Genomic DNA, 55,123 nt, shown 5'->3' with positions numbered 1-55,123 from the left:
GATTGCCAGCAATGAACATTGGGTCGGCTCCAACGTGGCCGCTGGCTACATACCGAGCGCAACTGTCTTTTCGCCGTCGCGCGTCGTTTTGACTGGCCGATGACGACACCACCGCTCCGAGGCGGGGTGGCTCCTGTCCGTGACGAGCCCTATGAGTGCCGAGGCCACCGACTTACCGGCACCGTCCGGAAAATATACAAACTTTTCGGCTCTGTTTGAATTCTCAGTAGGTGATATATCTCCGGGGCCATGCTGAGTGAACTGCTCCGGGGTCAAGCCCCGGAGCTTCTTCCCGTGGATTGGTCGGACACACCCGACACATCATCGGTCTGGTGGCCTTGAGCGGTGTGGTGGGTCACGGTCGGGCCGTCCACAGGCCCCGATGCCTGCCGTCGCAACTCCCACTTCCGCACCTGCGGGAGTGTGTTGAGAGCAGGCACATTTCGATTGTCTTGCTTTCGTAGCCACTTCTGCGCGACACTCACACCAGCACCACGGTCGGCGTGGTCTTGGTGTTCGCACTCACGACATTTGAATCGCTTTTTATCCCGGTTCGCCCGTTCTGTGTGTCCACACAGCGGGCATTGCTGGCTGGTGTACTCCGGGTCAACGTCATCTGACGGAATACCGCACCACGCGGCTTTGTAGGTAATAAAGTCGCGGAGTTTGGCGAAGGGGAGTGAGTGCAGACGGCGGTTCATGCGTGTCCCGTACTCGATGTCGTCTCTCATGTCCTTGAGGTCTTCAAAGACAATCACAGGACTGTCGAACCGCTGAATCCACTCGACCACGCGCCGTGACACAGTATGTAGCTGGTCGTGAACGAACCGTTGTTCTTTGTCGCGGAACACGTCGTTGAATGCAGTCTGTCCAGCCTCTTGCATCCGTTTCCGCATCGTGAAGTAGTGGTGTCGTTCCTCCTTAATTTCTGGATAGTCGATGACAACCGAATCTTCGATACCGCTCTCGGTCAGTGCCGCCAGTGCAATACAATCTTCGTTAATATCGACACCGACAACGGTTTCTGCCGTTGTCTTTGCACTGACTTCTGCGGTTTCGTTCGTGACGGTGACGTGCAATTCCTCGCGTCCGTGTCGGACGAGAGCTTCGGCAGTGCCAACGTGCCAGTCATCGTCTTTCATCGCCTGCGTGAGCAGGTCGAACTGGTCTGGAGTGCCACGAAGCTCACCTTTGACGTGGTTGTACGGTTTCGCTGAAATGCGGAACCGTACCGTTTCGTCTTCGAGAAAGAGGTTGTAGCCTTCGCCGTAGTTCATCCGCAAGGGGAACGTTTCGTGTTTGTACCACGGGCGTCCCCAGTCGTCGTTGTCGTAGTAGTTGTCGAGTGCGTCGAAGGCTTTGTCGATGATGCGTTGTGCGGTGTTCTGCACGAGTTCGGCATTCTGCTCAACAACGTCTTCAATCCTGTCCCAGTCCCATCCATCGTAGTTGAGACGTAGCACCTCGTTGAACACACGGCGACACTCCAAGCGAGCGTCGTGAAGCAGGCTCTCGTTACCACTCTGCACATCCAGCGGAAACACGAGCGTCTTGGTGAGAGCCTGTGCCTGTGTCATTCTTGGTCGTTTACCCAGTCTTGGACAAGTTCACGCACGACTTCTGATTTCGGACGTTCAGCGTCGATGCATTTCTTCGAGAACTCCTTGTACAAATCGTCCTCGAAGTCTACAGTGAGGCGTTTGGTCATCTCTACGGTATATACTTAGATACGCTTATACTTAAGTTTTTAGCATGACTCTAGCCGATATGGGCGAAACACGGTCAAATCACACGGTGTACAACATCAACTACCACTTCGTGTGGTGTCCGAAGTATCGTCACTCAGTGCTTGATGAGATAGAACAGTCGTTAGAAGCATCGTTCAGAGATGTTTGCGGCGAGTACAATTATGAAATACTCTCATTGCATATCTCACCAGACCACGTTCACCTATTTATTTCAGCACATCCGAAACATTCCCCAAGCGAGATTGCACGGAAAATCAAAAGTATCACAGCCAGAGAAATGTGGCAGCAACACGAACACCTCTTGGAAAACTACTTTTGGGGTGGTGGTTTCTGGGAAGAGTCGTACTACATTGGAACGGCTGGTGAGGTATCTAGCCAGACGATTGAGCAGTACATTGAGCGAACGGAACACGTCTAATGGAGCTTACGGCATTCACCCTCGGGGTCAAGCCCCGAGGCACTCTGCCTGCTATCTCTGTAGACCGACCGCTAAAACCCGACACCGTGTTAGTTCATAGACGGAGGCGGCGCATCGTTTTATGCGTCCAGACCATATAAAATAGAACAGATGCGGGTCTCAAGAGAGCTTCCGGCAGGACGCAGTTCAGCGGTTTCACTGCAGGTCGATCACGTCGCGGGTGGCCGAACAGAAGGAACATCGACAATACACTGTAGTGATATCGAAGGAACCGAACTGCGGGTAGCAGTTCAGGAGCCACCGGCCACCGACCTGTCGTTGGAAACGGGTGGGTGGTACCGGTTCGACGGGATCGTCCGGCCGGACTCCCTCGACGCGCAACTGCTGTTTCCGTCCGGAGATAGGAGCGTCGAGCGTATCGAGACACCGGAGCGGCAGACACCTCCACCACCGGCCGAACTCGACGACCCGTGGCTGATCCAGTTGGGTGCGAGCGACGAACTGATCGCCGTCACAGTTCAGCCCCGGCCGTCGAACCGGACAGAAAGCATTCGCGTCGACGACCCGGGGACGTTCGAGATCGGTGCCGTCTGTTTTGCATACTGTGACCGCCCCGGTGAGGCAACGGTGTACCATCGCGAGGAACCGGCGACGCGAGACGAACAGCTCCTGCTTGAGCACGTTGTCGAAGATCTGTCCGAAGCGAAGGGGGCAACGCTTGTCACCCGCGGGAACGACCACGCCCCTCTCGACATGCTCTTTCACCGTCTCTCGCGGGCATCAGGCGGTGATGTCGTGCCAACCGGTGCTGAGCGGGTGTTGGACGACTGTTTCCATGCAATCCCGGAGAGTGTCGCTACCAGGACAGGGGCCGACACACTCGCTGATGTGGGTGACCACTCTGACACAGCGGCCAACCAAGTGATGCTCAGCGACCACGACATCGGGGCTGACCCGGTTGTCTGGCGAGAGGACTGGGAGATCGACGCCACGGCTCTCTCAGATGTGTCCGACCCCCGGATGACTGACCGTGATTACGCGACGCTCGTTGAGTGGTATCTCGGTGCCGAGGACGGGCCGGTCGACCCGGCACGACTCGCATCTTGCCTGAAAGCCTACGCGAGTAGCGACCTCGATCTGCTGTGTGCAGCCGTGGCCGACGGCGCGATGGATCGCTACGGTTGTCCACGGCTCTCCGGTCGCCTTCCCGAACAGTAATCAGAAGCCCTGTTTTACGCCGCCATCCCAAGGGTTGCTCCGGGGCGGTCGAGCTTCGCGCGGCGGTCGCAAACGGTTCTCGCGGCGGCGAGTGCAGTATCGCCTCGTCAGTCGTCTGCGACGACGCTATCCTCCCACCCTTCGCTGTGCACGCGCTCGTCGGGCCCGCCGAGTTCGGCCAGTCGTTCCTTTGTCTGGACGACCATTGGGGGAACCCCACACACGTAGAAGTCTCGCTCGGTGAACTCGTCGAACAGGGCTTCGAGGTGATCCTGTGCGTATCCGATCCGTCCGGTCCATTCCCAGTTGGGATCCGAAAGGACGAATGTCAGTGCAAGGTTGGGATTGTTCGCCGCCAGTTCGTTGAGCGTCTCCCGGTGGATGATCGTCTCTTCTCGCTTCTCGCCGAGGATGATATGGGCGTGGCCTGTGCCCTCGCGTAGATACTGCCGGAGCATCGCCATCATCGGCGTGAGGCCTGTGCCGGACGCGATGAAAGCGACATCGCGGCTCGGCTCGCCCAGCGACAACGCGCCCTCTATCGGGCCGATTTCAACCGTATCGCCCGGTCGCTTCTGGTGCATATACGAGGACGCCAGCCCGTCGTCGTAACGCTTGATCGTCAGTGCTAGCTCCTCGCTGCCCGGAAGGTTTGTCGGGGTGTACGGTCGGACGATCCGTTCGTCACCCGACTCAAACCGGATTGTCGTGTGCTGTCCCGGACTGTATTCGAACTCGTGGTCGGGAACCCGCAGACGGAATCCTTTCACGCGAGGTGTGATCTGATACGTGTCAACGATTGTTGCTTCGTGTGGCATGATGAGATTGAACGCTGTGTGGTGCCGACAGGTGTGGTCTTCACCACTACGCTAAACGGATCGTGTCGGGACACGGTGTGTTTCGCAACTGGTAGCCCCGTCAAACGTTGTGCCTGCCCTGCGGAGGCGGCCCGATGTGGGCCAAGTGGAACGGTTCGATGGAACTGCTGCTGCTGAAATCGTACACTGCTGGAGTGCCTGTGATCTGATATATCTATGATAGAGATGCACACGCATAAACAGCGCGGCTGCTCGGTACCATTAAAACGCAGCATCGATTGTCCGAACTTCCCTGCGGTGGGGGCTGAGCAAAGCGAAAAAAGATGCTGAGCGGATTAGCAATATACCGTCTCTGTGGCTTCCACACGTTACCATGCTGCTTCAGTTCGAACTCGCACTCGTCGGATTTGTGCTCTCGTTGCTCACCTTTGTCGGACAGATCGTCCTTGTGATCTGGACGTACAATGACGCCACCGACAACAGCAGCCACCCGGCGGTTCTGTGGACGCTCGTGGTGTTGTTCGCGCCGTTACTTGGGGTGGTGCTGTATCTGTTGTTCGGCCGCGATCAACGCTGAGCGGTCGCGGCGGCAACCGTCACCGCTCAGGGCACATACCAGATCCCGCGCTCGCGATCCCACAGCGAGCCGACGACAACGTGTGGCAGCGCGATGATACTAATAAAGATACTCCAAAACGCGACCGCGCCGGCCAGCAACGTGCTGTCGGCAAACGGGTTCGGCACGGCCCAGTAGACAACCGCCAACACGGCGACCGTTGCCATCGCGCCAGCGACCAACAGCCCCCAGGCGCGGATCGCCGTCGTCGTCGGGTCGTCGCCGCCGAGAAGATCCCACCGGTCGTTGCCGACCCCGGCGGTGTCGACGCTTTGGGCGCGGGCAACCTGCCGAGCGGAGTACCACAGCGGGAAGTAGAGCCCGACGGCGACAACGACCGGGACGACCGCGAAATACGCCGTCAACAGCAGGCTTTCGCCGGCATCAACGAGCCACGAGCGACCGCCACCCCGCAGGTAGCCAAGCCCGATGTGAGCGACCAGTGCCAGCCCGTAGCCGCCGGCGATCACCGGCCGTGTCACGTGAAAATACGCCGCATACGGGGCGAGCCCGCCCGGCTCGACGAGGCCGACCATGAGCGCGCTAAACGAATGAAACGTCTCGGGCCAGAAGACGATAGGGACGAGCATCACGCTCCCGCCGCGGACGCCGGCCGCCAGCAACCGCTGGGCTCGCGTCCGCAGGTGGTCGGTGCCACTGGTCACATCGAGCACCCTCACGCCGCCGAGGCCGCCTTTCGCCATCGCTACGGTGACCGCAAGGGTCAAGCCGGCAACCGGCGCGACCAACAGCAGGCCGAGAAAGCCACCGACAGCCGCGAGATACACCCCGACATACCGCCACCGAAACTCCGGGCGTCGTCGCCGGAGGTTGGCGACGTGTTCGTAGCCGCCGTGGGGGAGGTTGAGTGCGATCATCCCCACGAGATAGCTAATCATCTGGGCTTCCATCGGCACCGACAGCCCGGCTGCGGCCAGCGTCGCGAACGTCACGGCAACTACCAGCAACGCGGCCCGTGAGAGCAGCAGCGACGGGTGATTGTCCGTTCGGTGAGACAGTCGGCTGATCGCCCGCGCACTGAGCGCGCTCATGCCACGTTTGTGAGGAGTGTTCACATATAAATGGGGTCGCGTAATCCTGCGAGCTGGGAACGCCCGGCGAGCCGATACGGGGGCCGCCCCATGAGCCGATATGGGCAGCAGCCAGCCACAGCAGGCGACCGTTGTCGGTGGCGGGTTCGGCGGCCTCGCGACGGCAGCCTTCCTCGCCGACGCTGGGGTCGACGTACAACTGTACGAGCAACACGATCATCTCGGCGGCCACGCGGGCGTGCTCGAACGCGACGGGTTCCGCTTCGACACCGGGCCGTCGTGGTATCTTATGCCCGACGTCTTCGAGCGATTCTTCGACCAGTTCGACCGGCAACCGAGCGACTACTACGGGCTCGAACGACTCGACCCACAGTATCGCGTCCACTGGAAGGACGGCGACAGCGTCGACGTTGCGCCGAACCGCGCAAATATTCACGATATCTTCGAGTCCTACGAGGATGGCGCGGGGGCGGCCTTGGATCGGTATCTCGATACCGCCGCGACAAACTACGAGCTGGCGATGGAACGGGTGCTGTATGCCGGCCGCGAACGACTCCGGGATTATCTCGATCCGGCGTTGATCCCGATGCTCCCCCGACTTCGGCTGTTCGGCACGATGGACGACTACGTCGCCCGCTATTTCGACCATCCAAAGCTCCAACAGCTTCTGCAGTACACGCTTGTGTTTCTCGGTGGCGCGCCGCACAACACGCCCGCGCTCTACAGCATCATGGCGCATGTCGATTTCAACTGCAACGTGTTCTATCCTGACGGCGGGATTGCCGGCGTCGTTGACGCGCTGGCGACGCTGGCCCGCCAGCAGGGTGTCGATATCGAGACCGGGGTGACTGTCGAACAGCTCAGTCCAACCAGCGATGGCCTCAACGTTGAGACCGACCGCGGCACTGACCACAGCGAGGTCGTCGTCAGCAACGCCAACCCAGCCTACACCGAACGCGAGTTGCTCCCGCCGGCCGCCCGCGACCACGGCCCTGGGTACTGGGACGACCGAACCTACGGCCCCGCAGCGTTTATGCTGTATCTCGGCGTCGAGGGCGACATCGAGCCGCTGGCCCACCATACGCTCGTGTTGCCGACCGACTGGGACGCCCACTTTGAGCACATCTTCGACGACCCAGCGTGGCCCGACGAGCCGGCGTACTACCTCTCTGTGCCCTCACTGACCGATGACACGGTTGCTCCCGACGGCAACCACGCGGTCGTCATCTTGGTGCCGCTGGCACCCGGATTAGATGACACCCCGGAGCGACGGGCGCAGTTCCGCGACCAGATCCTTGCCGACCTGGCCGCCAACACGGGCGTCGACCTCCGCGACCGCATCGTCGTCGAGGAGACCGCCTGTGTCAGCGATTACGCCGACCGGTTTGGTGATCCACAGGGAACAGCCCTCGGCTTGGCGCATACGCTGTGGCAAACCGGGCCGTTCCGGCCGGGCCACCGAACCGGCGTCGACGGACTGTACTACACCGGCGGGTTCACCGCACCAGGGATCGGGATGCCGATGTGTCTGCTCAGCGGCGAACATGCCGCTACCGTCGTGTTAGATGATCACCCGGCACTCACTACCGACGCGCCGGCTGCCGACTGATCTCACGCTGGCGGACGCGGCGGCGAACGCAACCGCTTGACCGTCGATGCAGAATTCGTCAGTTGTCGAACCATCGAGAATAAAAAATATGAGTTATCAGTGCGGAGCACAACAGCCGACGTAGCGGCGGTAGATCCACTCATGTCCGGTAAATACGACCTTGTGATCGTCGGCGGCGGTATCAGCGGCGCGTCGCTGCTGTACACGACCGCGATGTTCACCGATATCGACTCGATTGCACTGATCGAAAAGGAGCCGCAGCTCGGCGCGATCAACTCCGACCACACCAACAACTCACAAACCCTGCATTTCGGCGACATCGAGACCAACTACACGCTCGAAAAAGCCGAGGAGGTCAAGGAGGGCGCGGAGCTACTCGCGGGCTATCTTGAACACCACGACCCTGACCGCGAGATGCACTCGAAACGCAGCAAGATGGTGTTGGCGGTCGGCGACGAGGAAGTCCCCAAGCTGGAATCCCGCTACCACGAGGAGGGCTTCGGCGACCTCTTTCCGAAACTCCGGCCCATCGAACGCGAGGCGATCGCCGACATCGAGCCGAAGGTCGTCGAGGGCCGCGATCCCGACACAGACCTGCTCGCGCTTCAGACGCCCGACGGCTACGTCGTTGATTACGGCGAAACGACGAAATCGTTTGTCGAGGCGGCCCGCGAGGAGGCGGGTGTCGACGTGTATACCGACACAGAGGTCACCGACATCACGCCGACGCTGGATGGCCATACCATCGCCACCGATTCGGGGCGCTTCGACGCCGACGCGACGGTCGTTGCCGCCGGCTCCCACAGCCTCCAGATCGCCAAGGAGCTCGGTTACGGCGAGGATATGTCGCTGCTCCCGGTCGCGGGAAGCTTCTTTATCGCCGACGACCAGCTTTTGAACGGCAAGGTCTACACCCTGCAGATGAAGAAACTCCCGTTTGCCGCCGTTCACGGCGACGCGGAGGTACACGACGACTCTATCACCCGGTTTGGCCCAACGGCGAAGGTCGTCCCCGGGCTCGAACGCGGCCGGCTGTCGTCGGTACCGGACTTTTTCGACGTGTTCGGTTTCACGCCGGCAGCGTTCCTCAGCTACGCCAACATCATGGCCGACCGGATTCTCTTGCCGTTTGTTCTCGAAAACCTACTCTACGATCTCCCTGTCATCGGCCGCAAGCAGTTCCTCCCACACGTCCAGAAGGTCGTCCCGACCGTCGAGTTGGAGGATATCGAACGGGCGAAGGGGTATGGTGGGATTCGCCCACAGATCGTCGACACCGCCAACAAATCGCTGGATATGGGCGAGGCGAAGATCGTCGGCGACGACATCATCTTCAACATCACGCCCTCACCCGGCGCATCGACCTGTTTGAAAAACGCGATGCGAGACACCCATACCCTGATTGACTCCCTTGAGGGTGACTACGAGTTCGACGAGGCGGCCTTCCGCGAGGCGACCATCGGCCACTTCCCGCGAGCGGAACCCGACGAGAACACAATTGAGGTCGACGCCGTCGATTCCGCAGCAGCCGACGACTGATCGCCACTCCCGTTTTTTCCAGCGACGTTAGTCGTCGCTATCGTCGAGGTTGGCCTCAACCTTGTTGGCGTATTTCTCGAGGTCGGCGGCGATGGTTCGCGCCTGCTCAGGTGTCAGCCGGACGCGATCGGCATGCGCCGGGAGGTGTTCCAGTTCGGCGTTGTCGAGTTCCAGTTCTAGCTTGACGTGGTCGGGATTCTTCCGCGGCGCGGTGGCGTTGACAACGGCGTAGGCCGATTCGGTGAACTCGTGGGCCTCGGCTTCCCCGTCGAGCAGATCAAGTGTCGTGTAGGCGTTGACCGAAAGGAGTCGATCTGACATGGTCGCCGGTAGGCACGGCTGGTTCTTGAGGCTTTGTTTCGAAGCAGTTGAAAACGAGTAAAACAGCGTGGTGAGCGACGCCGTAGGCGGGTTAGTCGTCGGCCGGCGCGATGGAGTTGCCCTCGCCGTCGGTCGGTGCCGGGGAGGCATCCATGTCGTCGTCGTCGGCGTATGGGTACCACGTCATCTTCGTGTTGTGCATGTAGGGATCCTCGTAGTCCGTCTCCTCGGGCTCGATGAATTCTTCCAGTTCCGCCTCGTCGTGGCGGGCAATAAACTCACGGAACGTCTCGCCGCCCTCACGGTTGGCCTCGAAGGTAGCGAGGAGGTTCTCGATCGCACCAGGCACCTCGTCGGCCGGGACGCGCTGGCCGACCCACTGGGCGAACTGTGGGTTCTCGCCGAGGCCGCCGCCGAGGCCGATATCGAGGGCCTCGACGGGCTCGCCGTCCTTGCGGGTCTTCATCCCGCGCAGCGAGATGTCGGCGATCTGCGGCTGGGCACAGGAGGCCGTACAGCCCGACAGATGGATATGAAAGTCGTTGACGCCGTCAGGGAGCTCGACGTTCTCTTTGAGCCAGCGGGCGTAGCGCACCTGCCGGTTTTTTGTCTCGACGATCGAGAGCGAACAGAACTCGGTGCCGGTACAGGCGACCGAGCCACGCATGAACGGGTGGGGATCCGGTGAGTAGTTCTCAAGCAGCGGCTCGTCGAGCAGGGCGTCAAGATCCGCTTCGGGGACGTCAGTGATCATCACATTCTGTCGCTGGCTGATGCGAATCTCGCCGGAGCCGTACTCGCCGGCGAGATCGGCGAGTTCGAGCGTGTCGTCGGCACCCATCCGGCCGACAAGCACGTTGAGCCCGACGTAGTACTTTCCGTCGCGCTGTTCGTGGACGCCGATCAGATCGCCGTGTTCCTCGCCGCCGGCGTTGTAGGTGTACTGCTCGCGGATATCCTCGCCAGCGGTTTCAAGCTCAAACTCCACGAAGTCCTCCTGCAGGACGCGGCGCATCTTTTCGGTGCCCCACTCGTCGACGAGGAACTTGATCCGAGCGTTGTAGCGATCCTCGCGGTCGCCGTGTTCACGGAACAGCGCGGACATGCCGCCGGCCACCGCGGCTGCGTTTTCGGGGCGAACAAACACGTCGATACCTCGTGCGAGGCGGGGCTCGTTCCGCGAGAGACCGCCGCCGACCCGAACGTTGAACCCACGGACTTCCTCGCCGTCGATCTGTTTGAATGCGGGTTCAAGCGCGAGGTCGTTGATGTCGCCTTGACCGGAGCCGTCGGGCGAGCCGGTGACCGAAACCTTCCATTTGCGGGGCAGGTTGGCGTGGTCGTCGTCACCCTTGAACGTCTCATTGAGCTCCTTGATCACGGGCCAGGCGTCGACAAACTCGGGGGCCTTGCCGGCCATCGGGTTGCCGGTGATGTTCCGCCAGGAGTCACCACAGGCCTGCTGGGTCGACAGCCCGTTGGCTTCAAGTTTCTCGAAGATCTCGGGGATATCCTCTAGTTTGATCCAGTGCAGCTGGATCGATTGGCGGGTCGTCCAATCGACGTAGCCGTCGCCGAACTCGGGGTTCGTTTCTGGACCGCGGGCGTACTCGTCGGCGATCTCGGCGACAACCTCGGTTTGACCGGGTTTCAGCACGCCGTTTGGCGTCCCGATCCGCATCATAAAGTAGCTCTCTTGGCCGTTGCGCTGGTGGTACAGCCCCCACCATTTGAACCGCTCAAACCAGGCGTCGTGTTCGTCTTCCGGGATTGAGTCCCAGCCTTGCTCGGCGAACTCCATGAGATGCTCTCGGATCTCATTGCCGTAGACCTCCGACTTCCATCGCTCAACGTCAGTTGGCATATCTCTTGTAAGTAGTCCATCCCGTAAACAACCAGTCTCCGCGTCAACCATCCCCGGTGGTTCACTAAACCGGATACTATTGCTGGTTTCCTCCCGGCCGGTTCGTGATCGGTTCCAACACCACGTGTTCGCGGTCGTAGTTGCGGTATTCCCCTTCGTGAATGTAGCCAACCGGGAGTTTCCCGGGGACGCCGCTCTCGCCGCAGGCGATACACTCGCCGTAGGTCGTCACCGCCACGTCGCGGCCGTCAGCGGAGACCTCGGTGAACCCCTCGGCGATGAAATCGACGAGCGGACAGTCGCAAAATCCGGGGGCATGGAGCCGCCAGAGTTCACTGACGCTGACGCGTCGCTGGTCGTTTACCGAGAGCCACGCGCCATCATCAAGGATACGTAAGGCAACGCTCACATCCCGTATTGTGCTGCCGGCTACCTGTAGGAGTCGCCTGCTGCAATCGCTGACCGCACCGGTGACACCGTTTCGGTGCCACAATATACCGTTGTCGTGCGGTTTTGGAATAATGTCGGCGTCCGGTATAGCTGCAACACGATCCGGTATCACTGAGCGCGGGTCAGTGTTACGGGTTAGACGCTTGTTAAGCCAAAGGGACTGTTGCAGTAACATGATGATTGAAACGACGACCAAACACGACGTATCAGTAGTTTCCCCTCGGCGACGAGTCGAGATAGCGGAGGCCCACGATGCAAACTGAGGAATCCGACCACCTTGCGGAGCTTTCCGACGGGGCTGGCTGTACTGAGATCTGGGAACACCTTTCGGAGCGCCGGGAGGCCGAAGAGGCGGCTGCCGACGATGAAACACCAGACGAGGCCACACCCGAGGCAGAGAACACGTCCGCTCAACAGGACTAACACCTGTATGGATGGAACGCCGACTTTGCCCTCGGCTTGTCGTGGCGGCTCCGACCGTGCGCGGCACTTTTGTCCCGGGCAGCCCTTCGATCGATAAATGACCACGGAGTACGGCTCAGACCGCGAGAGACCGGTTGGCACCCCCGTCGTCCGCGCCGACCCGGAGATCACCGGCGAGCGCGCCACCGACGCGGTCGACTTTGATCCCGACGACCCCGACAGCGTCGCGGAGGCCGCCGAGGTCGTCCACGATTTTGCGACCGGCGCGGTCGGTGGCAACGACCACGTGCTGATGCTCCGCGGCGCGGCGGCCTGTGCGGCTCTCGTCCGAGGGCGGGGCTCCTACAAGGCGGCCGCCGAAACCGCCGGTGACGGGGTGACCGTCTCGTTTATCCGCAAATGGGCCCGCGTTCACGACCTCCCACAGTCGATCCGCCGCCACGTGGCTCGCGGTCATATCGCGCCGACAGCGGCGAAACATATCGCCCGTGTGCCGGCGGCGGATCGCTATCTGCTGGCGTGGGCGAGTCTCGATGCTGCGTTGACGGTACGAGATATCCGCTCGATCGCCAGCGCGATCAACGACGGTGCTGACACCGAGACCGCGCTCCGCGACCACGATATCACCCCCGGCGAGATGACGGTGACGCTGCCAGCCGAGGAGTACATCGAGCTGCGGCACCGCGCCTCGATGGACAACCAGCCGCCCGGAGCTATCGTCGCCGACGCGCTGGCCGCTTACTTCGGTGACGAGTAGCCGACAGCGTCGCCGTCGACGCTCGTTTCGCACCGATGTAAAAACCCTTATCACCGCCTGTCGACAAACAACAGTGAGGGCTGGTAGCTCAATTTGGCAGAGCGTCTGGCTTTTAACCAGACGGTTGAGGGTTCAAGTCCCTTCCAGCCCGCTTCGCTCCGAACATCTCCGTGAGGAGCAACGTGGTTGTCGAGAGTGTTAAAACAGTGAGTAGCCTGCTGTGACCGTGGTTCAACCCCCCAATCCGCGTTCCTGTAACGCCATCATTAACCGCCGGTATCGCCGTGTTACGTGTTGCCACACGCCGGTTGACCGCGACCGCCCGCTCCGCTGTGAGAAACAGTTTTGAGAGTCCACCACCAAGAGAGAATAGATACCGGCAGCGGTTCGATTCACCGATGAAACGACACGAAAACTCACCGAACGTTATCCGCTCCGAAGCCACCGAGACAGCCACCGATTCGGCGGCGAGCGACGATACCCTCCGGGGTCTCGTCAAAGATCTCGTCACCTCTTTCCAGAGCCGATCGGTGCCGGATCTCCAGGAGATCCGCGAGCGGACGACGATCCGCAACATCGTCGACTACCGCGAGATCGACCGCGTGTTAGATCCTGGGTGGGCTGCGGCCCCTGAGATCGTCCAGTTCGGTAACGATCCGCTGGCGGATACCCTCGTTTTCAGCCACACAAATCGACCGTACGAGGTCGTGCTCAAGCCCGATGATGTGTTCGTGCCGACTGACGATATTGAGGTCTACGTTCTTGACCGCAACAACGGTACCCGTCATCAACTCATCCACACGCTCCCGACGCTTGACGGCGCGCTCGAACACACGGTGTTTAAATTCACTCACAAGCATTTCGATCCCGACGCCATCTACCAGATGTCGATGATCGGCCCAGAACTCAGAAAAGCACCACCCATCGGCGACACCGACCTGACGGCGATCGATATGGACGACTGACCAGCCGTCAGTTGTTTGCCTCGGTGCTGGCGTTTTATCCCGTTCGCTCACCCTGATAGTCGCCGTCGTAGGTTGTCTCGTGGTCAGCCTCGGCGAAGACAAGTTGGCCGACGCGTGCACCATTTTCGATCTCGATGCCGTGGTGGACCTCCAACAGCCCCTCGCCTTTACCCTCGTAGCCGGCGTCCCAAACCGCCGTGTGTAGCATACAGGAGTTCCGCATCAGCGACGACCGTGGATAGATGAAGCCGACATGGCCCGCTGGGATCTGGACAGTTTCGGCGTACTGGAGGATGTATGCCCCCGGATCGAGCCGAAAAACGCCGTCGTCGGCGTCAACCTCCTGGCGATCACCGATCGTCTTTCCCCCTCGGCCGATCCGGCCGGCGGTTGTCTGCTCGTAGATCGCGGCGGCGGTGAGGTCGACGCCGTTGGGTTGTCTCTGGCTGCCGGTGATCGGATTGAGATACTCGCCGACGAACGCGCCGGATTCAAACATGGCTGAGCGGTCGCCGGCGACATCAAAAACAGTACCGGAGCCGATGGGCTGTGATCGCACAGTACCCCGGTGGCTTTGTGGGTCGAACCCACCGTAGCGGCCCACTACCGGCGCTGATTCGGTTTCTCACGGTATACGCGGGATTTATGTCCGCGTAGACACGACCTGCGAACGTTATGGGACAGACACTTACAGAAAAAATCCTTGACGATCACCTCGTCGAAGGGGAACTTACCCCTGGAGAGGAGATCGGTATCGACATCGATCAGACCCTCACGCAAGATACGACCGGCACGATGGTCTGGCTACAGTTTGAGGCTCTCGGGCTCGAAGATGTTCAGACCGAGCTCGCGGCCCAGTACTGCGACCACCAAACCTACCAGTTCGACTTCAAGAACACCGACGACCACCGTTTTCTTCGGTCGGCCGCGGGCACCTTCGGCGCACACTTCTCCCGTCCGGGCAACGGCATCTGCCACAACGTCCACAAGGAGAACTTCGCCGCCCCCGGCAAGACGCTGCTGGGGTCGGACAGCCACACGCCGACCCCCGGTGGGCTGGGCCAGCTTGCGATCGGTGCTGGTGGCCTCGACATCGCTGTCGCCATGGGTGGCGGCCCCTACTACGTCGAGATGCCGGAAGTCGTCAACGTTCGGCTTGAGGGTGAACTTGAGGGGTGGGCCTCCGCGAAGGATGTCATTCTTGAGATGCTGCGCCGCCTCTCGGTTAAGGGCGGTGTCGGCAAGGTCTTCGAGTACACCGGCCCCGGCGTTGAGTCGTTGACGGTGCCTGAGCGGACGACGATCACCAACATGGGCACCGAGCTCGGTGCCACGTCGTCGATCTTCCCGACCGACGAGCAGACGAAGGACTACCTCGAACGCGTCGGCCGACCCGAGGACTTCGAGAAACTCGAACCCGACGCCGACGCCGAGTACGCCGACGAGATCGTTGTCGACCTCTCGGAGCTCGAACCGCTTATCGCCAAACCGAGCATGCCCGATAACGTCGTGCCCGTCCGCGAGGTCGAAGGCGAGCGCGTCGAGCAGGTCATGATCGGCTCCTGTACGAACGGCAGCTACGAGGACATCCTGCCGGGCGCGAAGATGCTCAAGGGCCGCGAAGTCGCCAAACACACCGAGATGATCGTCGCCCCCGCCTCCAAGCAGTCCGCCGAGATTCTGGCCCGACAGGGCTGGACGGCTGAGCTGATGGCCGCTGGCGTCAACTTCTCGGAGGCGACCTGTGGGGCCTGTATCGGGATCGGCCACGTGCCGGCCTCGGACTCGGTCTCGCTGCGCACCTTCAACCGCAACTTCGAGGGTCGCTCCGGGATCGAAGACGACAGCGTCTACCTCTGTTCGCCGGAGGTCGCCACCGCCGCGGCGATCAAAGGTGAGATCGTCGATCCACGCGATCTTGCCGAGGAACTCGGCGACCTCGAATCGCCGGGCATCGAACTGCCCGACGAGTACGACGGCTCCGATGCCGACCTGATCGACCCCAACGAGTCGATCGACGACGAGCTTATCAAGGGGCCGAACATCGGCGACGTGCCGCTGAAAGATCCGCTCGGCGACACTGTCGGCGGCGAGAGCATCCTCAAGATGGACGACAACATCACGACCGACCACATCATTCCGGCGACGGCGGATATCCTGATGTACCGGTCGAACATCGAGAAGCTCTCGGAGTTCACCCTCTCGCGGGTCGACGACACCTTCGCCGACCGCGCGCTGGAAGCCGACGGCGGCACGCTCGTTGCCGGCGAGAACTACGGCCAAGGCTCCTCGCGTGAACACGCCGCCTTGTGTCCGATGTATCTCGGCATCGAGGCCGTTTTCGCCCAGAGCTTCGCCCGGATCCACCGCGCGAACCTGTTCAACTTCGGGATCGTTCCGCTGACGATCGACGACGATACCTACGAGCAGATCGAGCAGGGCGACGACATCACCGTTGTTGACGATGTCGGTGCCGGCGTTCGCAACGGCGAGGAACAGTTCACCTGCCGTGTCAACGACGACTGGGAGTTCACCGCCCAGCTTCACGCCTCCGAACGCGAGCGGGATATCCTCGCCGCCGGTGGTAAGCTCTCGTGGACGAAAGAGCAGGCAACCGGCGACAGCGGCAGCGGTGCTACGCCGGCCGACGACTAAACAGCGCGCCCCCGGTTCGATTTTTATCGCCTCTCACGACGGTGAGCCGTTGGGACGTCGCGTCGCTGACTTCTGTGTGCTACTGTGGCATGTATAGTGCAAACGGGACTGTTTCGTGTGGAGCTATCTTCTGTCAGGTTGGTCGTTGGGTGCGCTCGTCCCATCGTTGCCTCGGAAACACCACTACTCAAAATACCAATTTTGATTTTTGGCACAAAATCTATTTATATCTCTCTCGCCGATACTACGATAGTCCCTTGATGCGATCAAGGCGACTACCCCCCAACTGAACAGGTGTGGAAGTTCCCCCACTTCCCTTCCTTCGCAGTTTTCTACAGACTCTAGTCGACGCACTGTCGCTCGCCGTGTAGTCGATTCAGCATCCCTGAGATAGCGACCTCTTCGCTGTCAACCGATATTGTCTCAAATTATTAGGTCTGATATTCTCGGCGGCAGGTATTTACATTCCACCCACCAATCAATGAGTGTCGCCACCGATGTAATGGCGACATTGACCCCCCTAGAACCCCGCTACCCCACTGAACATGGTGGTAGCACTGCAATCTTATTGCAACCCCCTTTCGGTGCAACGTCACATCACAAACTGATAGTGATACGCGTGTTTCACCAATATCTCTCAACCTTGGTGAGTGTTAACACAAAAAATGTCACATCAGCTGAGTGGTTTCGGATGTGATGGAGGATTTGTTGGGACAGTCAGTGTCCCGTCAGTTTGTTCGAAGCTGTCGTCTGAGTGCGATGAACTTCGGCCAAAATGTATCGGTTATCACTAGATATGCGAAGAAAAACGCCAGTAGTCCGATAAATCCAACCCATACGCCGAGGGCTGTTTGTCCGTCTGTTGCGGTCTGTACTGCAACCTGCTCAATGTACGTCCCTGCGAGCGAAAGCACCGCACCGCCGATCCCAAACAGGGCTACCTCAAGTATCTCCGGAAGCACTTCGAGCACTGAGCTACTCATAGCTATTCGTCGATACGTGTCGGATCTAACTGTTTCGATACTCACCTACTCCGTCAGCGGTAGCAGGATGCCGAAAACGAACGGCGACAGCAATCCGATCAGGATGCCAAGCAGTTCGATATCGAACAACAGTGCGCGCTCCCAGTCAGGAACCGAGATCCCTGCGGCGGTCAGCCCCAACTCACCGAGGGCCCCGATCGCAAACAGCGCGACCCCAAGGAGGAAGCTTCGTTTCGTGAGAACTGAGTAGTCCAGTTCGCCGTATCGTCCAGCCATATCCGACACTGGTGGCTACGATAGTAAAATGCGTTTCGTTGCCGCGCTGTCATCGGTACGCAAAACGCGTGAAGTGTCCCGAAGACAGTGACACAGCGGCATCCACCTCACTGTCGTCCGCCGACGCCCGGCACCGATGATCGCTCCTCAACCCACCCCATAACCACCGACGCGGAGAGAACCAATGCGAGATAGAACAGTGCTGCGAGCACGAACAGTTCTGTATACCGGAACGTATCATTGGCGATGGCTTCCGCTCGGAAAAACAGCTCTCGAACCGTAATAAACGCCGCCAGTGAGGAGTATTTGATGAGATAGATGAGTTCATTAGACCACCCAGGGATCGCGTACCTGAGCCCCTGTGGTAAGACGACATAACGGATCCCCTCCGCCCTCGAAAGGCCGACCGCACGGGCTGCGGTCAGCTGGCCGGCGTCGACCGATTCCAACGCCGAGCGGATATACTCGGCTTGGTAGGCGGCGCTGTTGAGTGTGAACCCGACAACGGCAACCCAAAACGCCTGCGCTGGGAGAGGGCCAGCACCGACGCCGGGAAGTTCGCGAATAACCTGCGTCAGTGGGAGTCCAAAGTACAGCACGAACAGTTGGGCCAACAGCGGGGTTCCGCGGATGAGCTCCGTATACGAAAGCGAGAGCCACCGGAGCCAGCGGCCACCATAGACGCGACCAACTGACAGCGGCACCGCCAACACAAAGCCGAATCCGATACCTGCCACCGTCAACAGGAGGGTGAGCCACGCGCCCCGCGCCAGTGGGGGGAGGTGGGGGAGGCTCCCGGCGACGAACCCGACCAGACTCGCCACCACGTCGACAGGTGCACCTACCGGGCCAAGTGCGGCGGCCACCGAGCCAAGAGTTTCGGCCGCCGCAGCGACGGGGTCGACAGGGACGAACGACCGCTCGCTCGAAACGGCTATCGAGTCAGGCAGAAGAAAATCGTTGATCCAGCGGCTACCCAGCCATCCCCAGAACCCAGCGAGCACCAGCAGTGCCCACGGCCGCTCAACGGAGACACCCGCAGCAATGCCGACATCGTCAACAGCCGACGATTCCTCGGTGCTCATTGGGGGCCATCTGCCTGAAGCCCGGAGAGGAACCCCGCCGTTCGGTCTTGCTCCGGTTGTTCGAATAGCTGTTCCGGCGGCCCTGACTCAACGATCTGGCCGTTATCGAGAAAGTGAATGTCGTCAGCGGCCGATCGCGCAAAGCCCATCTCATGGCTGACGACCAGCATTGTCATGCCGCCTGCGGCGAGGTCTTGCATCACGGCGACCACATCTCCGACAAGTTCTGGGTCTAAGGCGCTCGTGGGCTCGTCGAACAACATCAGCTTTGGCTCCATCGCCAGTGCCCGGGCGATGCCAACCCGCTGTTTCTGCCCGCCTGAAAGCTCCGCGGGGTATGCATCAGTCTGATCGCCAAGCCCAACCTGATCGAGGTGGCCTCTGGCTCGCTCGCGGGCCTGCTCGGCGTGGACTCCTTTGACCCGCTTGAGCCCGAGTGTAATGTTCTCTAGAGCTGTGAGGTGGGCAAAGAGATTGAAATCCTGAAACACCATCCCCACATCCTGACGGAGTTCATTCACATCGGTTTCGGGTGCGGTAACGTGGGTATCGCCCAACCAGATGTCGCCGCTGTCGACCTCAGTGAGGCGGTTGATGCAACGCAACATCGTTGACTTCCCGCTGCCGCTTGGCCCCATCAACACGTCAACATCGCCCTGCTGCATATCGAAGCTCACGCCTTGCAAAACCTGTTCGGCTTCATACGACTGGTAGACATCATCGATTCTGAGTAGCGTCATCTGTTTTCACCTGCGGGTATCGCATAGTAGTCGCTCACCCTGTCCAACCCACGGTTCGTGAGGAACGTCAAAACAAAGTAGACCGCGCTGATGACGAGGAACACCTCAAGAACGGCCGTCGAGCGTCCGCTTTGCGTAAAGAGGTTATACCCCTGTGTCAGCAGTTCTGCAAGCCCGATAGCGAAGGCGATCGACGTATCTTTCAGAACGATTGTGAACTCGTTTTGAAAGCCTGGCATGCTTCGACGTAGTGCCTGCGGGACGACGACATGCCGGATCGCCTGCAGCTTTCCCATCCCGGTTGCGCGGGCGGCCTCCAGTTGCCCCTCGTCAACGCTCTGCAGCGCGCCACGGAACAGCTGTGATTGGTAGGCGGCACTCCGCAGTCCGAGCCCCACCGTCGCCGTAATAAACGCCGACTCCGATACCGATACCACAAAAAACAACACCAGCAGGATAACGACAATAGGCGTCCCGCGAAGAAGCCCACCCGCAACCGTGACCACCCGCCGGAGAACCCCATCGCCGTACACCTCGATGGCCCCAGCCGGGAATCCCAGCAGGAACCCCACCGACAGACTCGTCAGTGTCAGCACAACGGTAACGACAAGTCCGAACAGTAGCGTGTCAGCGTTACTCAGGACGAACACCCAGTCGCCCGTTTGAACCATTGGATTACTCGGCGAACCATTCGGCCGTCAGTTCCTCGTAGGTGCCGTCGTCTTGCACCGTTGACAGCCCACTGTTGAGCGACGACGTGAGATCATCGGCGTTGCTGCGGAGGCCGAACCCGAACGCCTCGTCGGTCTCATAGACGAATGCCACCTCGACGGGGCGGTTCGCGGCGAACGTCTCGGCCACCGGCACGTCGATCATCACCGCGTCGGTGTTGCCGTTCTCCAGATCCTCGATAGCCAGCACGTAGTTGCCATAGGCACTATACTGGCTTTCGGTTATCTCGCTGCCAACGAGTTCGTCGTCGACAACGCTTTCGCCCGTTGTTCCACTTTGGGCCCCAATCTGGCGGTCGGCGAGGTTCGAGAGACTCTCCGGGGAAAACTCACCGTCTGACCGCACGACGACGGCTTGATTCGACGTGTAGTAGGGGTCAGTAAAGTCGATCGCCTGATCTCGGTCGTCGTTGATCGTCATCCCGGCCGCGATGACATCGATGTTGTTGTTGGTCAGCGCCGGAATAAGTGAATCAAACTCGAACTCCTCCCACCCAGACAGCGTGTAGTCGGTCTGACCGATAACCGCCTCAAGCAGGTCGACGTCGAACCCGACCAGTTCGCCATCCTCCTTCATCTCGAACGGCGGGAACCCCGGTGCGGTTCCAGCCGTGACGGCCTGTGTCTCCGCTCCCCCGTTGGAGCCAGTGTCGCTGGCACAGCCAGCTACAGAAAGGGTAACCGCAGTCCCACCGATTGTGGTGAGGTACTGTCGTCGCGAACGTCCGTTATTAGACATACACCAATAGTTACTACATGCTATGATTAGTGTTACGATTGTCCGACTATCTGTGGTATTGTTAGTCGTTACGTCCGGACAGGACGCGCTTCGTCTCTACGGTTGGAGGATGTCGACCCTCTCGCTACGCCTGTGGGTGCAGCTGCTGATCGGCTTGATCGTGGCAACGAGTATCCGCGGTCAAACCCTTCCTGCGGTCACGGCGAGGGGCGTCACCACCCAACCGAGAGTGGGTAGCAACTGGGACGGATTGTTATCTCGCATGCCGGCCAGTAACAACCGCATCGCGCTTATCGCTATTTCGCTCAGTCGCGTACGAGTAACATGTGAAACCGCAACCGGGTATGACACGACGCCTGCTGTTAGTCAGCCGACGAGACCGAACCGAGTGAGCCGCCGGCGATATTCCCGACCACGTTCTGGTTTGCAACAACCCACCGCAGCAGCAGGAACGCGAAGATGTACTTCGCGCCGACATCGAGCAGGCTGTAGGCCCACGATGTCTGTGTCGTCGTGAGAATAGCCAGCCCCTCAGAGCCGAGTGCCCAAAAGATCGGGTAGCCAAGCCACAGGGTTACGGTCAGCGTTTTTAGCGTGCTAAAGATCTCCGCGGTGCCGGCCTCACGTGCGTCCGTGGGCCACTCCACAAGGAGAATATAGATGACGGCCACGAAGAACGCACAGCTGAGGAGATACCAAAACCAGCGCAGTAGGAGTGAGGATGTGGTCAACGCGGCGGCGAGCCCGGTGACACACATGCCGATATCCATCACAACAACGGTGAACAGCTTTGTCAGGTTGGTGCCCGCCAGTAGGCCAAGCGCGATGAGGATCATCGGTGTCGACAGCGCCCACGTGAGGTATCGACCCCACATGATGAGCACCTCCTCTGAGCCGCCGCCCGGATAGGGAACGCTAATCATCCCTACTGACAGTCCCGACACGAGCCCGGTATAGCTCGAAATCGAAACAAGCGGTACCATCATTGTCGCCACGAAGATCAGTTGGGCACGCGAATCCGAAACGTTCCGCCCCATATACACAAACAGGAGGATCGCAAACCCAGCCAGGGCGATATTGATCCAAAATGAGGCCGACAGCGATGTGTTACCCGCGATCTGTGTGAACAGCTCCGATTGTGTGAGATCGCTCGTCAGTGCGACCGCTGGTGTGGCTGCTGTGAGTGCTGTCATAATCCATCTGTCTATTTGGCCGGTAACCACTAAAATTGATTGGATATTCCGTAACTACTGTGAATGAATTGACACGACGACAGCATGACGCACACGGTGGCAGCGTCGTTGTCACCGAATCGGGGTAGCTTTTAGGTGTCCGATACAAACCGGCGAGTATGCCTGCCCCGCGTGTGCTGGTGGTCTCCGCATCCGATACCACCAATCGGCTGACCGACGCGCTTGCGGCCGCCGGCTGTGCGGTACAGACCGCTGACACCGCCACAGCCGCGCTGGGGATGCTCGGCACGACGGCCATCGACTGTCTGGTCAGCGAGTACACCCTCCCTGGCGACGACGGCCTCGCGTTGCGTTCGGCTGTCCGACAGCTTGATCCTGACCTGCCGTTCATCTTGGTCACTCATCTCGACAAGGACGAACTCCCGCTGTCGTTTGAGGCTGATATCGATAGATACGTCCACAACAACGGCGCGGATACGACCGAGCGGCTGCTCGCCGTGTTGCCGTCAACTGCTGTCGACGACAGGGGATCGACACCGCAACCGGATGTTACCAACCACGAACCCGACGCCACAGAGCTACAGCGCGCGATCGAGGCCGCGCCGATCGGCGTCAGTCTGACCGATCCCTCGTTGTCGGACAACCCGCTTGTCTACGTCAACGACACCTGGGGTGAGTTTACCGGCTACGACGCCGAGGAGATGCTCGGTCGAAACCCACGGCTGCTCCAGGGGCTTGGCACCGATCCGGAGACCAAGGCACAGCTTGCGTCGGCGATTGACAACGAGGAACCGACAACCGTCGAGGTGCGGAACTACCGGAAGGATGGCACCCCGTTTTGGAACGAGCTGACGATCGCGCCGATCCACGACGAAAACGGCGAGCTCACCCACTACGTCGGCTTTCAGATCGATGTGACCGACCGCCGGGAGGCCACCGAAATCGCCGCCGACCGCGCCGACAAGCTCAGCCAGCACCGCCGGATGCTCCGCCGGCTTCTTGACCGGGTCGACGGGCTGCTCCGTGAGGTCTCGGCTGTGTTGTTGGACGCGACCGACCGTGAGGTGATCGAACACCGCGTCTGTGAGGCTGTCGCCGCTGAGCCGGGCTATACCGCCGGCTGGATCGGCTGTGTTGACGACGAGGACTTTCGGATTACCGCCAGCAGCGACTGTTCGCTCCCCTCGTCGGTGTCGGTCTCGGAGCTGGCAGCCCCGATTCAGACCGCCACCGAGACCAATGAGCCGCGGCGGTGTTCCGGCTGTGCCGATGGCGAACTCGCCCCTGAGACAGTCGCCGCCGAGTGCCTGCTTGTCATCCCGTTGTGTTACCGTGATCGTCGGTTCGGACTGCTCGGCGTCTACGCGGACGATGCGGCACTCCTTGACGACAGAGAACAGCCCATCCTCACCTCCCTCGCCAAGATGATCGCCAACGGGATCCACGCCGTCGAAACGACCCGGGTGCTCACGACCGATCAGGTCACCGAGCTCCAGATCGATATCCGTGATCGAACGTTCCCGCTGTCACAGATCGCCGAGACGCTTGGGACACCGGTCGAACGCGTCGGGACGACCCGTGCCAGCGACGGCCGCTGTGAGTGGTATCTCGCCGTTGAGTCCTGTGACGCTCCAACAACGGAGTTGGAATCGCTCTCGTTCGTGAGCGACGCCCGCACGGTCTCGGCGACCGACACGGAGCGGACGGTGGCGGCAACCGTTGAGACCACCGTTCCTGCGGAGCTGTTGGCCGACCACGGCGCGGTCATCACCGGCATCACGGCGACCACCGATGGCGCGGTTTTGACCGTCGAGACCCCACCGGAACGAAATGTGCGGTCGCTGCTTGAGGTGCTTGCCAACGCCTACGAAGAGGTTGATCTGCGGGCGCGCACCCAGCGTGACCGCCGTGACCGCAGGCTCAACGAGTTTACCGCCGAGATCGACGAGCAACTCACCGACCGCCAGCAGGAGGCCCTTGAGGCGGCGGTGCTTAACGGCTACTTCGAGTGGCCACGACCGGTCGACGGCGCGGAGATCGCCGACACGATGGATATCACCCGCCAGACCTTCCACCAACATCTCCGGGCTGCCCAGCGGAAGCTTGTCTCCGCGTACGTTGACGCCGACGACCGGTAGATCGCCACCGCAGATCGCCCGTGTGCTGCCCGGTGAGACAGCGTCCTTTTGTATCCTGCCCGGTAGGTACACATGTATCGTGGCGACATCGATCACCCCCGATGAGGACAGCCCGCTGATACGGGAGGCCACCCGCGCCGACCTGCTGTCGATCTACCGGATCGAAACGCAGGTCTTCGAGCAGCCGTGGCCCTACCCTGCCTTTGAGGGCTTTCTCGCGGAGCCAAACTTCTTGATCGCCGCAGCCAACGGCTCGATTGCCGGCTTCATCGTCGCCGACGTGACGCCGACCTACGGCCGTGATCTCGGCCATATCAAGGATCTTGCCGTCCACCCGACGGCACAGGGCAACGGGATCGGTCGTCGCCTGCTCCAGCGGGCGGTTTTGGGGCTGACCGTCGAGGGCGTCGGCCGGATCAAACTCGAAGTCCGCAAACACAACAGCCGCGCCCGGAGGCTCTACCGGTCGGAGGGCTTTGAGCCGGTCACCCGCCTCTCGGGGTATTACGACGACGGTGAGGACGCTATCGTGATGGCGAAACAGCCGGAGCAAACCCATATTTTTGATACAGAGTAGCACAGTCGGGTCGTTGCGCGTGGGTCGCCGTGCAGCAGCCCAACCGAGCAGTGCTGTTTTGCCGCTGTCGGTGCTACCTGCTCTATGAGCTATCTGTGTCCGGTCTGTGAATCCCCGTTCGGCGGTAGCGAGCCGTTAGCCGACCATCTCGCGGTCAGCGCGATCCTCCACGGCGGCGACCACGAGGCGTGGTTAGACGAGACTGTCGCCGACTGGGACGCGCTTTCGCGTGGCGAACTTGGCGAGTGCGTTGTCGACCACGCCGACGAGACTGACGACCACGAGCATATCGGCGAACACAGCCACCACGAGCCAGAACCTGCGAGTGGCCTGCCGAATGGGATCGACAGCGAGCCGTCGGGACACAACGCCGCCGACACGACCCTCGACGCCGATGCCCAGGCGATCATCGAGGAGGCCCGCGAGCTCACCCGAGAGATGCAGCGTGACGACAAACAACAAGAGTCCTAACGCGGCAGGGGTTTCATATGGGTATGGAGACCGATGGCGTCTACGCACCCGAGACGGTTGCTGTGGCAAAAAACGCGTACGACTCGCTGGGCTCGACCGCCCAGATCGTTGTCAAGGAGACGGCGAAGGCAATGGATTTTGGGCCCGAAACGTATGACGATCGTGTCACAAGCGAGGTGATCGAAACCGCCCGCGACGCGCTGTTTGCCTCCTTACTGGAAGTCCACCATGGCGATCGCGCGGCCTTCGAGGCGTGGTGTGATGACCATCCTGACTACAGCATCGAGATACTCGGCGGCGATGATGCCGACGCGATCGTCTGGCACCCGGCTCCGTTCGCCGAGACGGTTATCGCGGCGACATATCAGAACGAACCCGAGGCGGCCGCAGCGACGGCACGACGGCGAGCCTTTGGCGAGCAGTACCGACCGGCGTTTGAGGCGACCGACGACGAGATGGGGTGACGGGACGTACCCAGAACAGCACCTTTATCAGTCGTTCAGGGCGAACTTTTGATAGAACTACGCTGAGGAGGTCAATAGTGACACAAGAGACTACACAACCGGAGGTGAACATCGGACTCGTCGGCCACGTCGACCACGGGAAGACGACGCTCGTCGAAGCCCTGAGCGGTTCGTGGACCGACCAGCACTCCGAGGAGATGAAACGCGGTATCTCGATTCGACTCGGCTACGCGGATACGACGTTCCGGACATGCCCTGGCGTCGATGAACCGGACTGTTACACTGTCGACGAAGAGTGTCCCGACGGCGAGGCCAGCGAGCCGCTACGAACCGTCTCGTTTGTCGACGCGCCCGGCCACGAGACGTTGATGGCGACGATGCTCGCCGGCGCGTCGCTGATGGATGGCGCGGTGCTTGTCGTCTCGGCGACCGAGGACGTGCCACAGGCCCAAACCGAGGAACATCTGATGGCGCTGGACATCATTGGCATCGACAACATCGTTATCGCCCAGAACAAGCTCGACCTCGTCGACCGCGAGCGGGCGATGGAGAACTACGAACAGATCCAGGCGTTCGTCGAGGGGACGGTCGCCGAGGACGCCCCGATCGTCCCGATCAGCGCCCAACAGGAGACGAATCTGGATGTGTTGATCGGTGCGATCGAGGAGACGATCCCGACGCCGGCTCGCAGCGACGACGACAACGCCGCGATGTTCGTTGCCCGGAGTTTCGATATCAACCGCCCGGGGACGACCTGGGAGGATCTCGCCGGCGGCGTCGTCGGCGGGAGCCTTGTCAGCGGCGAACTCACCCCGGACGACGAGATCGAACTCCGCCCCGGCCGCGAGGTCGAGGAAGGCGGCCAAACCGAGTGGCAGCCGTTGACGACGACGATCCGGTCGCTGCAGGCCGGCGACGGTGCTCCCGATTCTGTTGGGCCAGGTGGCCTCATCGGCGTCGGCACCGGCCTTGATCCGAGCCTTACGAAGGGCGACTCCCTCGGTGGACAGGTCGCCGGCGAGCCCGGCACGCTACCCCCAACGCGGAACGGCTTCGAGATGGACGTGGAGCTGCTCGACCGCGTTGTCGGCGAAAACGACGAAGTTGAGACCATTTCGACGGGCGAACCGCTAATGTTGACCGTTGGCACCGCAACCACGGTTGGGGCGGTGACCAGCGCGAGAGACGGCGAATGCGAGGTCAACCTGAAACGCCCGGTCTGTGCCCGCGACGGCGCGACCATCGCCATCAACCGCCGGGTCGGTGCGCGGTGGCGGCTGATCGGTATCGGCACGCTGCGGGCGTAGCATGGTTGTCGTCGGGATGGATACCAACGCACTCATGATGCCGGTCGAATGTGATATCCGTGTGTTCGACGAACTCAACCGGCTGTTCGGCCCCGCCGCCGAGTTGGTTGTCCCCTCGGCGGTAATTGCGGAGCTTGATTCGCTCGCCGACGGCCACAGCGCGGCCGCGACCGCCGCCAGTGTGGGAAAAGATCTTGCCGGTCGGTGTCGTGTCGTCGAAACGAACGCCTCATATGCTGACGACGCAATCGTTGAGCTAGCCACCGACGGCGAACTCGATTACGTCGTCACGAACGACGCCCCACTGCGTGATCGCCTCCGATCCCACGGCGTTCACGTTGTCAGCAGACAGGGCGAAACCACCCTCGGGATACGATCACCATAATATGTACAAACGGGTACGACTCAAAGATACGGTCGAAGTGCCGCCGGAACAGCTGGCGGATGTGTCGCCACAGCGTGTCAAACGCCTGCTGCAGGAGAAATTAGAGGGACGCATGGACGAGGATGTCGGCAGCGTCGTCAGCGTCATCGGTGTCCACGAGATCGGTGAGGGCACCGTGTTGCCGAACCGCCCCGGCGTCTACTACGAGGCGGAGTTCGACGCCATCACGTTCGATCCCTCGATGCAGGAGGTCACCGACGGCACCGTCGTTGAGGTCGTCGAGTTCGGTGCCTTCGTCGGGATCGGCCCGGTCGATGGGCTGCTCCACGTCTCCCAGATCTCCGATGAGTATCTCGCCCACGACGCCGAAAACCAACAGTTGGCCTCGACGGAGTCGACCGACTCTCTTGGCGTCGACGACGCGGTACGCACGCGGATCGTCACGAAGAGTATCGACGAGCGCAACCCGCGGGACTCGAAGATCGGCCTGACGGCCAAACAGCCCGGCTTGGGCAAACACGAGTGGCTGGAGCAGGCCCGCAAACGGCGCGAGCAGGACGCGGCGGCGGAGGGTGCCTAAATGGCGGCCGACCGGCTGGCCTGTCGGGAGTGTCACTTTGTCAACGAGGCCGACAGCCAAACCTGTGAAAACTGCGGGTCTTCCAGTCTGACCGAGGACTGGGCCGGCTACGTCATCGTCTCCCACCCCGAAGAAAGCGAGATCGCCACCGAGATGAACGTCGGCGACGCCGGCAGCTACGCCCTGAAGGTTCGGTAGTGTGCTTGAGCTCCCCGAGACGCTCCGCGGCGAGCTGAAAGAGCCCCTTGGTGAGATCTACACCGCTCCCGACGCCCTGTTGGCAGCCGTCGACGAGCATGCCGACACAACAGCCACGACAGACGCGTCGTCGCCCCCGGCACGGCTGCTGACCGTCGGCGACGTGGTGACCGCGACGCTCGCCGATGCCGGCCGCCAGCCGGATATCGCCGTTGTCGACGGCCGAACCGAGCGCAAGCCTGTCGATCCAGCCGTCGAAGCGACACTGGCTGATCTTGCGGGTCGCCGACTATCGGTCACAAACCCGCCGGCGACGCTTTCGGAACCGTTGTTGACGACGCTTCGTGAGGCGGCGACGAGTGCCGAGCGTCCAGTCACGATCAGCGTCGACGGCGAGGAGGATCTGGTCGCGTTGCCGGCGATCCTCGCCTCACCCGACGGGGCCAGCGTTGTCTATGGCCAACCCGGCGAGGGAATGGTACATGTTCCGGTTCGGTCGGCGGTTCGTACGACGGCCCGGGAGTTGCTTGCCGAGTTCGACGGCGATACCGATGCCGCGCTCTCGATGTTGGAGTAGCGGCAACGTCGCTGTTAGTCTACGATCAGTTCTGTGAAATCGATTCCCGCTTGGGATGGTTTTTATACTCTGAGGAGTCATGTGAACGAGCCACATACGCCGAATTCGGGCGGTATGGTAGCTCTTTGCAGGGTCTCTTTCACCGAAGTATTTATATTCCGGCCGGCAAAATGTAGAGCTACCAGAACGCCTCCGGCGCTGGTGGCATCGCACGACGAATGATCGGGAACTCTTATCCACGGTCGATCGCACAGTGGCTGGCCACTGCCATGGTCGGAGCAACAATGGTACCGAGGTTCAAACCATGAGTGTAGTAACTGAATACGACATCGACACGCTTGACGACGCGGACAACGTCGAGCTGACAGACGAACGACTCGAAAACGGCTCGAAAGGCAAACTGATCAAACTCGCTGGGCAGCTCCGCGACCGACGCAACGAGCTCAACCAGATGGCATCCGAGCGCGCCGACAAGCGCGACGAGCTCAACGCCAAAACACGCGAAAAAGTCGACGAGGCCCAAGACCACCGCGAAAAACGCGACGAGCTCAACGAGGAAGTCCAAGAGCACAAGGACAAACGCAACGAGCTCAACGCCGAGGCCAACGAACTCTTCGACGAAGTCGAGGAGATGAAGGAGGATCTCGAACTCGACGAGGGGAAATCCATCGAGGAGCTCGAATCCGAGATCGAGGATCTGGAGTTCCAACAGCAGACCGAGGTGTTGTCCTCGGAGGACGAACAGGAGCTCATCGAGAAGATCGAGGCCAAACGCGAGGAACTCGCCGAAAAGAAAGCAAAGGTCGACGACAGCGGTGAACTCGACGACCTCGTCGAGGAAGCCGAGGAAGTTCGCTCCGAAGCCTCCCAGCACCACCAGAAGGTTACGGAGCTTGCCGACAAGGCCCAAGAGCACCACAACCAGATGATCGAGGCCTACCGCGAGGCCGACGAGGTGCGCGACGAGGCCGACGAGATGCACGAGCTGTTCGTCGAGGCCCAAGAGGCCGCCGACCGCCACCACGAGGACTTCGTCAGCGTCCAGAAACGCCTCCGCGAGCTGGACAAAGAGGAAGAAGAAGAGCGCAAAGACGAGCGCCAAGAGAAGATGGAAGAAGAAAAGCAGGAAGCCGAGGATATCTACCAGAAGTTCAAGGAAGGCGAAACCCTCGAAACCGAGGATCTGATGAAGCTCCAGAAGACAGGGCTGCTCTAAGTCGGAGACGTGGCGGATCTGTTTTTGTTTGTGCCAACTCCCGTAGCCACGCCACCGCGAGCCGCGGCGACCGACTGGCTTTTTAGCCGCCCGCCTGTTTGGATCGGCTGTGACGACGCTGGTCTGTTGTCTCGACCGGGACAGCACCGTGACGACAGCAACGGGGGTGACCCCGCCGGTTGTCGGCTGGGAGGCGGTGCGGTCGCTGGTGACCGATGTTGGGCTGGCTGACCCTGAGGCGACGACGGTCAACTGTCTGCTGGAAGCCCTCCGTGTGACCCGCGACCTCAACGATGCTGGCACCGACGCGATGGTAGCGGTGGTGTCGGCTTCCCCACCGGGGACGACTGCCCCTGACCGCGCGGTGGCCGACCAGATCGACGACCTCGCCGCCGACTACGATCTGACGGCGACGGTTGTCGTGACGGGGACGACCGACGACGAGCGACTCCTGCCGGTGATCGAAAGTCGACTGCAGGTCGATGGCGTCGACCGCGTAGTTGTTCGACAGGCCCGGGATATCGAGTCGACGTACTACCTGCTCAAACAGTTTCTTGCCGACGAGGAGTTACGAACGACGGTGTTGGTGCCGCTGGGTATCAGTCTGTTGTTGCTGCCAGCACTTCTGTTGTGGTTTTCGCCTGCGGTCGCGCTTGCTGGGCTGGCGGCGGTTCTCGGCGGTGCGGTGCTGTATAAGGGATTGGGGATCGACGAATACGTCGGTCGCTTCCCGAAGGTGAGCCGAGAACTACTGTACTCCGGGCAAGTCTCGCTTGTCACGTATGTGACCGCGGCTGGGTTGACGATTGTTGGCTTGGTTTCGGGTGGCATTGCGGTGACACCCCTGCCGGACTCGTTGGCTCCGATCGTGGCTGCTACTTTCCTTCACAGCAGCAGCCCGTGGCTGACGGGTGCGGCTGTCACCGCTGCCACCGGCCGGCTGCTTGACCGTCGGATCGCCGATGAGCCGCTACCAACAGCGATGTTGAGCCTGCCAGCAGGGCTGCTGGCGATTGGGGTCATTGCCCGCGGGTTCACCGGCTATCTGCTGACCGTTGAGTTCGTTGTCGGGTCGGTTGGGCTGTCGCCGATCCAGCGACTCGCCGTCTTCGTTGCCAGCGGGATACTCGTGAGCCTCCTTGGGGTCACGCTGGCGACCGCGCTTGCGACACAGCCGACCGACCCGGTAAGCGAGTGATCAGTTGGTTGCGCGATACGCACCGTGTTTGACGCCGATAGCGAGGGTAATAACGCCAAACACAGCCATCGACGGCAGTACCATCATCATGATCGTTGATGGGGCCATCGGGATCGGTGCGGCGATCAGTCCGCCCACGCCGAGGGCGACGATAGCAACGAACAGTCCAGCGGTGGTTCCGGTCGTAAACTCCATATCTTCGGTATGGAGTCCGACGGCCTAAACGTAGCGGAGCCGACCGCTTATGACCCGTCTTTTGGGCGGATGATGTTAGCAAACGCCACCAGTCCACCGAGGAACCACCCCAACGGCACCGACAGCGAGAGCCACATCAGCACGTAGCCGGTGCCCTCAAGCGTGAAGCGTTCGCGGATGATCTCGTTGAGTCCGCCGACAAACAGGATTTCATCGAGGATCGTGATCGCAAGCTGCTCGCTGGCCGGGAAGATGGTTTGCTGTAGCGTCTCAACGAACAGCGCGGCGACGACCGGCGGGAGAAACAACGCGGTCATTGCAGCCGGGTAGGCCAACAGGACGCTCGTTCCGCGCCCACCAACACGGCTGAACAACACCGCTAATACCGCCGAGACTGTCGCCACGACACTGGCGGCGACGACCGCAAGGAACCCTTCGGCGTTGAGACTGACTGTACCGACAGTCCCGAACTGATAGCTCGCAACCGCCGAGAGTACGCCCCAGACAACGACTGAGACCAATACCGCGCCGAGAATGCCGAGTCGGGTGGCCGCGCTGTCGAGTTTGACTGCATAAAATCGCGTTCCGTAGCCGACCAACAACAGCGGGTAGCCGATCAACACCAGCGGCAGGCCGACAGCCGCCCAGAAGTAGTAGCCAGCCGTCTGGACGCCGGTCTCCGGCTTCCACTTCCCAAGAACGTGTCCAGGATCAAGTTGACGCGGGAAGACGACCTCCATCCATGTCTCGTGGAGTCGCAGGAGGTCGATGCGGATCGCGCCGATCAACCCGGGTGACCGCTGTGCCATTGCTACCTACTGGCCCGCGGGAGTATGTGAAGGTTGTGTTCCTGTTAGTTGTTCCACGGGCCAAAGTCGGGGTCGACTCGCCGGTCGGTGGTGTCGATGCCGTCGATCGTTTCGACCTCCGCATCTGACAGCGACACCGACAGCGACGCCCAGTTGTCGCGGATGTGTTCTCCGCTCGTTGCCTTCGGGATCGCCGTGATCCCGTGGTGGCGTAGCCACGCGAGGCTGATCTGGGCCGGACTCACGCCGTGGTCGTCGGCGATCGATTCGATCTCGGGGGTATCGAACACCTCGCCGCGAGCCAGCGGGGAGTAGGCGACGAGCTCAACGTCGTGATCGGCACAGACCTCCCGTAGTTCTTGCTGTTGGAGCAGGGGATGAATCTCGATCTGGTTGGCGAAGATCGGGGCGTCGGAGAGCTCGATGGCTTCGGCGAGCTGTTCGGGCTCGAAGTTGCTAACACCGATCCGGTCAATCTTGCCTTGCTCGTAGAGTTCGTTGAACGCGGCGAGGGTATCCTCGGCGTCGTAGGTTCGGGACGGCCAGTGGACGTATAAAAGGTCGACGCTGTCGACGCCGAGGCGATCGAGACTTGCCTCGGCGGTTTCCAACACATCGTCGTACGAGAGGTTGTCAATCCAGATCTTGGTCGCGAGGAAGATCTCCTCGCGGTCGACGGTGGCCTGTTCGAGCCCGTTGCCGACGGCGGCCTCGTTGTCGTAGGCTTGGGCGGTGTCGATATGCCGATAGCCGGTGTTGAGGGCGGTCGCAACCGAGTCGGCGCAGGCCTCGGGATCGCTGTTTTTCCATGTGCCGAGCCCTACCATCGGCATCTCGTTGGCGATCGGACAGTCGTCGCTCACGGGGAGTTCATTTTGTGCCATCGTCGAGATGTTGTCCTGTCGCCGAAAAGGGGTTGTGGTCAGCCGCGATTCCTGTCAGCCAGCCTGATAGCTCAGTATTTCGGCTCGGCGCCGGTGATCTCGTAGAGCTCATCCATGATCCCGTCTCGAACCGACTGCCACGCTGGGAACCCTTCAGGACTTGCTGGGTACCGCGCGTAGTGCTCGGAGAGCTCCGATGCCTTCGAGCGAACCTTGGCGAGCTCCATGAGTTCACCCCAGTGGCCGAAGGTATCAGCGAGCGTTCGCAGCTTCAGTGACAGCGGCATCGATGCGGTGCCGGTGCCGGCTAAGGCGTCGGCGAGGTGTTGGCCCGGCACCGACGACACCATCTCGGTGATCTCTTGGACGCTGCTTGTTGTTCCCCAAATATTGTAGAGGTCGATAGCCGCAAAATGTTTGCCAAATCCGGTCATCACCTTGCGGTTGTACTCCCAGAGATTGGCCTCGCTCACGTCGCCGTCGGCGATCGCCCCGATCGCCTGTTTGGTCGCCCAGTAGGCCGATTTCGCCGCCCCGGGGATGCCGCCACCGGTTGTCGGATTGACGTGGCCGGCGGCGTCGCCGACCGCCATGTAGCCGTCAGTGACCGCCGAGTCGTACGGCCGGCGGGTTGGCAACGCGGCTCCCAGCTTATCCTGGACGGTCGGCTCGATTAGATCCGGACGATCCTCGACAGCCCGCTTGAGTTCCGGCACCATCTGCATCTCCGGCTGATCCATCTGAAACCCCAGGCCGGCGTTGATCTCCGTCGCCGTCCGTGGGAAATACCAGAGATAGCCGAGCTCCTTTGTCGGCTTAAACACGATGGCGTCGTTCCACTCGACGGGCTCCTCGACATCGATGACCTCGCGGTAGGCCGAACAGAACTGTGAGTACCGAACGTTGGTATCGAAGTAGCTCCCGTCGAAGTCGGTTTTCTCTTGGAGGATCGACAGCGCGCCGGCAGCGTCGATGACAACTTCGGCGTCGTAGCTAACGGGCTCACCATTGTGAGTGCCGACGACGCCGGTGACGGTACCGTCGGCGGCCTGTGTGACATCCTGGACAACGGTGTCGTAGTGGATCTCGCTGCCGACGCGGGCGGCTTCCTCCAAGAGAACTTCGCCGTAGCGTTTCCGGTCGAGCACCGCGCCCGGTTCACCGAACTCGATCTCGATATCCTCGCCGTCAGCGGGGTTTTCGAACACCGCCCGGCTGATCTCGCGGTTGGTAAACGACTCATCTTTAAGATAGTCAAGATCGATCACGTCGGGGAACGTACTTTTCCCCTTGATGGCGTCGCCGCAGGCGATATGACCGGCGTCGGCCTCGGATTTTCGTTCTATGATCACGACATCGAGGCCGTCGGTGGCGGCGGTCGCCGCGGCGAAGGCCCCGGCGGTACCGCCGCCGACAATCACGATATCGTAGGCGTCGGATGACATACACATCCTATTGCTGTGGCGGATAAAAAAGCCCGTTATCTACGATGTCACCGATGGCCTGCACCGAAACGGTGAAGCAGACTGACCTGTTGGGCAGTGATATGTATCGACGACAGGTCATCACAGCGATAGGTACTGTTGGCGTTGCCGGGCTGGCCGGCTGTTCCGGGCTCACGGGCGATTTGGAGTATACGGCTGCACCGGCAACGCTCGATCCCGAGGTTGCCGCCACCGAAGGGTACGACACTGCGGGGCCGTCGGTGTTTGCGATCACCGAAACCGTTGAGGTCGCCGGTGAATCCCGTGAGGTCGGCATTACCACGTGGACGACGGGCTATCAGTCAGACACTGGGCCGTGTGTCGTGTTGAGCACGCCGGCTGTCACACTTGCCGGCCAGTCGCTGAACCCCTTAGCTCAACTCAGCGGGAGCGAGCTTATCACCCGGCTGCTGGAGGAACTTGGCGGCGGCGCGTCAATCCAGGAGCTCGAAGCCGCCGGTGAGACTGAGCTGTCGATCTTCGGGGAGGCCCGAACGATCGAGGAGTTCACCGGGGTTCTCGAAACCGGTGGCGGTGGTGAAGTGCCAAGCGAACTCAGCAGCGACGGCGGCGTGCCGATCCGACTCTATCTGCTGTCGACGACCCACGAGTACGGCGACGGGGGGTCGGATGTCATCTTCACGTTGGGCTTCCAGCCACAGGCACTGGTTGACGCCGCGACGATGCACGCGCTGTTTGAATCACTCCAGCATCCGGTCGAACCGCCTGAAACAACGAATCAAACACAGTAAGATCGGCGGCTGAGCGAAACACCCGCAGCCGGCAGCCAACCTCCTCAGCAGTTCGGTGTCGACTCAGTAGAATTCCCGCACCAGATCAGTCGCGTCCTCGGGCGCGCCGTCAGGGATCTCGGCCATATTCTCGCTCAGCCCGTGTTCCGCGCCGTAGGCGTTGGCCTGCTCGTTCTGATAGAGCACGCCCTGATACTCCTTTTCGGGGTCGAGAATCACGTCTTGGGCCGCCTCAAGATCAGTTGGATCGTGATCGGTTTCGCCGACATCGACCAGTTCGTCGCGGAAGTAGTCGTAGGTGTCGACGTCGTTGAACGTCACACACGGGCTGAAGACGTTGACAAAGCCGAAGCCGTCGTGTTCGACGGCCTCCTGGACGATCTCGGTGTGTCGCATCGCATCCGACGAAAATGACTGGGCGATAAACGTCGCCCCCGCCGACAGCGCGAGCGCGAGCGGGTTCACGGGCGGCTGTTTCGGCCCCTCGGGTGTCGTCGACGTTTCGAAGTCCTCACGTGAGGTGGGTGAGGCTTGGCCCTTCGTCAGCCCGTAGATTCGGTTGTCCATGACGATGTAGGACATATCGACGTTCCGGCGGACGGCATGGATGAAGTGGCCCACACCGATCGAGTAGCCGTCCCCGTCGCCGCCGGCGGCCATCACCTCCAGCTCGGGGTTGGCCATCTTGACGCCTGCCGCAAGCGGGAGCGCGCGGCCGTGGACGCCGTGCAGGGCGTAGCTGTGCATGTAGGTTCCGATCTTGCCGGAACAGCCGATACCGGCGACGACGAAGGTGTTGTCAGGGTCGTTGCCGGTGTTGGCGAGTGCTTTCATCATCCCGTTCATCGTCCCGAAGTCACCGCAGCCGGGACACCAGGTCGGTTGTTTGTCGGATTTGAAGTCGGTAAATCGTACGTCTGAGCTCATTGTGGTACCTCCGGGGCCTCGGTAAGTGCCCCGCTGATTCTGTCGGCGAGTTCGTCCGCGGTAAAGCGGACGCCATTGTACTTGTTGATGCGGTTGACCCGGACGAGTGCGTCGTGTTCGATCAGGTCGGCGAACTGGCCGGTACTGTTACACTCGACGACGAGTATGTCCTCGGCGGCGTCGATGGCGTCATCTAGCTCGGGCCGCGGGAAGATGTACGGCACCGAAATAAACCGCACGTCGATCCCGTCGTCTGCGAGCATCTCGATGGCCTCGACCATCGCGCCCTCGTTCGACCCCCACGAGAGAATCAGTGTGTCGGCCTCGGCGTCGCCAAACTCTCGGGGTTGCCAGCTCTCGCGCTGTTTTGCCGTTTCGACCTTTCGGTCGCGTTTGTCGACCTGTTTGACCCGCATCTCGGTGTCCTCCGTTCGGCGGCCGAGTTCGTCGTGTTCGAGCCCGGTCGTCATATGCGCGCCGTCGTCGGTGCCGGGAACTGCCCGTGGGCTGACCCCATCGTCGGCAAGTGCGTGTGGCTGGAACTGGCCCTTCTCGTTTTGCCACTCCGCGAGGTTCTCCTCGTCGACGAGTTTTCCACGGTCGATCTCAACTTCGTCCATATCGAAGGCGTCGGGTTCGAACGTCTGCTCGGTCACTGCCAAGGAGAGATCGCCCGTGAGATACACCGGCAACTGATACTTTTCGGCAAGATTGAACGCCTCGACGGTCTTCCAGAAGCACTCGTCGATCGTTGTCGGCGCGAGGACAAAGCGCGGAATCTCGCCGTGACCGCCGTGAAGCATCGCGTTGAGGTCGCCCTGTTCCTGCTTGGTCGGCATCCCGGTCGATGGCCCGGAGCGCATGATGTTGGCGATCACCAGTGGGGTTTCTGTCGTTGCGACGAGGCCGAAGGTTTCGGCCATGAGGTCGATCCCCGGCCCGGAGGTTGCGGTCATCGCTCTCGCGCCCGCTCGTGCGGCTCCGAGTGCCATATTGATCGCCGAGAGCTCGTCTTCGGCCTGGACGACGTGACCGCCGTACCCCTCGATGCGGCCCTTCAGATACTCCATCACGTCGGTCGCGGGTGTGATCGGATAGCCGGCGTAGTAGCGACAGCCGGCGGCGATCGCCCCCATCCCGATGGCCTCGTCGCCGTTCAGTAGGACGTAGTCGTTGTCGGTCGTTTCGAGATCGTACTTAAACTCGTGGTCGTCGGTGTCCTCAACGTGGGCTTTGCCTTTCCGGGCGGCGTCCTTGTTGTTCTCGACGAGCTTCTGGCCTTTCGCACCGAACCGTTTTTCGAGCGCGCTGTCGAGGTTCTCGATCGGAAAGTCGGTGACCGCACAGGCCGCCCCGAGAGCGACGACGTTTCGCATGATCGCGCCGCCGGCCTCCTCGGCGAGCCGTTTCAACGGCACGTCAAGGCCGACGACATCCTCGGGGATCGGCGCGTCCTCCATTGTGGTGCGCTCGCCGTCGTAGATGATGACTGAGCCATCATGGAGTTCATCAAGATTCTCCTCGATGGTTCGCGGCGTCAACGCGATCAGCACGTCGAGGCGGTTGACGACACTCTGCACCCGGTCGACCGACGTGCGGATCTTGTATGCTGTGTATCCGCCGCGGATACGTGAGGCGAAATCCTTCGAGGTGAACACGTGGCGGCCGGCCCGCGAGAGTGCCTGAGCGAAGATCTTCCCCGTGGAGTCGATGCCGTCGCCGGCCTCGCCGCCGACAGCCCAGTTGAAATCCGCAGGCATTGGTAGTGGTCGACCTACTTCACCACAAATCAAAAGCCTTCTGGAACACCACCCGCCGAACCGCCAGCATCCCCCAGTTCTGTCCGGCGATGGACAAACGAAGCGACTGTTTTCAACTGTTTTTGCTTTCATCGGTAATATCACCGCGTTGCGTGCGGCTCCACCGGGAGCAAAGAGCCTTTGCCGTCGCTCCCGAAGCAAACGTATGGATGCGACGGTACCGGTCACTGACGTGACCGCTGTCGGCCCAGAGACGGTTGCCATCGAGTTTGAGAGCCCCGAGGGATTCGACGCCCAGCCGGGACAGTTCGTCAAGCTGCTGGCAACTGTCGACGGTGAGGACTACGCCCGGTTTTATACGCTGTCCTCGCCCGACATGGCCGGCACCTTCGAGATCACAGTCGAGATCGACCCAGACGAAAGCGGCCCGTTTAGCGATCATCTCGCCGATCTGACAGCCGGCGACGAGATCGAGATGAGCGGCCCGTTCGGTGCTGAATACTACGAGGGTGAAGCCCGTGTCGTCGTGTTGGCCGGCGGCCCTGGCGTCGGTCCGGCCGTTGGGATCGGCGAACGCGCACACGAGGACGGCAACGCGGTACATCTCGTCTATCGCGCCACCGACCCGGTACACGAACCACGGCTGTCGGCACTCGATTCGGCTGGTGCAACCGTCACGATCACTGACGCCGACAGCTTTGCTGCTGCTGTCGACGAGGCACTCACCACCACCGACGACGAACAGGCGTTTGTCTATGGGTTTGATTCCTTCGTCACCGCCGCAACCGACGCCATCGACGCCGCTGGCGGCGACCCGGATGCCGCCAAGGTCGAAAACTTCGGTTAGTCGCCGCTGTTGACCGCGACACCTGTTCCGCCATCAGGCTGTGATTGTGCGTCGCCGCCGGCCTGCGGGAGCCGGAGAGCGATCCGTGTGCCGGGGTCGGCGTCGTTAATATGGATATCGCCGCCGAGCAGCGACATCGCCCAGTAGACCAGCCACAGCCCGAGCCCCGTTCCGTGTTGCAGTGGCGTCTCCTCGCCGCTTTCGATCGCCTTTCGTTCGTGTTTCGGGATGCCGGGGCCGTTGTCGGTGATCACGATCTCAACGGCCTGCTCACCGTCGCGTGTGACCGTCTCGGTGGTTAACGTCACCTCCGGCGTCGACCGGTTGTTGTGGACGACGGCGTTGTTGACCAGCTCTGCGAGAGCCATCTTCAGCCGCACGTCGGCGTTGACGTACAGCGATTGCTCGGGAGCGTCGACGACGACGCGCGCGTCAGGGTGGCACTCCTCAAGCTCGTTTGAGACCCGCATGAGCAACGCTTGGATGTCGCAGGCCGTCGTCGTCGACCGCCCCTGATCGAACAGCGAGCGGACGGTGACCGCCTTCTCGCTGAGTGCCTCAAGATTCGACACCCGGCGTTCGATCCTCTTGACGTGGCTTTGGAGTTCATCGTCCTCAATCGCTGCGTTGAGCATCGCCGCGTTGCCATCGATCACGTTCAGGGCGTTCCGGAGATTGTGGCGTAACACTCGATTGAGTACGTCTAACTGCTGATCTCGCTCTTTTCGCGCTGTGATGTCCTGAAGCGCGAGCTCAAACACCGGGCCGTCGTCGGTTTCGGTGACGATACCGGAAACCTCACCCCAGATCTGGTTGCCGTCGGCGGTCTCAAACTGGAGTTCGACGTTGTCGACAGTTCCTTCCTCCAGCAGTCGGTCGCTGAAGGCCGCCCGCTCGTCGGGGTCGGCGTAGATCTCGCTGACCGACCGGTTCTCGAAGTAGGCCTTCGAGTCGGCCTCAAGGATGTCGACCAGCCCTTGGTTGACTAGCTTGAACTCGCCATCAGGCCCCGGCGTTGTCCGATAGACGCCGATCGGGAGATTCTCGACGAGTCGCTCGTATCGCCGCAGCTCATCTGCCCGGCGTTTCTGGTCGGTGATATCGACATAGAGGTGGATGTACTCGTCAGCCTGGTCGCCCGCAACGGGGACGCCATGGAAGAGGAACTCCTCGGTGCCATCGACGGTCTCACAGCTCGTTTCGGTGGTGATCCGGTGGTCGCCGTCGTCGGTGTCGATCGGGCGACTGTGCTGTGTCGATTCGCCGGTGTCGGTGATCTCGGGCACCATCGCGGTGCCGGGTGTCTCGTCGGTGTCGCCGAACGTTCGCTCAAACTCGGCGTTGCTGGCGATGATTTCCTCGGTGCCATCCTCGACGACGGTGTCGGCGACTGGCTCGGGGATGGCGTCGAAGACGGCCTCAAACCGGTTGCGCTGCTCGCGGAGTTGACGTTCGACGAGCTTGTTCCGGCAGGCCTCAGCAAGCTTCTCGTTGAGCGGCGTCAACGCCGACCGCGTCGCGGTATCGATCTCTCCGCCCTGTTTGCCGATGACGAGCGCGCCAAAGTCAGGCAGCGAAAACAGATAGCAGTGATCCCCGGCGGTCGGCTCGGTGTGGCTGGGGAACCCATCGCTCGATAGCTCCGCAAGTCGCTCGATCCCGGCCGACAGTAAGGCGTTGCCCGCCGGATCGGCTGGGATCGTCGCCGTCGGCGTATAGCCGGTCTCGGTTGCTCGGAAGATGCCGCCGACCGAGCAGTTCAGCTTGCGGAGATAGCCCGCCAACGCGGCGTCGGCGGTTTCCGTGAGCGTCTCTTTGCCGCCGATCGTGAGCGCGATCTCATAGAGGGCTTGTACCCGCTGTTGGCGCTCAGGCACTGTCGCTCACCGCCGCGACAACCGCTGTTTTGTTGTAGTAGTCCAGATGGCCGGTGCCGTCGTTGGCGATCTCGCCGATCGTCAGCGCGCCAACCATCGGCCAGCCGTCGTCGTTGATCGCTGCGACCTCCCGCTCGAAGATCTCATCCAGATACAGCTGCCGGGAGATACAATCGAACACACAAAGAGTTCCCGCGCTGTCGGTGATCGGCTCCTCCGTGAGAGCGGTTTCGGCTGCCTGTTCGGCGGCACCGATCAGCGAGTCGGGGTCGCCGGCCAGCACCGTTACAAACTCCCCTTCGGGGACAGGCCCGAAACAGGAGATGGCGTCGCCGTCGACGGCGAAGGGGTCGCGGACGATCGGCTCGCCATCCAGCCGGCTGATGCCGAACGGGTGGGCGGTTGCCGTCTCAAAAAAGTCCTCGCGGTGTAACGTCGTGTCGGTGTTGGTCTCGATCGCCTCCTGGTAGACCTCACACGCTGGTTCGCCGTCGAGTTCGCGGATCATCCCACCGTCGGCGTCGGTAACGCGAAACGGTCCGGCGACCTCGTTCCAGCCGTGGCGGACGCCGATCCCGATCGGTTGGTCGATGGTAACCATCACGGCTGCGTCCTTGATGACGCCATCGCCGGTAAACAGACACGGCTCGTCGCCGCCGTCGAGGCGGCCAGCCCCGCCGCCGACAACGCTGAGCCCGACGCTGTAGGTGCGGAACAGCGCGTCGATCAGCGATCCCACCCCGTTGGCGTCGGCGTGGGCGTCGACAAAGACGAAGGCGGCCTCCGAGCCCTCCGCCGGCAGCGTCGCATCAAGATCGTCGTCGGCCTCGCTCAGCTCGGAGACGACGGTGACCGTCGGCGCTGTTGGAAGGCCGATCGCCAGCACCCCCGACGCTCGCGGCTCGCCGTCAACGATCACCTGTGGAAACAGCCCGCCACAGACCGGCACCGACATCGACCTCAGTGTGGTCTCGAAGTCATCGGTGGTGATATCGACCGATGGTGTCGCCAACACTAGCAGTCCTCGGACATGCTCCTGTGTCGCTAGACTGGTCAGCTCATTTCGGAGGGCATCACCGGTCGCCGAGCTGTAAGCGAGTTTCATCAATTATCTGTTCTTATTAGTTATTATACTAAGATCTTACGACAGCTGTTGACATATGACGATGCTGTAGCAGCTAATGACACAGACACGGTCGCTGTCAGCGCGCGTTTGGCTGTCTCTGATCGGGCGGACACACCACTGATACCGCCGTTTGCATGGGGTTTCGTTGCTATCGCCTCTGCACTGAGTTCTCACCCGCTGCGAGATGGTGGGTAGATTTATCATGGATAATCAACTGAAATCAGACACAATGGCTGATCCCGATGTCGACCTCGAAGCGAGACTTGCCGAACAGGATTCCTTCGAACCGCCGGCTGATTTCGTCGAGCAGGCGAACGCTACCGATCCCGGCATCTACGACGAGTTCGATGAGAACTGGCCGGACTGCTGGACGCGAGCAGCCGACATGCTCGATTGGGACACCGAGTACACCGAGATTCTCGACGACAGCAACCCCCCGTTCTACGAGTGGTTTGCCGACGGCGAACTGAACGCCGCGGCAAACTGTCTTGATCGCCATCTCGACGAGCGCGGCGACGAGGCCGCCATCGAGTGGGTCGGCGAACCAACCGATGAGGCCAACCGCACCTACACCTACGCGGAACTCCACCGCGAGGTCAACGAGTTCGCCGCCGCCCTCCGCGATCTCGGCGTCGAGGAGGACGATATCGTCACCCTGTATATGCCGATGATCCCGGAACTCCCGGTAGCCATGCTTGCCTGCGCGCGGATCGGCGCGCCGCATTCGGTCGTTTTCGCGGGCTTTTCAGCCGACGCGCTGGCAACCCGGATGAACGCCGCCGACTCCGAGTATCTGGTCACCTGTGACGGCTACTACCGCCGCGGCGATCCGTTGAACCACCTTGAAAAAGCAACGACGGGGCTGGCTAATGTCGACCACGACACCGACACGGTCGTCGTCAACCGTCTTCCCGACAACGATGGCTTCGATCACGATCTTTCGGGGCATACCACTTACGCCGACCTCGTCGCCGCCCACGACGGCGAGACGGTCGACCCCGTTTCCCGCAGTGCGGAGGATATGCTGTTTTTGATGTACACCTCCGGAACGACCGGCCAGCCGAAAGGGGTCAAACACACGACGGGTGGCTACCTCTCGTGGGCAACGTGGACCTCGCATGCCGTTCTCGACGTCAAACCTGAGGACACCTACTTCTGTGCGGCCGATATCGGCTGGATCACCGGTCACTCCTACATCGTCTACGGGCCGCTCGCCTTGGGCACGACGACGATGATGTACGAGGGGACGCCGGATTATCCCGATCGCCACCGGCTGTGGGAGATTATCGAGGAGTACGAAGCCAACCAGCTGTACACCGCGCCGACGGCGATCCGCTCGTTCATGAAGTGGGGCACGGAGTACCCCGACGCGCATGACCTCTCCTCGTTGCGGCTGCTCGGCACCGTCGGCGAGCCGATCAACCCACGCGCATGGAAGTGGTACTACACACACATCGGCGATGAGTCCTGCCCCGTCGTCGACACCTGGTGGCAGACCGAAACCGGCGGGATGATGCTGACGACGCTGCCGGCGATCGGCGAGATGAAACCCGGTTCGGCGGGCCCGCCGTTGCCGGGGGTCAGCGCGGATATCGTTGATGTCCGCGGAAGCCCGATCGGGGCTGGTGAGGCCGGCTATCTCGTCGTCAACAAGCCGTGGCCCGGCATGCTGCGTACGCTGTACAACAACGACGACCGATTTATCAACGAGTACTGGCGGGAGTACTCACAGGTCGACAGCGACGAGTCGGCGGACTGGGTATACTTCCCCGAGGACGGCGCGAAACTCGACGCCGACGGCTACGTCACTGTTCTCGGTCGTGTCGACGACGTACTCAACGTGTCGGGCCACCGCCTCGGCACGATGGAGATCGAATCCGCGATCGTCGGCGTTGAGGGTGTTGCCGAAGCCGCCGTCGTCGGTGGCGACCACGAGATCAAAGGCGAGGCGGTCTACGCCTACGTCATTACTGAGGATGGCCACAAGGAGGACGAGGCGCTCCGCGAGCGAGTCATCGAAGGCGTCGAAGATGCGATCGGCCCGATCGCTCGCCCGGAAACGGTCGTCTTCACGCCGGAGCTTCCGAAAACCCGCTCGGGGAAGATCATGCGTCGCCTGCTTGAAAACATCGCCAACGATGACAAACTGGGGGATACGAGCACCCTCCGCAACCCCGAGATCGTCAACGACATTCAGACCGCCACGGGCGGCGACGACTGACTCGGTCGCCACCGACGATCAGCTATTCGCCCTTTCGTTTGACAAACTCGAAGCCGTTGTCGTCGGGGTCGCCGGTGGTGAGCGCATCGCTTTCGAGCGGTTTGGTCGCTCCGTCCATCCCATCGGGATCGGCTTTGGCCGCGCTTTTGGCGATCGCCTCGGCGTTTTGGAGGTCGGCGACCCCACCCCTTCCGAGCACGGCGTCATCATCCCCGTCGTCCGCTGTGTCGCCAAGAACGAGGCTGTCAGCGATCTCCTGATACGCCGTTGCTGCTGGGCTGTCCGGATCGAACAGACAGATCGGCTGGCTCATATCCTGGGCGGCCGCGACTGTTTCATCCTCCGGCACCGCACCGATCAGGTCGGTTTCGAGGAACGTCGCCAGCCGCTCGGGCGGCGGCGCGCGGCCGGTGCCAGCCCGGACGAAGACAACGCCCATCACCTCGCCGTTGACGCGGTGAGCCAACTCGATGGTTTTCTTCCCATCGCGGATCGAGGCGACCCGCGGCGTCGAGACGATCAGCACCTCGTCGGCCAGCCGAAGCGGATAGATCGTCTCAGGGCTGACGCCGGCGGCGGTATCAAGCAGCACAAAATCGTAGGCCGGTCGAAGGCTCCGGATTACCGGCGCCAGCGCGGCGACGTTGATCGCGTTGAACTCCGCCAACTCGGTGCCCGACGGCAGGACGTGCATGCGGTCGTCGATCGGATACAGTGCCTCCGTTGTTGGGGCGGTGCCGGATAACACGTCGTGGAGGGTTCGTTCGGGTTCAAACTGCAGGAAGTCGACGATGTTCGCCATCGCCAAATCGAGCTCGACAACGGCCACTGTCTGGCCGGCGTGGGCGAGTGCCACCCCTAGGTTGATCGCGGTCGTCGTCTTCCCAACGCCGCCTTTCGCCCCCGCGACCGCAATGACGCGCCCGTCACCCATAGTCGCCACTCGCGCCGACACGGGCATAAATCCATGTTATTAACATGTCACAGACTGGAAGGGTCACCCGGTCGTCGCGCCGCGGGTTGGGAGCCGAGTGCTACCTACAGATAGGCCGCATCCCACTGGGATGGCTTGCGGTTGTTGGCGCAGTCCTCGCAATCAAGCCGCCCCATCGGATCCATCCCGACAGCAAGACTACCACAGGCACCACAAATAAACCCGTACCGCTCGGTGCGGTCGCTGTCGGTGTAGACGACGTAGAACGGTGCAACCGAGCCATCGGCGCGCTCGTTGTATGCGGCATACCCGGTGCCGTCGGCGGTTTGCACCGCGGCGGTTAACACATCACCGTCTGCAGGGTCTGCACTCATAGCATAGTCTATCATGTACAATAACTAAAGATATGCGTCCGTTCGATAAAACTGGACAGTTGTCGGATTTACGACGGTGCTTTTTTTGTCGGCTGTTTGGCGGCCGCCACTAGTTTGTGCCGTCGTCGTTGCTCTCAGCCGTAGATTCAGTTTGCTCGTCGTCGTCAGCCGCTGATTCCGCCCGCTCGTTTGGGGTCGTTTGCGTTTCGATGGGATCCCGCTCCACATCGTCAATACGGTCGGCGACGACGGTGACGGCGATCAGGAGCACGCCGAGAAAAAGGGCGATCGTGATCGCGCCGTAGGCCGCCAGCCCGAGGCGGGTTGCGGGAAACGGGATCAGAAACAGCAACCGTGGTGGCTCAATCTCGCCGACGACACCTGCTGCAAGGTAGCCGGCGACACCGGTGAAACAGACGATGACGACGTAGATTCCAATAACGATCTGTCGCCCGCCGACGTTCGTAGCCATATCCGCTGTGCGGTCGGCAGCCGGTTACCCGTTTCGTCCGACCGGTGTCGTTTTGCCCCCGGCTGCACAACAGCATGTATGGATGACAGCGATCTACTCGGGATCGTTCTTGGCGGGATCGCGCTGATGATGTTCGTGACCGGCATTGTGCTAGTAATATAGCTGGTCAACCCCCGGTGGGCCGCCAGCAGTCGCTCACCACCCCCGCCTCGGCCGACGCACCCTCAGATACAGCCACATACCACCGGTTCACCTGACAGCGGCCACCGTCGCATCGAGTCCGAATTAATCGTCTTTTTCTCTGGGTGTGGCCCCTGATCGCCGCCTACGCAGCCGTGGTTGGCTGACCGTACAACAGCCATCGATAGTGATTATCTCAATACCGGTCGCGACGAAAGTTGTTCACTACGTCGGTGTATGGTACTAGTGCTATCAAATAAAACGACGGCGCGATACGCTCTCAGCGCCGCCAATTATACCAGTATAAAACCCGCACCGAGTCAGCTCAGTTGTCGCGCTCGTCGGTCGCCGCTGCGTCGTCAGCGACCGCCTCTGTCTCCTCGGCAGGTTCGCCGCCGTCGGTCGCGACCTCCTCGTCGCCACCGTCGGTTGCGATCTGGGTGTCGCGTTTCTGCTTGAACCACTGCCACTCGACGGTGCGAACGTTGTCTTGGTTGAGATCCCACGGATCGCCGCTTTCGACGCGTTTGCCCTCAAACCACGAGGAGACCATGTTGTACAGCCAGATGATCTGACCGATCAACAGCAGGACAGCACCGAAGGTGGCAGCCTGATGAAGCGTGGCAAACTGCGGTAGGTAGGTTGCATACCGCCGTGGCATGCCGCCGTAGCCCAGCAGGATCATCGCAAAGAACGTGATGTTGACAGCGACCATTGTGAGCCAGAAGTGCGCCTTGGCAAGACTGGCTTGGTACATCCGGTTGGTGACAAGCGGGAACCAGTAGTAGATGCCCGCGAAGATGGCGAAAGCGGTGGCACCCATCAGAATGTAGTGGAAATGCCCGACTACGTAGTAGGTGTCATGGAGCACGAGGTCGATCGGGATCGACGCGAGGAAGACGCCGGTGACACCGCCGATGATGAAATTCGAGATGAAGCCGATACAGAACAACATTGGCGTTGTCAACCGCACACGGCCGTTCCACAGCGTCGTAATCCAATTAAACGTCTTCACGGCCGAGGGGATCGCAATCGCCATTGACACCGCCATGAACGATGCTCGAATACGGGGATCGATCCCAGTCGCGAACATGTGGTGAGCCCAGACGCCGAACGATAGCACACCGATCGCCAGCGTAGAGTAGACGACAAATTTGAATCCGAAAAGTTTTCGACCCGCAAATCGCGGGAGAATGTAGCTGATGATTCCCATCGGCGGCAAGATGAGGATGTATACCTCAGGGTGGCCGAAGAACCAAAAGAGGTGTTGCCAGAGGATATTACCGCCTTCGGCGAGAAAGAAAGCGGTGCCGAAGTTCCGGTCAGCCAACAGCATCAGTAGCGCGCTGCCGAGCAGCGGGAACGCAAAGAGGATCAGTCCAGATTGTGTGAGGATCGTCCACGAGAAGATATCGAGATTCGCCCAGGAGACCTCCTCACCGCGGTGGGTGAAGATGGTGGCGATAAAGTTGATCGCGCCCATCGTCGCCGCAACCCCGGAGAGATGCAGTCCGAGCAGCATGAGGTCGACGCCACTCCCGCCGACGGCGTCAGCACTTGGCCCGGCGGCCCCAAGCGACAGCGGCGTGTACATCGTCCAGGCCGTCTGTGCAGGCCCGAACAGCCCGAACGGTTTGGCAAAAAAGCCGGCCCAGATCAGTAGCGCGGCCGGCGGCAACAGCCAGAAGGCGATGGCGTTGATCCGGGGGAATGCCATATCGTCGGCCCCGATGATCAGTGGGACGAGGTAGTTGGCGAACGCCGCGATGATCGGCGTTCCGAAGAGGAACAGCATCGTGATTCCATGGCTAGTCAACAGAGAATTATACATTGCTGTCCCAAGTATCGAGTTGGCCGTGATGAGATCAAGCCGCATCACCATCACCATCAGCCCGGCGACCACAAAGGCGGTAGTGCCGAACAACCCGTAGAGGATGCCGATATCCTTGTGATCGACGGTCGTTAGCCACCGGACGATCCCGGCCGGTTTCTCTTCGTCGATGTAACTGGAGTCCTCGATGAGGGAGCCCCCACCGCCGACAGGGGTGTACGACCGCCAGTTCTCGATTCGCGTGAGGAACGTGGCGACCGCGACGAGGAACACCCCCATCAGCACGGTCACTGCGATCTGCGCGTTGAGTTCCATACGTCCGATATAGATATCGCACCCTAAGAATGATTCGGGTCTCGTCGGCTGTTCAGTGGATGGGCGTTCGCTGGATTCGTTGTCTTCCTTTCCATCTTGCTCCGGTTTTCTGCTGGTGAACGTATACCTGAAACTGACAGTGTAACAAACCACGGAAACGGATTTATACACTGACCGATTCAATTAACTGACAACTGGGGGACACAGATGGGGGTCAAACAGCTACTGAAAGATTACGAGGATCGGTTTCCGGACGGAACCATCTCCGAGATCTCACTTGCCATTACTAACCAAACCGATCGCTCCGTTGCGGCGGTCAACAAGACACTCTCTACGCAGCTGGCAACAGGGTTCGCCAACACTGATATCCCCAATACCGCAGACGTTCGCTATCGTGTCCGGCAGTGGAAACAGCTCTGTGCCGAACTCAACGGGCTCGATCAACAGCATCTGCAACTCCGAAAATACGAGACTCGTGGTCAGACACAAGACCAGCCAACCCCACAGCGAGCGGCAGCGACTGACAGTCGATTGGTGCGACCACCAACCTGCGTCGGCGACGGATCGGTGACGGCCTACACCCTGCCGTCCGGTACGCAGGCGATCGTGCTTCGGCGCGCTCCCCGCTCAGCGACGACAACTCGCAGCCGACGAGGGGGACACTACCGCGGCAGTTTTGAGGTCTTTTTCACCGAGCGCCTCACCGCCTTCTACACACAGCAACTGAAACCGCTGGGCTGGCGGTGTCCGGATGACGTTCCTGCGTCCAAACCACGGTCGACGCGGACGCGCTAACCGTCGGTCGACTGCTCGCCGCTATTTGAGTTCCGCGTCCTCCAAGGCCTCATTCAGATCCGAACGCACGCGTTCACCCATCTCCAGATCAGGCGCGGTTGTCACCAACCGGTTTTCCTGCACGCTTGAGCCATCCCGCAGCAACATCCGCACGTTGCCGTTGTGGTCAGCGCGAGTGATCTTCGCGCGAAGACTGCTCTGTGAGCCCGTGCCGCCGGCATCGATCGGCCCGGGGATGATCTTCTTGATGTGGGGATGGTCGGCGACGATGCTGATGGCGTTGCGGCCGGCGCGGTCGCCGATGATCGTCGAGTGGCTGCCGCCGATCTTCTCGCGTGGTGGGATGTCGACGACCGCAAGCGCTGACTCGCCGCGGCGGTTGCGCACCGTCTCGACAGGGGTCTCGTCGGGCACCCGATAAAACTCGTAGTGGAGTTGTTTGCGGGTCTCCCGCAGCGGGTCGCGCTCGCCGGCGGCAAAAACTGTTTCTGGTCGTTTTCGACGGATCTCATCGGCGACCCGGCCAGCGAAGTTCCGGAGTTCGACGACGGTCGCTCGGTCGTCGTGGGTATCGTCCATCTCTGGGACGGTCGTGATCGTCGTCTCGCCGACGACCGTCTCGTCGTCGAACATCGTCAACGTCGCCGCATCGCGCTCGAAGACGGCGACGACGGCATCGCAGTTGGCGGTGTCACAGACCAAGCAGTAATCACCTGGGCGATCGACATCGGTGTGACACTGCCGGCACTCCATAGCTGTCTGTATCCCGTGGAGCCTAAAACGCCGTTCGGTTGCGGCTGCCGTCCGATCACGCGAGCGGGGTCGACGACGCCACCTGTAGCCCGGTCATCACGCCGTAGCCGACGGCAAACGATAGCCCAAGCGAACCGGTCCACGCGCCGACGGTGACCAGCAGTTTTCGGGGGTCGACCGCCGATCCGCCGCCGACAGCCGCGCCGCCGCCGACGATCCCGCTGACGATGATCTCGTTGAACGAGACCGGGACGCCCAACAGCACCGCCACCTGTGCGATCAGAAACGCCGGGACGAGCGCGGCGATCGACCGCCGAGGACCGAGATCGGAGTAGTCCTGGGCGAGTGATTTGATCATGCGTGGCGCGCCGAGCCACGAGCCTGCAAGGATGCCGAGCCCGCCGCCAGCGAGAATGATCGCGGGTGAGAGAGCACCAACCGTTGAAACCAGCGGCAACAGCGGTCCGACCGCGAGCCCGACCTGACTACCGCCCGCCGAAAAGGCGACCAACGACCCCAACACGAGCAAGACGTGTCGCAGCCCGCCGGCCTCATCGCGGCTGATATCCCAGCGAACGAGCGCGGCGATCCCCACGGCGACCACGGCGGCAACACCGGCGGTTGTGCCCAGTCCGCCCCCAACTTGCCGACCAACCGCGCCCGTGAGCGATCCCACCGTGCCGTTGGGGCCGAGAAACGCGAACTCGACGTTTGCGAGAACGACGCCGACCACGGCGGCCAACACGGGGACGGTGACCGTCTCGGGAGCGTCGGGCCGCGGCAACACACTGGCGATCCCGTAGGCGACCCCGCCGCCGACGATCGGTGTTAACACCCAGACGGCACCGACCTGCTGGTAGGTTTCCCAGGCGGGCGCGCCCCCAATCGCCAGCCCGACGCCGACGACCGCGCCGGTGACGGTGAAGGCCGTGGCGATCGGATACCCGGTGTGGATGCCAACGGCCATCAGCCCGGCTCCGACGAGCAAGATGACGATCACGCCGACCGCGGGAATCTCAACGCCGCCGATCAGGCCGCCCCCGACGGTCGCCGAGACGTTGGTGCCTTGGGTGATCGCGCCGGCAAACCCGAGCAGGCCGACGATGAAGGCGGCCTGCATCGTCGGGATGGCGTTGGCTCCGACCGCCGGCGCGAAGGGGGTCGCCCCGCTTGAGCCGGCCCCGATCACCCACGCCATGAACAGACTGGCGAGTCCGGCGACGAGAAACAACGCGATAGCTGCGAGTTCCATGATATGTGTGAAAATCGTATGGGCAGCCGTCAGTCCGCGCTCGCGGGTGCGCCGTCGGACTGTGCGGTGTGACTCCGCCAGACGCCCTGGGCGTACGCGCCGATGAACATGCCACCGATCGCCCACAGGATCGGGAGGTTGCCGACGCCGAGGCTGGCGTAGCCCGCGCCCGGACAGATGCCCGACAGCCCCCAGCCGACGCCGAAGATACCGCCGCCGACCAACACGTTGCGATCGAAGTGTTTCAGCCGGCGACCGAAGCTGTCACCGGTCAGCGGTGCGCGGTCGAACAGTCGTGGGACAACGCTGTAGGCGAGCCCGGTGACCGCTGCGCCGCCGAACATGACAAACAGCAGCCCGAAATCCTCGAACTGCAGGAAGTCAAGCACGACCTCAGGGCGGGCCATGTGGCTGTAACCCAGTCCGAAGCCGAATATCAGCCCGCCGACGAGGATCAACGGCATGAAAAGCGGGTGTCGGCCCTCGTTGCCCCCGGCGGTGCTCATGGCGTCACCCCCAGTGCGGCGACGACTTGAGCGGTGATGATCGCGGTCAACAGGAAGGCGAGTACCCCCGCTATCGACGTTTTTGACGCCGAACCGACGCCACAGACGCCGTGGCCGGAGGTACAGCCCTTCCCGATCCGGGTGCCGATCCCGACGAAGATCCCGCCGACCAGGAGTCGCCACGGGGCCACATCGGTCGTCCACGCCCCGCCCTGAAAGACGACGGCGTAGACGGCCGCCCCGAGGATAATCCCTAGCGTAAAGACCAGCCGCCAGTCACGCGATCGGACATACCGACTGAACCGCGAGCGATCAGAGACGTACGACAGCGTCGACTCGAGAAAGGTACTTGCTCCGGCGTTGATCGCGGTGCCCGCGTAGATCGCCGCCGCGCCGACCCCGACGAACAGCCCGCCGATCGCATACCGGCTGACCCCGTTCGGGAATAGCTCGGTGAGCAACTGAATGGTGAGGAGATCAGCTACCATCGATCGAGCTAGTCTCCCGCCATCGATTCTTGGCTGGCTGCACAGTTGTTCGGGCCGAGCTCAAGACTGAAGGCTTCCTCATCGTCGACCGTCTGTTGGCCGAGGTTGGTTTCGATGATATCGATGTAGTTGGCCGGCCGGGGCGGCATATCCGCCAAGATTTCGTCGACGAACTCGTCTTTCGGCAGCGTTAGCGCGTCCATCTCCTCGACGAGCTCGCCGATCGGGGCGGTGTAGGTGCTGTCGGCGGCTGGCTCGGCGGCATCGCTGAAGTGTGCCCCGCCGATCAGTGTGTCGTCGGGCAGCATCAGCACGCGCTCCTGCAGCGAGTCGTAGAGCATCCGGGCGGCGTCGGGCGCGCCCTCATCGCCCTCTTCGAGATCCGGCCGGGCGACGCTCTCGACGAACAGCCCGTCGCCGGTCGCCAACAGCGAGTTGTCGACGAGATAGGCGGTCATCCCGGTGGTGTGGCCCGGGGTGGCGACCGTCTCGATGGTCGCGTCGCCGACCTGGAACTTGTCGCCGTCGGCGGCGGTCGTTAGCTTGTCGGCGTAGGTAACGCCGCGATCGACAGCGGCCTCGGGGACGACGCCCTCGACGCCTTTGTCATCGAGATTGCGAATCCCGCTGATGTGGTCGGCGTGGATGTGGGTGTCGAGTGCGTATTTTAGCTCGACGCCGAGTTCGTCGGCGTCGTCGAGATAGCGGTCGGTAAACGCGCGTAGCGGGTCGATGACGGCTGCCTCGCCGTCATCGTAGATGAAGTAGCCGAGACAGCCCGAGGATGGGCGTTGATACTGTAGGAGGGTGCCGGCCCCATCGTAGTCGGTGATCTCGACAGCATCGTAGAGCCGTGCCCAGCCGTTCATCCCCGCTTCGAGATGGATTGCGTCATAGTCGCGTTCGAGGAGCGTGCCGGCGACGTACTCGCTGGCACCACCCTTCGCACAGAGCACGACGAGCTCGCGGTCGTCGGGGATCTGTTCGAGCACATCGTCGTCGACCGCCTCGTCAAGGAACTCGAAATACGGGATATTGATCGACTCGACGCTCTCGTCGTCGATATGCCACTCCTCGTATTCGGCGGCCATCCGCACATCGAGGAGAGTGACCGCCTCGCCGTCGTCGATCCGGTGCTTCAGCGTTTCCGGCTCAATACTGCTCACGTCTGCGTCCGGGGTTGGAAAGTCGTCAGCGTCCATGTGAGACGTCTCACCCTACAGGACGGGGATACAAAAGAGTTTGTATAGTAATTCTCAATATATACAATACAGGTGGCTGCACTACTCTCAGGAAAAAAGTCGTCAGAACAATTAAATCACTACTTTAGAAGGTAATTTCTCTTTTTGCGTGCGCGATATCGCGGGTTTGATCGCCACAGTTGTTTGAGTGATGTACACTAATCGGTATTCTTTTATATCCTGCCCCAATATTGTAGGGTAACTCCAATACAAACGGAGTCCACACACATATGAGCGTAACCTACGACGTTACCGAGACGCTTGACGTGAAGGGTGCATCGTGTCCAATGCCGGTTGTCAAAACCAAATCCGCCATCGACAACGTGCCCGACGGCGGCGTCCTCGAAGTGTTATCGACCGACAAGGGTAGCATGAGCGACATCGACGGCTGGGCCGCCGGTACCAGCGGCGTCGAACTCCTCGAGCAGGTCGAGGACGGCGACGTGTACAAACACTACGTCGAGAAGACGGCCTAATATGAGTACCGAGCCATCCAGCACCGCCGACGGAACGCAACTCAGCACCGCCGAGCTTCAGGCTCGCATCGAGGAGTTAGAGGAGACGGTTGCTGATCTCGAAACCGACGACGAGCAACAGAAGATGACGATCGTGGCGACACAGGGTACCTTCGATATGGCCTACCCGCCGTTGATCCTGGCGAGTACCGCTGCCGCTTTCGGCTGGGATGTCGTTGTCTTTCACACGTTCTGGGGCCTCGATATCCTCCACGAGGAGAAATCAGAGAAGCTCCAGCTGTCGGCGGTTGGCAACCCCAATATGCCGATGCCGAACGCGCTGGCGGCGCTGCCGGGGATGGATCGGCTCGCCACGCGCATGATGGAGAACCGAATCGACGACAACGGCACGGCGACGATCAAGGAACTGATCGACCTTTCATTGGAGCAGGGCGTCGAGCTCCAAGCCTGCCAGATGACTATCGAGCTGATGGAGTACGACGAGGACGACTTCTACGACGACGTGACTGTCGGCGTTGGCGCGGCGACCGCCCTGCAGCACATGGCTGAATCCGATATTCAGCTGCTCGTCTAACCGGTTGATTGCAGACACAGGCTGCTACTAGACGTGCTCGCAAATCACTTCGAACGCCCAATTCTCGTCTGAGCCGACACGACCGTTTTCGGGTAGCCGATATCGGCTACCGGTAAAATCCCTCTGAGGGCCGCTAGCCAGGCAAGGACGTAGCTAAGACCGCTTATATCGCTTCGATCACCCCGCAACATCGGGAGCGTCTCATCCGAGACCACGGCGCGCGTGAAACCAAGCAACCCTTTTGCTTTCCCGGCGGCTTGCCTACATATGCCATCCGACACAGATTTCGAAGCGACGCTGGAAGCAAAAACTGTAACGTATCTTGAACAACTTGTTGACTGTACTGAACGATTGCCACCGCTACTCACCGCCTACGCTGAGGAGGATGAGTATGAGGCTATTATCGATCAGATCGAGGCGGCTGAAACCGACTGTGACCAGACGCGACGCGACATCACCGCACTGATCGCAAATGCTGGCACCCGCGAGATCGGGTTACTAAACACACCGATTAATCTCAACCAATCGGCGCTGCTTGATTTTTATAAGCAACTTGACGTTGTCGCCAACCACACTGAGCGCATCGCCCAAGAGCTGGCGATGTTACAGCCAGCACCCACAAATGACAGCTATGAGCAGTTCCGTGAGATGGCTGTTCTGATCGTTGAGATGACACAGGTGCTTATACTGATAGCTGAAAATTCATGAGGGTTGAGCCACAGTATCCAATACGGTGACA

59 protein-coding genes and 1 tRNA gene are annotated in these 55,123 nt (G+C 61.2%); 28 read left to right on the top strand and 32 right to left on the bottom strand.

Going from position 1 to position 55,123, the window contains the following annotated elements:
- Nucleotides 1-272: 272 nt before the first annotated feature.
- Complete coding sequence (locus DP106_RS09655) at nt 273-1,577, bottom strand: RNA-guided endonuclease TnpB family protein (protein WP_120084964.1); 1,305 nt, start codon at nt 1,575-1,577, stop codon at nt 273-275.
- Nucleotides 1,574-1,708: a ribbon-helix-helix domain-containing protein gene (locus DP106_RS09650; protein ID WP_119821545.1), complete on the bottom strand. Its 135-nt coding sequence runs from the start codon at nt 1,706-1,708 to the stop codon at nt 1,574-1,576. The genes DP106_RS09655 and DP106_RS09650 overlap by 4 nt, the downstream gene beginning before the upstream one ends.
- A 59-nt stretch (nt 1,709-1,767) precedes the next feature.
- On the opposite strand from DP106_RS09650, the gene tnpA reads away from it, so the two are divergent.
- A complete protein-coding gene (gene tnpA, locus DP106_RS09645) occupies nt 1,768-2,166 on the top strand; it encodes an IS200/IS605 family transposase (protein WP_120085006.1) in 399 nt (132 codons plus the stop codon).
- 150 nt (nt 2,167-2,316) lie between these two features.
- Entirely contained in the window at nt 2,317-3,384 is a 1,068-nt protein-coding gene (locus DP106_RS09640; RefSeq protein ID WP_120084963.1) for a hypothetical protein, read from the top strand.
- Nucleotides 3,385-3,491: 107 nt separating this feature from the next.
- Here the strand turns inward: DP106_RS09640 and DP106_RS09635 are convergent, their stop codons facing one another.
- Nucleotides 3,492-4,202 carry a ferredoxin--NADP reductase gene (locus DP106_RS09635; protein ID WP_120084962.1) on the bottom strand — a complete coding sequence of 237 codons (711 nt, stop codon included), beginning with the start codon at nt 4,200-4,202 and terminating at the stop codon, nt 3,492-3,494.
- Between the two features lie 373 nt (nt 4,203-4,575).
- On the opposite strand from DP106_RS09635, the gene DP106_RS09630 reads away from it, so the two are divergent.
- Complete coding sequence (locus tag DP106_RS09630; RefSeq protein ID WP_120084960.1) at nt 4,576-4,779, top strand: PLDc N-terminal domain-containing protein; 204 nt, start codon at nt 4,576-4,578, stop codon at nt 4,777-4,779.
- A gap of 26 nt (nt 4,780-4,805) precedes the next feature.
- Here the strand turns inward: DP106_RS09630 and DP106_RS09625 are convergent, their stop codons facing one another.
- Entirely contained in the window at nt 4,806-5,870 is a 1,065-nt protein-coding gene (locus tag DP106_RS09625; protein ID WP_120084959.1) for a Brp/Blh family beta-carotene 15,15'-dioxygenase, read from the bottom strand.
- A 100-nt stretch (nt 5,871-5,970) separates the two neighbouring features.
- On the opposite strand from DP106_RS09625, the gene DP106_RS09620 reads away from it, so the two are divergent.
- Both DP106_RS09620 and DP106_RS09615 read left to right on the top strand, forming a co-directional pair.
- The gene (locus tag DP106_RS09620) at nt 5,971-7,479 is read left to right on the top strand and encodes a phytoene desaturase family protein (protein ID WP_120084957.1); all 1,509 of its coding nucleotides are present in this window, start codon (nt 5,971-5,973) and stop codon (nt 7,477-7,479) included.
- Nucleotides 7,480-7,620: 141 nt separating this feature from the next.
- The gene (locus tag DP106_RS09615; protein ID WP_120084956.1) at nt 7,621-9,018 is read left to right on the top strand and encodes an FAD-dependent oxidoreductase; all 1,398 of its coding nucleotides are present in this window, start codon (nt 7,621-7,623) and stop codon (nt 9,016-9,018) included.
- 27 nt (nt 9,019-9,045) lie between these two features.
- Here the strand turns inward: DP106_RS09615 and DP106_RS09610 are convergent, their stop codons facing one another.
- The 3 genes from DP106_RS09610 to DP106_RS09600 all read right to left on the bottom strand — a co-directional run bounded on the left by DP106_RS09610 (nt 9,046) and on the right by DP106_RS09600 (nt 11,612).
- A complete protein-coding gene (locus tag DP106_RS09610; protein WP_120084954.1) occupies nt 9,046-9,339 on the bottom strand; it encodes a DUF6360 family protein in 294 nt (97 codons plus the stop codon).
- Nucleotides 9,340-9,430: 91 nt separating this feature from the next.
- On the bottom strand, nt 9,431-11,203 hold the full coding sequence (locus DP106_RS09605; protein ID WP_120084953.1) for a nitrite/sulfite reductase: 1,773 nt from the start codon (nt 11,201-11,203) through the stop codon (nt 9,431-9,433).
- Nucleotides 11,204-11,279: 76 nt separating this feature from the next.
- A complete protein-coding gene (locus tag DP106_RS09600; protein ID WP_120084952.1) occupies nt 11,280-11,612 on the bottom strand; it encodes a hypothetical protein in 333 nt (110 codons plus the stop codon).
- A 293-nt stretch (nt 11,613-11,905) separates the two neighbouring features.
- Between DP106_RS09600 and DP106_RS15855 the strand changes: the two genes are divergently transcribed.
- The 4 genes from DP106_RS15855 to DP106_RS09585 all read left to right on the top strand — a co-directional run bounded on the left by DP106_RS15855 (nt 11,906) and on the right by DP106_RS09585 (nt 13,798).
- A complete protein-coding gene (locus DP106_RS15855) occupies nt 11,906-12,076 on the top strand; it encodes a hypothetical protein (protein WP_165857864.1) in 171 nt (56 codons plus the stop codon).
- Nucleotides 12,077-12,173: 97 nt separating this feature from the next.
- Nucleotides 12,174-12,833, top strand: coding sequence for a DUF7119 family protein (locus DP106_RS09595; protein WP_120084951.1), 660 nt, complete (start codon nt 12,174-12,176; stop codon nt 12,831-12,833).
- 77 nt (nt 12,834-12,910) lie between these two features.
- Nucleotides 12,911-12,984 (top strand) — tRNA-Lys (locus DP106_RS09590).
- Nucleotides 12,985-13,231: 247 nt separating this feature from the next.
- Nucleotides 13,232-13,798, top strand: coding sequence for a hypothetical protein (locus tag DP106_RS09585; RefSeq protein ID WP_120084950.1), 567 nt, complete (start codon nt 13,232-13,234; stop codon nt 13,796-13,798).
- Between the two features lie 34 nt (nt 13,799-13,832).
- On the opposite strand, the gene DP106_RS09580 is transcribed toward DP106_RS09585, so the two are convergent.
- The gene (locus DP106_RS09580) at nt 13,833-14,297 is read right to left on the bottom strand and encodes a deoxyuridine 5'-triphosphate nucleotidohydrolase (protein WP_120085005.1); all 465 of its coding nucleotides are present in this window, start codon (nt 14,295-14,297) and stop codon (nt 13,833-13,835) included.
- Nucleotides 14,298-14,473: 176 nt separating this feature from the next.
- On the opposite strand from DP106_RS09580, the gene DP106_RS09575 reads away from it, so the two are divergent.
- Nucleotides 14,474-16,453, top strand: a complete 1,980-nt coding sequence (locus tag DP106_RS09575) for an aconitate hydratase (protein ID WP_120084949.1) — start codon at nt 14,474-14,476, stop codon at nt 16,451-16,453.
- Between the two features lie 728 nt (nt 16,454-17,181).
- Here the strand turns inward: DP106_RS09575 and DP106_RS09570 are convergent.
- From DP106_RS09570 to DP106_RS09540, 7 genes are all read right to left on the bottom strand, one after another.
- On the bottom strand, nt 17,182-17,436 hold the full coding sequence (locus DP106_RS09570; protein WP_120084948.1) for a hypothetical protein: 255 nt from the start codon (nt 17,434-17,436) through the stop codon (nt 17,182-17,184).
- A 45-nt stretch (nt 17,437-17,481) separates the two neighbouring features.
- Nucleotides 17,482-17,712, bottom strand: coding sequence for a DUF7860 family protein (locus tag DP106_RS09565; protein WP_120084947.1), 231 nt, complete (start codon nt 17,710-17,712; stop codon nt 17,482-17,484).
- Between the two features lie 107 nt (nt 17,713-17,819).
- Nucleotides 17,820-18,797, bottom strand: coding sequence for an amino acid ABC transporter permease (locus DP106_RS09560; RefSeq protein WP_120084946.1), 978 nt, complete (start codon nt 18,795-18,797; stop codon nt 17,820-17,822).
- Nucleotides 18,794-19,537 carry an amino acid ABC transporter ATP-binding protein gene (locus DP106_RS09555; RefSeq protein ID WP_120084944.1) on the bottom strand — a complete coding sequence of 248 codons (744 nt, stop codon included), beginning with the start codon at nt 19,535-19,537 and terminating at the stop codon, nt 18,794-18,796. Before DP106_RS09555 ends, DP106_RS09560 begins: the two co-directional genes overlap by 4 nt.
- A complete protein-coding gene (locus tag DP106_RS09550; RefSeq protein WP_120084943.1) occupies nt 19,534-20,208 on the bottom strand; it encodes an amino acid ABC transporter permease in 675 nt (224 codons plus the stop codon). The genes DP106_RS09555 and DP106_RS09550 overlap by 4 nt, the downstream gene beginning before the upstream one ends.
- A 4-nt stretch (nt 20,209-20,212) precedes the next feature.
- Nucleotides 20,213-21,007: a transporter substrate-binding domain-containing protein gene (locus DP106_RS09545; RefSeq protein WP_120084942.1), complete on the bottom strand. Its 795-nt coding sequence runs from the start codon at nt 21,005-21,007 to the stop codon at nt 20,213-20,215.
- A gap of 362 nt (nt 21,008-21,369) precedes the next feature.
- Nucleotides 21,370-22,200, bottom strand: coding sequence for a bacteriorhodopsin (locus DP106_RS09540; protein ID WP_120084941.1), 831 nt, complete (start codon nt 22,198-22,200; stop codon nt 21,370-21,372).
- A gap of 158 nt (nt 22,201-22,358) precedes the next feature.
- On the opposite strand from DP106_RS09540, the gene DP106_RS09535 reads away from it, so the two are divergent.
- From DP106_RS09535 to DP106_RS09485, 11 genes are all read left to right on the top strand, one after another.
- Nucleotides 22,359-24,338, top strand: a complete 1,980-nt coding sequence (locus DP106_RS09535) for a bacterio-opsin activator domain-containing protein (RefSeq protein WP_120084939.1) — start codon at nt 22,359-22,361, stop codon at nt 24,336-24,338.
- A gap of 79 nt (nt 24,339-24,417) precedes the next feature.
- Nucleotides 24,418-24,915, top strand: a complete 498-nt coding sequence (gene rimI / locus DP106_RS09530) for a ribosomal protein S18-alanine N-acetyltransferase (RefSeq protein ID WP_240625390.1) — start codon at nt 24,418-24,420, stop codon at nt 24,913-24,915.
- Nucleotides 24,916-24,999: 84 nt separating this feature from the next.
- On the top strand, nt 25,000-25,386 hold the full coding sequence (locus DP106_RS09525; RefSeq protein WP_120084938.1) for a DUF5810 domain-containing protein: 387 nt from the start codon (nt 25,000-25,002) through the stop codon (nt 25,384-25,386).
- Between the two features lie 23 nt (nt 25,387-25,409).
- Nucleotides 25,410-25,850, top strand: a complete 441-nt coding sequence (locus DP106_RS09520) for a DUF5809 family protein (RefSeq protein WP_120084936.1) — start codon at nt 25,410-25,412, stop codon at nt 25,848-25,850.
- Between the two features lie 77 nt (nt 25,851-25,927).
- Complete coding sequence (locus DP106_RS09515; RefSeq protein WP_120084935.1) at nt 25,928-27,157, top strand: translation initiation factor IF-2 subunit gamma; 1,230 nt, start codon at nt 25,928-25,930, stop codon at nt 27,155-27,157.
- A 16-nt stretch (nt 27,158-27,173) separates the two neighbouring features.
- On the top strand, nt 27,174-27,542 hold the full coding sequence (locus tag DP106_RS09510; RefSeq protein ID WP_120085002.1) for a DUF188 domain-containing protein: 369 nt from the start codon (nt 27,174-27,176) through the stop codon (nt 27,540-27,542).
- A gap of 1 nt (nt 27,543) precedes the next feature.
- Nucleotides 27,544-28,122: a DNA-directed RNA polymerase gene (locus tag DP106_RS09505; protein ID WP_120084933.1), complete on the top strand. Its 579-nt coding sequence runs from the start codon at nt 27,544-27,546 to the stop codon at nt 28,120-28,122.
- Nucleotides 28,123-28,320: a transcription elongation factor subunit Spt4 gene (spt4, locus tag DP106_RS09500; protein WP_120084932.1), complete on the top strand. Its 198-nt coding sequence runs from the start codon at nt 28,123-28,125 to the stop codon at nt 28,318-28,320.
- A 1-nt stretch (nt 28,321) separates the two neighbouring features.
- Complete coding sequence (locus DP106_RS09495; protein WP_120084931.1) at nt 28,322-28,897, top strand: GTP-dependent dephospho-CoA kinase family protein; 576 nt, start codon at nt 28,322-28,324, stop codon at nt 28,895-28,897.
- Nucleotides 28,898-29,201: 304 nt separating this feature from the next.
- On the top strand, nt 29,202-30,113 hold the full coding sequence (locus DP106_RS09490) for a coiled-coil protein (RefSeq protein WP_120084929.1): 912 nt from the start codon (nt 29,202-29,204) through the stop codon (nt 30,111-30,113).
- A gap of 109 nt (nt 30,114-30,222) precedes the next feature.
- Entirely contained in the window at nt 30,223-31,311 is a 1,089-nt protein-coding gene (locus DP106_RS09485; protein WP_120084928.1) for a DUF373 family protein, read from the top strand.
- Here the strand turns inward: DP106_RS09485 and DP106_RS09480 are convergent, their stop codons facing one another.
- The 4 genes from DP106_RS09480 to DP106_RS09465 all read right to left on the bottom strand — a co-directional run bounded on the left by DP106_RS09480 (nt 31,312) and on the right by DP106_RS09465 (nt 34,644).
- Nucleotides 31,312-31,506 (bottom strand): DUF7333 family protein, encoded by a 195-nt coding sequence (locus DP106_RS09480; RefSeq protein WP_120084926.1) that lies wholly within the window; start codon nt 31,504-31,506, stop codon nt 31,312-31,314.
- A gap of 47 nt (nt 31,507-31,553) precedes the next feature.
- Nucleotides 31,554-32,315, bottom strand: coding sequence for a hypothetical protein (locus tag DP106_RS09475; protein WP_394343455.1), 762 nt, complete (start codon nt 32,313-32,315; stop codon nt 31,554-31,556).
- Nucleotides 32,316-32,359: 44 nt separating this feature from the next.
- Nucleotides 32,360-33,199: an aldo/keto reductase gene (locus DP106_RS09470; protein ID WP_120084925.1), complete on the bottom strand. Its 840-nt coding sequence runs from the start codon at nt 33,197-33,199 to the stop codon at nt 32,360-32,362.
- Nucleotides 33,200-33,270: 71 nt separating this feature from the next.
- Nucleotides 33,271-34,644: a geranylgeranyl reductase family protein gene (locus DP106_RS09465; protein WP_120084923.1), complete on the bottom strand. Its 1,374-nt coding sequence runs from the start codon at nt 34,642-34,644 to the stop codon at nt 33,271-33,273.
- Between the two features lie 101 nt (nt 34,645-34,745).
- On the opposite strand from DP106_RS09465, the gene DP106_RS09460 reads away from it, so the two are divergent.
- The gene (locus tag DP106_RS09460; RefSeq protein ID WP_133305127.1) at nt 34,746-35,435 is read left to right on the top strand and encodes a DUF6517 family protein; all 690 of its coding nucleotides are present in this window, start codon (nt 34,746-34,748) and stop codon (nt 35,433-35,435) included.
- 63 nt (nt 35,436-35,498) lie between these two features.
- On the opposite strand, the gene DP106_RS09455 is transcribed toward DP106_RS09460, so the two are convergent.
- On the bottom strand, nt 35,499-36,362 hold the full coding sequence (locus DP106_RS09455) for a 2-oxoacid:ferredoxin oxidoreductase subunit beta (RefSeq protein ID WP_120084921.1): 864 nt from the start codon (nt 36,360-36,362) through the stop codon (nt 35,499-35,501).
- A complete protein-coding gene (locus DP106_RS09450) occupies nt 36,359-38,122 on the bottom strand; it encodes a 2-oxoacid:acceptor oxidoreductase subunit alpha (protein WP_120084920.1) in 1,764 nt (587 codons plus the stop codon). The genes DP106_RS09455 and DP106_RS09450 overlap by 4 nt, the downstream gene beginning before the upstream one ends.
- 205 nt (nt 38,123-38,327) lie before the next feature.
- Here DP106_RS09450 and DP106_RS09445 point away from each other — a divergent pair, with 205 nt between their 5' ends.
- The gene (locus tag DP106_RS09445) at nt 38,328-38,969 is read left to right on the top strand and encodes an FAD-dependent oxidoreductase (protein WP_120084918.1); all 642 of its coding nucleotides are present in this window, start codon (nt 38,328-38,330) and stop codon (nt 38,967-38,969) included.
- Here the strand turns inward: DP106_RS09445 and DP106_RS09440 are convergent.
- A complete protein-coding gene (locus DP106_RS09440) occupies nt 38,966-40,846 on the bottom strand; it encodes a sensor histidine kinase (protein WP_120084917.1) in 1,881 nt (626 codons plus the stop codon). The genes DP106_RS09445 and DP106_RS09440 overlap by 4 nt on opposite strands.
- Nucleotides 40,839-41,951 (bottom strand): FIST signal transduction protein, encoded by a 1,113-nt coding sequence (locus DP106_RS09435; RefSeq protein WP_120084916.1) that lies wholly within the window; start codon nt 41,949-41,951, stop codon nt 40,839-40,841. Before DP106_RS09435 ends, DP106_RS09440 begins: the two co-directional genes overlap by 8 nt.
- Before the next feature lie 250 nt (nt 41,952-42,201).
- Between DP106_RS09435 and acs the strand changes: the two genes are divergently transcribed.
- Entirely contained in the window at nt 42,202-44,193 is a 1,992-nt protein-coding gene (acs, locus tag DP106_RS09430) for an acetate--CoA ligase (RefSeq protein ID WP_120084915.1), read from the top strand.
- Nucleotides 44,194-44,215: 22 nt separating this feature from the next.
- On the opposite strand, the gene DP106_RS09425 is transcribed toward acs, so the two are convergent.
- The 4 genes from DP106_RS09425 to DP106_RS09410 form a co-directional block, all read right to left on the bottom strand.
- A complete protein-coding gene (locus DP106_RS09425; protein WP_165857863.1) occupies nt 44,216-45,127 on the bottom strand; it encodes a MinD/ParA family ATP-binding protein in 912 nt (303 codons plus the stop codon).
- 104 nt (nt 45,128-45,231) lie between these two features.
- Entirely contained in the window at nt 45,232-45,501 is a 270-nt protein-coding gene (locus DP106_RS09420) for a DUF5816 domain-containing protein (protein WP_120084912.1), read from the bottom strand.
- A gap of 109 nt (nt 45,502-45,610) precedes the next feature.
- Entirely contained in the window at nt 45,611-45,973 is a 363-nt protein-coding gene (locus tag DP106_RS09415; RefSeq protein ID WP_240625388.1) for a DUF7520 family protein, read from the bottom strand.
- 505 nt (nt 45,974-46,478) lie between these two features.
- Nucleotides 46,479-48,263, bottom strand: coding sequence for a cbb3-type cytochrome c oxidase subunit I (locus tag DP106_RS09410; RefSeq protein ID WP_120084999.1), 1,785 nt, complete (start codon nt 48,261-48,263; stop codon nt 46,479-46,481).
- A 243-nt stretch (nt 48,264-48,506) separates the two neighbouring features.
- Here DP106_RS09410 and DP106_RS09405 point away from each other — a divergent pair, with 243 nt between their 5' ends.
- Complete coding sequence (locus DP106_RS09405) at nt 48,507-49,094, top strand: hypothetical protein (protein WP_120084911.1); 588 nt, start codon at nt 48,507-48,509, stop codon at nt 49,092-49,094.
- Nucleotides 49,095-49,115: 21 nt separating this feature from the next.
- Here the strand turns inward: DP106_RS09405 and DP106_RS09400 are convergent, their stop codons facing one another.
- From DP106_RS09400 to DP106_RS09380, 5 genes are read right to left on the bottom strand one after another with little or no spacing between them, the layout of a single operon-like run.
- Nucleotides 49,116-49,847, bottom strand: coding sequence for a DUF2103 domain-containing protein (locus DP106_RS09400; protein ID WP_120084910.1), 732 nt, complete (start codon nt 49,845-49,847; stop codon nt 49,116-49,118).
- Nucleotides 49,848-49,902: 55 nt separating this feature from the next.
- On the bottom strand, nt 49,903-51,099 hold the full coding sequence (locus DP106_RS09395; RefSeq protein ID WP_120084908.1) for an inorganic phosphate transporter: 1,197 nt from the start codon (nt 51,097-51,099) through the stop codon (nt 49,903-49,905).
- Nucleotides 51,100-51,128: 29 nt separating this feature from the next.
- Entirely contained in the window at nt 51,129-51,605 is a 477-nt protein-coding gene (locus DP106_RS09390; RefSeq protein ID WP_120084907.1) for a DUF6691 family protein, read from the bottom strand.
- Complete coding sequence (locus DP106_RS09385) at nt 51,602-52,093, bottom strand: YeeE/YedE family protein (RefSeq protein WP_120084906.1); 492 nt, start codon at nt 52,091-52,093, stop codon at nt 51,602-51,604. Before DP106_RS09385 ends, DP106_RS09390 begins: the two co-directional genes overlap by 4 nt.
- Nucleotides 52,094-52,101: 8 nt before the next feature.
- On the bottom strand, nt 52,102-53,295 hold the full coding sequence (locus tag DP106_RS09380; protein ID WP_120084905.1) for an MBL fold metallo-hydrolase: 1,194 nt from the start codon (nt 53,293-53,295) through the stop codon (nt 52,102-52,104).
- Nucleotides 53,296-53,564: 269 nt separating this feature from the next.
- On the opposite strand from DP106_RS09380, the gene DP106_RS09375 reads away from it, so the two are divergent.
- The 3 genes from DP106_RS09375 (at nt 53,565) to DP106_RS09365 (ending at nt 55,092) form a co-directional block, all read left to right on the top strand.
- Complete coding sequence (locus DP106_RS09375; RefSeq protein ID WP_120084904.1) at nt 53,565-53,810, top strand: sulfurtransferase TusA family protein; 246 nt, start codon at nt 53,565-53,567, stop codon at nt 53,808-53,810.
- A gap of 1 nt (nt 53,811) precedes the next feature.
- Nucleotides 53,812-54,384: a DsrE/DsrF/DrsH-like family protein gene (locus tag DP106_RS09370; protein ID WP_120084902.1), complete on the top strand. Its 573-nt coding sequence runs from the start codon at nt 53,812-53,814 to the stop codon at nt 54,382-54,384.
- Nucleotides 54,385-54,651: 267 nt separating this feature from the next.
- A complete protein-coding gene (locus tag DP106_RS09365) occupies nt 54,652-55,092 on the top strand; it encodes a DUF47 family protein (RefSeq protein WP_120084901.1) in 441 nt (146 codons plus the stop codon).
- The last annotated feature ends 31 nt before the right edge of the window (nt 55,093-55,123 follow it).

The organism is Halonotius pteroides (genome assembly GCF_003605635.1).
Lineage (GTDB): Archaea > Halobacteriota > Halobacteria > Halobacteriales > Haloferacaceae > Halonotius > Halonotius pteroides.
The sequence above is the reverse complement of the archived record's forward strand: the minus strand, read 5'-3'. Positions and strand labels throughout refer to the sequence as shown.

What these genes read in the sequence shown, in the direction of transcription:
- DP106_RS09620 (WP_120084957.1), top strand. Translation starts at nt 5,971, where the DNA reads ATGGGCAGCAGCCAGCCACAGCAGGCGACCGTTGTCGGTGGCGGGTTC.
- DP106_RS09650 (WP_119821545.1), bottom strand. Translation starts at nt 1,708, where the DNA reads ATGACCAAACGCCTCACTGTAGACTTCGAGGACGATTTGTACAAGGAG.
- DP106_RS09550 (WP_120084943.1), bottom strand. Translation starts at nt 20,208, where the DNA reads ATGGTTCAAACGGGCGACTGGGTGTTCGTCCTGAGTAACGCTGACACG.
- DP106_RS09480 (WP_120084926.1), bottom strand. Translation starts at nt 31,506, where the DNA reads ATGGAGTTTACGACCGGAACCACCGCTGGACTGTTCGTTGCTATCGTC.
- DP106_RS09420 (WP_120084912.1), bottom strand. Translation starts at nt 45,501, where the DNA reads ATGAGTGCAGACCCTGCAGACGGTGATGTGTTAACCGCCGCGGTGCAA.
- DP106_RS09380 (WP_120084905.1), bottom strand. Translation starts at nt 53,295, where the DNA reads ATGGACGCTGACGACTTTCCAACCCCGGACGCAGACGTGAGCAGTATT.
- DP106_RS09450 (WP_120084920.1), bottom strand. Translation starts at nt 38,122, where the DNA reads ATGCCTGCGGATTTCAACTGGGCTGTCGGCGGCGAGGCCGGCGACGGC.
- DP106_RS09435 (WP_120084916.1), bottom strand. Translation starts at nt 41,951, where the DNA reads ATGAAACTCGCTTACAGCTCGGCGACCGGTGATGCCCTCCGAAATGAG.
- DP106_RS09625 (WP_120084959.1), bottom strand. Translation starts at nt 5,870, where the DNA reads ATGAGCGCGCTCAGTGCGCGGGCGATCAGCCGACTGTCTCACCGAACG.
- DP106_RS09525 (WP_120084938.1), top strand. Translation starts at nt 25,000, where the DNA reads ATGAGCTATCTGTGTCCGGTCTGTGAATCCCCGTTCGGCGGTAGCGAG.
- DP106_RS09455 (WP_120084921.1), bottom strand. Translation starts at nt 36,362, where the DNA reads ATGAGCTCAGACGTACGATTTACCGACTTCAAATCCGACAAACAACCG.
- DP106_RS09375 (WP_120084904.1), top strand. Translation starts at nt 53,565, where the DNA reads ATGAGCGTAACCTACGACGTTACCGAGACGCTTGACGTGAAGGGTGCA.
- DP106_RS09445 (WP_120084918.1), top strand. Translation starts at nt 38,328, where the DNA reads ATGGATGCGACGGTACCGGTCACTGACGTGACCGCTGTCGGCCCAGAG.
- DP106_RS09475 (WP_394343455.1), bottom strand. Translation starts at nt 32,315, where the DNA reads ATGGCACAGCGGTCACCCGGGTTGATCGGCGCGATCCGCATCGACCTC.
- DP106_RS09540 (WP_120084941.1), bottom strand. Translation starts at nt 22,200, where the DNA reads ATGACAGCACTCACAGCAGCCACACCAGCGGTCGCACTGACGAGCGAT.
- DP106_RS09365 (WP_120084901.1), top strand. Translation starts at nt 54,652, where the DNA reads ATGCCATCCGACACAGATTTCGAAGCGACGCTGGAAGCAAAAACTGTA.
- DP106_RS09425 (WP_165857863.1), bottom strand. Translation starts at nt 45,127, where the DNA reads ATGGGTGACGGGCGCGTCATTGCGGTCGCGGGGGCGAAAGGCGGCGTT.
- DP106_RS09585 (WP_120084950.1), top strand. Translation starts at nt 13,232, where the DNA reads ATGAAACGACACGAAAACTCACCGAACGTTATCCGCTCCGAAGCCACC.
- DP106_RS09655 (WP_120084964.1), bottom strand. Translation starts at nt 1,577, where the DNA reads ATGACACAGGCACAGGCTCTCACCAAGACGCTCGTGTTTCCGCTGGAT.
- DP106_RS09635 (WP_120084962.1), bottom strand. Translation starts at nt 4,202, where the DNA reads ATGCCACACGAAGCAACAATCGTTGACACGTATCAGATCACACCTCGC.
- DP106_RS09465 (WP_120084923.1), bottom strand. Translation starts at nt 34,644, where the DNA reads ATGTCATCCGACGCCTACGATATCGTGATTGTCGGCGGCGGTACCGCC.
- DP106_RS09505 (WP_120084933.1), top strand. Translation starts at nt 27,544, where the DNA reads ATGTACAAACGGGTACGACTCAAAGATACGGTCGAAGTGCCGCCGGAA.
- tnpA (WP_120085006.1), top strand. Translation starts at nt 1,768, where the DNA reads ATGGGCGAAACACGGTCAAATCACACGGTGTACAACATCAACTACCAC.
- DP106_RS09555 (WP_120084944.1), bottom strand. Translation starts at nt 19,537, where the DNA reads ATGACGCTACTCAGAATCGATGATGTCTACCAGTCGTATGAAGCCGAA.
- DP106_RS09385 (WP_120084906.1), bottom strand. Translation starts at nt 52,093, where the DNA reads ATGGTAGCTGATCTCCTCACCATTCAGTTGCTCACCGAGCTATTCCCG.
- DP106_RS09395 (WP_120084908.1), bottom strand. Translation starts at nt 51,099, where the DNA reads ATGGAACTCGCAGCTATCGCGTTGTTTCTCGTCGCCGGACTCGCCAGT.
- DP106_RS09490 (WP_120084929.1), top strand. Translation starts at nt 29,202, where the DNA reads ATGAGTGTAGTAACTGAATACGACATCGACACGCTTGACGACGCGGAC.
- DP106_RS09470 (WP_120084925.1), bottom strand. Translation starts at nt 33,199, where the DNA reads ATGGCACAAAATGAACTCCCCGTGAGCGACGACTGTCCGATCGCCAAC.
- DP106_RS09545 (WP_120084942.1), bottom strand. Translation starts at nt 21,007, where the DNA reads ATGTCTAATAACGGACGTTCGCGACGACAGTACCTCACCACAATCGGT.
- DP106_RS09405 (WP_120084911.1), top strand. Translation starts at nt 48,507, where the DNA reads ATGGGGGTCAAACAGCTACTGAAAGATTACGAGGATCGGTTTCCGGAC.
- DP106_RS09370 (WP_120084902.1), top strand. Translation starts at nt 53,812, where the DNA reads ATGAGTACCGAGCCATCCAGCACCGCCGACGGAACGCAACTCAGCACC.
- DP106_RS09595 (WP_120084951.1), top strand. Translation starts at nt 12,174, where the DNA reads ATGACCACGGAGTACGGCTCAGACCGCGAGAGACCGGTTGGCACCCCC.
- spt4 (WP_120084932.1), top strand. Translation starts at nt 28,123, where the DNA reads ATGGCGGCCGACCGGCTGGCCTGTCGGGAGTGTCACTTTGTCAACGAG.
- DP106_RS09610 (WP_120084954.1), bottom strand. Translation starts at nt 9,339, where the DNA reads ATGTCAGATCGACTCCTTTCGGTCAACGCCTACACGACACTTGATCTG.
- DP106_RS09615 (WP_120084956.1), top strand. Translation starts at nt 7,621, where the DNA reads ATGTCCGGTAAATACGACCTTGTGATCGTCGGCGGCGGTATCAGCGGC.
- DP106_RS09605 (WP_120084953.1), bottom strand. Translation starts at nt 11,203, where the DNA reads ATGCCAACTGACGTTGAGCGATGGAAGTCGGAGGTCTACGGCAATGAG.
- acs (WP_120084915.1), top strand. Translation starts at nt 42,202, where the DNA reads ATGGCTGATCCCGATGTCGACCTCGAAGCGAGACTTGCCGAACAGGAT.
- DP106_RS09520 (WP_120084936.1), top strand. Translation starts at nt 25,410, where the DNA reads ATGGAGACCGATGGCGTCTACGCACCCGAGACGGTTGCTGTGGCAAAA.
- DP106_RS09575 (WP_120084949.1), top strand. Translation starts at nt 14,474, where the DNA reads ATGGGACAGACACTTACAGAAAAAATCCTTGACGATCACCTCGTCGAA.
- DP106_RS09640 (WP_120084963.1), top strand. Translation starts at nt 2,317, where the DNA reads ATGCGGGTCTCAAGAGAGCTTCCGGCAGGACGCAGTTCAGCGGTTTCA.
- DP106_RS09460 (WP_133305127.1), top strand. Translation starts at nt 34,746, where the DNA reads ATGTATCGACGACAGGTCATCACAGCGATAGGTACTGTTGGCGTTGCC.
- DP106_RS09415 (WP_240625388.1), bottom strand. Translation starts at nt 45,973, where the DNA reads ATGGCTACGAACGTCGGCGGGCGACAGATCGTTATTGGAATCTACGTC.
- DP106_RS09535 (WP_120084939.1), top strand. Translation starts at nt 22,359, where the DNA reads ATGCCTGCCCCGCGTGTGCTGGTGGTCTCCGCATCCGATACCACCAAT.
- DP106_RS09400 (WP_120084910.1), bottom strand. Translation starts at nt 49,847, where the DNA reads ATGGAGTGCCGGCAGTGTCACACCGATGTCGATCGCCCAGGTGATTAC.
- DP106_RS09565 (WP_120084947.1), bottom strand. Translation starts at nt 17,712, where the DNA reads ATGGCTGGACGATACGGCGAACTGGACTACTCAGTTCTCACGAAACGA.
- DP106_RS15855 (WP_165857864.1), top strand. Translation starts at nt 11,906, where the DNA reads ATGCAAACTGAGGAATCCGACCACCTTGCGGAGCTTTCCGACGGGGCT.
- DP106_RS09410 (WP_120084999.1), bottom strand. Translation starts at nt 48,263, where the DNA reads ATGGGGGTGTTCCTCGTCGCGGTCGCCACGTTCCTCACGCGAATCGAG.
- DP106_RS09390 (WP_120084907.1), bottom strand. Translation starts at nt 51,605, where the DNA reads ATGAGCACCGCCGGGGGCAACGAGGGCCGACACCCGCTTTTCATGCCG.
- DP106_RS09560 (WP_120084946.1), bottom strand. Translation starts at nt 18,797, where the DNA reads ATGAGCACCGAGGAATCGTCGGCTGTTGACGATGTCGGCATTGCTGCG.
- DP106_RS09630 (WP_120084960.1), top strand. Translation starts at nt 4,576, where the DNA reads ATGCTGCTTCAGTTCGAACTCGCACTCGTCGGATTTGTGCTCTCGTTG.
- DP106_RS09510 (WP_120085002.1), top strand. Translation starts at nt 27,174, where the DNA reads ATGGATACCAACGCACTCATGATGCCGGTCGAATGTGATATCCGTGTG.
- DP106_RS09580 (WP_120085005.1), bottom strand. Translation starts at nt 14,297, where the DNA reads ATGTTTGAATCCGGCGCGTTCGTCGGCGAGTATCTCAATCCGATCACC.
- DP106_RS09570 (WP_120084948.1), bottom strand. Translation starts at nt 17,436, where the DNA reads ATGAGTAGCTCAGTGCTCGAAGTGCTTCCGGAGATACTTGAGGTAGCC.